The organism is Massilia sp. UYP11 (assembly GCF_050434805.1).
Classification (GTDB): Bacteria; Pseudomonadota; Gammaproteobacteria; order Burkholderiales; family Burkholderiaceae_D; genus Telluria.
Window position 1 is genome coordinate 1 of the sequence record NZ_JBNDJE010000027.1, and the last position, 42,472, is coordinate 42,472.

The following is a 42,472-nucleotide window of genomic DNA, read 5'->3' on the forward strand; positions in this document are numbered from 1 at the left end:
AAATATTCTTGCACGACTGCGAGCTTGAACTGCTCATCGTACTTGGTCATGAAAAACCCCCAAAAGTTGTGTCCAACTTTTGGGGGTCAGTTCACTGCGGCGCCCTTTCTTTTGTTCCCGTCGATGGTAATTGCGCGATGGAATTGTTCCGTTTGCCACATTTGCGGATTCGCAAAACTGGCCTCTCACCTAGGCCGTATATTTTTTTCCTGCGGGCTCTTGCCCGCTAGGAGGATCTGCACCGTTGCCGGATCCGCTGCGCTGTGCCGTTTGCGGGAATCACGATGCAGAATTTCGAGCGCTCGAGCCTGAACCGGAAGTTGAACATCCTCTCGCTGCTCTCGACGGCGACTGCGCTGCTGTTCGTGTTCTGCGCCTTCGCCGTCACCTCCATCATCAATCACCGCCAGGCCGAGAGCCTGCAACTGGCCGCCTTCGCGCGCGTGATCGGCGCCGCCACGGCCGGCGACCTGCTGCTGGTCGACCGGCGCCAGGCCGGCGCCACCCTGGCGGCGCTGGAAGCGCAGCAGCACATCTCGGCGGCGGTGCTGTACGACCGTTTCGGCCGTGCGCTGGCCGAGTACCGTGCGCCGTCGCGCCTGGGCGCCGCACTGCCCGTGCTGGACGACCTCGGGCCCGAGACGCTGATCGATGCCAACCGCGCCGGCCGCTCCCTGCTGTCGCGCCACATGCGCGTGGTGCAGGAGGTGCGCCACGGCGAGCTGGCGGTCGGCGCGATCATGATCGAGGCCGACCTGCTGCCGATGTGGCTCGACATCCTGGCCAGCCTGGTCGTGATCGGGCTGGCGATGGGGGCCGCGCTGCTGGTCTCGCTGGGACTGGCGCGGCCGCTCAAGCGCAGCATCGCCGAGCCGATCGCCAAGTTGATCCAGGCCGCGCAGAAGGTCTCGGCCAGCCAGAACTACGGCCTGCGCGTGCAACACAAGCGCAACGACGAACTGGGCGTGCTGATCGACAGCTTCAACACCATGCTGGCCCAGATCGAGGACCGCGGGGCGGCCCTGCTGCACCATCGCGACGAACTGGAACGCCAGGTCGGCGTGCGCACCGAGCAGCTGGAAAAGGCCAAGAACGCGGCCGAAGCGGCCAGCCGCGCCAAGAGCGGTTTTCTGGCCACCATGAGCCACGAGATCCGCACCCCGATGAACGGGGTGCTGGGCATGACCGAGATGCTGCTGGCCACCGAGCTGACCGACGCCCAGCGCAGCTACACGCAGCTGGTCAAGCGCTCGGGCGAGCACCTCCTGGTGATCATCAACGACATCCTCGACTTCTCCAAGATCGAGGCCGGCAAGCTGACCATCGAATACATCAACTTCAACCTGTGGGACCTGCTGGACGACATCCACAACGTCTACACCCCGCAGGCCGCTGCAAAGGGCCTGGGCTGCGACTTCGACATCGCCAACGACATTCCGGTGGCGATTTGCGGCGACCCGAACCGGCTGCGCCAGATCATGGCCAACCTGCTCGGCAATGCGATCAAGTTCACCAACGAGGGGCGCATCATGGCGCGGGTGCGGGTGGCCGGCGAAGACGCGCAGCGGGTGACGCTGCGCTTCGAGGTGCACGACACCGGCATCGGCATCTCGCGCGACGCGCGCGCGCGCATCTTCAACGCCTTCTCGCAGGCCGACGATTCCACCACCCGCAAGTATGGCGGCACCGGCCTGGGCCTGGCCATCTCGAAGCAGCTGGTCGAACTCATGAAGGGCACGATCGGCGTCGAGAACGCGCCCAGGCAGGGCTCGATCTTCTGGTTCACGCTCGGCTTCGACAAGCGCCGCGTCGATCCCGACGCCCCCGGCCACCGCCAGCACACGCTGGAGGGGCTGCGGGTGCTGGTGGTGGACGAACAGGACGCCAGCCGCAACGAGCTGGTGCAGCAGCTGGAAACCTGGCGCGCGACGTGCGAGGGCGTGGGCAGCGCGGCGGCCGCCTTCGAGCACCTGGTGAGCACGGCGCGCGCCGGCCGCCCGTATGATGCGGCGGTGCTCGACATGGAGCTGACCCAGACCAGCGGCCTGGCGCTGGCGGCCTCGGTGCGTGCCGAGGGGATGGCGCGTTCGACCCCGATCAATACCCATTTCGTGCTGCTCAGTCCCGAGCGGCTGGCCGCCGATCCGGTCCAGCGGCGCGAGGCCGGCGTGGCCTACCAGCTGGTCAAGCCGGCGCGCGCGGCCGACTTGTACGCCTGCCTGACGGCGCGCGCGGCGCGGCTGCATCATCCGGCTGCCGCCGCCGCGCCGGCTGGGGCGCATGCCGCGACGGCGGCGTTCGGGACCGCCAGGCCGGCCCCGATGGCGCCCCAGCAGCCGGTACGGCGCGCGCGGCGCGTGCTGCTGGCCGAGGACAATCCCGTCAACGTCGAAGTGGCCAGGGCCATGCTGGAGAGTCTGGGCCTGGAAACCCACTGCGCCACCAACGGCCAGGAAGCGCTGCATGCGGTGCACGAAGGCGGCTGGGACGCGGTGCTGATGGATTGCCAGATGCCGGTGATGGACGGCTTCGCGGCGACCGGGGAAATCCGGCGCCACGAGCGCGAGGCGGGCCGCGCGCGCACCTTGCCGGTGATCGCGATCACCGCCAACGCGCTGCAGGGCGACCGCGAAGCCTGCCTCGCGGCCGGCATGGACGACTACCTGTCCAAGCCCTTCACCCAGCAGCAGCTGGCGGCCGTGATCGGGCGCTGGGTGGCGCTGCCGGTGCTGGCCGAGCGCCACCACGACGACGACGCCGCGCCGGCCCTGGCCTACCAGCCGTCGCCCGCATTGCCTCCATCACTGCCTCCATCGCCGCAGCCGCCGCCGCGGGACAACCCGGTCGACCGCGCCGCCCTCGACAACATCCGCGCGCTGAGCCGCGACGCCGGTGACGTTCTGGTGCAGAAGGTGATCAACGCCTACGTGGGCGACACCCCGCGCCACCTGCAGGCGCTGCGCCAGGCAGTAACCACGCGCGACGCCGAAGCCCTGCGCCGCATCGCCCACGGCCTCAAGTCGGCCAGCGCCAACATCGGTGCGGCGCGCCTGGCCGCGGCCTGCCGCGACCTCGAACAACTCGGCCGCAGCGGCGCCGTCGACGGCGCCGCGCCCCTGCTGGCCGACATGGAGCGCGAATTCCAATCGGTGCGCCAGTCGCTCCACGCCCTGCTTGAAAAGGAATCCTGAGATGCCTGCATTTGCCTCCACCCAGCGCGGGACCGTGCTCGTCGCCGACGACGATCCCGTCATGCGCCTATTGATGCTCGAGATGCTGGCCCAGGTCGGGATGGACGGCATCGAGGCCGGCGACGGCCTGGAAGCGGTCGGACTGGCGCGCGCGCGCCATCCCGACCTGATCCTGATGGACGTCGACATGCCGCGCATGGACGGCTTCACGGCTTGCCGCACGATCCGCGCCGCCGAGAAGGATGGCGCCTGCGTCCCGATCGTCATGGTCACCGGCAGCGACGACGTCGAGGCCGTGACCCAGGCCTACGAGGTCGGCGCCACCGACTTCGTCTCCAAGCCGATCAACTGGCCGATCCTCGGCCACCGCGTGCTGTACGTGCTGCGCGCCAGCGACGCCATCGCGCGCCTGCGCATCGCCGACGCCCAGAACCGCGCCGTGCTCGAAGCCATCCCCGACACCTTCTTTCGCCTGAACGCGGACGGCTTCTATCTCGACTACGAACCCGGCCAGGAACGGCCCGGCCAGGAGCGGCCCGGCCAGTCGTGTCCGGGACACCCGGCCAGCGCTCCTCCGATGAGCGCGCGCTTCATCGGCAAGCACCTGTCCGACACCCTGCCGCCCGAGATCGCGGCGCGCATGCTGGAGCAGATGAAGACCGTGCTCGCCACCCAGCAGGTGCGCTCGGTCGAGTACGAACTGATCGACTGCGGCGAGGTGCTGCACTTCGAGGCGCGCCTGGTGGCCACCAGCCCATCCGAGGTGCTGGGCCTGGTGCGCGACATCAGCGAACGCAAGCGCGCCGAGGAGCAGATCCGGCGCCTGGCCTACTGCGACGGGCTGACCGGCATTCCCAACCGCCAGGCCTTTCTCGAGACGCTCGAGCGCGAGCTGCAGCGCGCCAAGATCGGCAACAAGAAGTTCGCGGTGCTGTTCATGGACCTCGACGCCTTCAAGCGCATCAACGACACGCTGGGCCACAACGCCGGCGACCAGCTGCTCAAGATGGTCTCGGACCGACTGCGCGAGACCACCCGTCCCAGCGACCTGGTCTCGCGCGGCGAAGGCATCGAACACGGTGCCCAGCACGGCGCGCAGCGGGGAGCCGGCGACGCCGCCAACCTCGCGCGCCTGGGCGGCGACGAATTCACCATCCTGATTCCCGACCTGGAGCGGGTCGAGCATGCGCTGAACGTCGCCACCCGCGTCAAGGAAGCGATGCGGCGGCCCTTTCTCATCGAGGGCAACGAGATCTTCGTCACCGCCAGCATCGGCATCTCGCTGTTTCCCGAGGATGGCGACGATTGCGGCTCGCTGCTCAAATTCGCCGACACGGCGATGTACCACGCCAAGAACTGCGGCAAGAACAACGCCAAGCTGTACAGCTCTTCGCTGACGATGCAGATCATGAGCCACGTGAAGCTCGAGGTGGGCTTGCGCCGCGCGCTGCAGAACGACGAGCTGTACCTGGTCTACCAGCCGCAGCGCGACGTGCGCACTTCCGAGATCGTGGGGGTCGAGGCCCTGGTGCGCTGGCGCCATCCCGAACGCGGACTGGTGCCGCCGACCGAATTCATCCCGCTGGCCGAGGAGACCGGCCTGATCGTCCCGATCGGCGAATGGGTGCTGCGCACCGCCTGTCGCCAGGCGCGCGCCTGGCAGCGCCTGACGCGGCGCCTGTTGCGCATCGCGGTCAACCTGTCGGCCAAGCAGTTCAAGGACGAGAACCTGTCGCAGATCGTGCTGTCGGCCCTGACCGAGACCGGGCTCGAACCGCGCCTGCTGGAACTGGAGCTGACCGAAGGCACCTTGATGGACGATGCGCGCGCCACGCTGGTCACGCTCGAGCAGCTGCGCGGCATCGGCGTGCACCTGTCGATCGACGACTTCGGCACCGGCTATTCATCGATGAATTACCTGAAGCGCTTCGACGTGCGGGCCCTCAAGATCGACCGCAGCTTCATCGCCGGCCTGCCGCAGGACTCGGAGAACGCCGCCATCACGCGCGCCATCATCGCCATGGCCCACGGCCTCAAGATGGTGGTGGTGGCCGAGGGCGTCGAGACCGGCGAGCAGCTCATGCTGCTCGAGGAGTATGGCTGCGACATGGTGCAGGGCTACTACCTGGGTCATCCGTCCAGCGCCGAGAAGATCACCGAGATGCTGCGGCATGCGCAGCAGGCCTTGCCGGCGAAGTAGTGGTGGCGACGCGCCGTATCGCCGGCCAGCAGCCTCAGAACCGTCGTTCCCGCGCAGGCGGGAACCTAAGTTCGTACCGCTGTGACTTGGATCGAACGCAGCCTGGCTGCATGCAACCTGAGGTTCCCGCCAAGGCGCCCGGCGAGGGCAGGAACGACGTGCCAGGGTTTACAAAAGCGGGAATTCGGCCTTGCGCTCACGGCACGAACCGCAGCGTATGCTTCACCGCCCCCGGCAGCAGCGGCGCCGGCTTGCCCTCGACCCAGGCCGCGTGGTCGAGCAGGAAGAACGGCGACAAGGGATGCCCGCTCTGCCCGCCCGGCATATTGTACAAGCCCTCCTCTTCGCGTCCCGGCGACACGGTCAGCCGTTCCGACTGGCCGAACTTCGGTCCGGCCACGCGCGGCATGTGGGCGTCGCCCGCCAGCGGCTGGCCCGGCGCGGCGAGCCAGCGGCGCAGCGCGGGCACGGCCATGCTGATCGGATGCGCGATGTCGGCGGTGTTGCGCTGGCCCCAGGTGGCTTCGGCCAGCGGCGTGCCGGCGTCAAGCAGGGCCGCGATGGCGCGGTCCACCGCGGCCAGCTCCAGGTCGCGCCATGAGGCATGGCCGGCCGGCAGCCAGCCCTGCGGCCGTTCGTCCAGCAGGCGCGCCGCCACCGCCGGCCAGCGCGCGCTGGCCGCGGCCGCGCTGGCCTTGGGATCGATCTCCTTGAGCGCAGCATTGACGCCGCCGTACAGCAGGTCGTGCACGGCCCACATGAAGTCGCGCGCCAGGCGATAGCCGACCGACTCCACGCTGGCGCGCCCGCTCCAGCTGGTCTCCAGCAGGCGCCGGAACTCGGCGCGCTGCGGCTGGCCGGCGAGCGCGTGCGCATCGAGCGCGGCCAGGGCGCGCTGGCGCCACTGGCCGACCAGGATCGCGCGGTCGTCCAGGGCCGCGTCGAAGGCGCGGCGCACGTCGACCTGGCCGCCCATGGCCTGCAAACCCTCGTGCAGCTGGCGGTTGCGCTGGCCCAGGTCGTAGCCGCCGTCGCCCAGCAGCGAGGAGCCCGCCCCAAGCAGCTGGCGGCTGTTGGCGGTCGTGATCTGGCCATCGGCGGGATTGACGATGCGCGGGTAGTCGGCGTACGGCAGCGCTTCGCTCCAGGTCTGGGCCGTGCTGCCGGCGGCGAGCGGGAATCCAGCCCCAACGCCGGCTGCAAGGCCGCCCGCTGCTGCTGCCTGACCCTCGGCGGCGCGGCGCGGCAGCAGGCCGGCGATGGTCCAGCCGATGTTTCCCTGCACGTCGCCGGCGACGAAGTTCTGGGCCGGGATGCCGTTGATGGCGGCGGCGGTCAGCGCATCCTCGACGCTGGCCACCCTCTCGAGCTTCAGGTGATTCATGTTGAGCGCGGCCGGATCGTGGGCGATCCAGTGCAGCGCATAGCTGCGTCCCGCCACCTCGCGGATCGGGCCGAGCGAGGTCTCGCGCACGACCATGCGCTCGGTCGCGGCGCCTTTCACGGCGATCGTCTCGACATGCGCGCGCGGCGTCTCCCAGCCGCCCGGCAGACCCACCTGGTTCGGACGGGCCGGGTCGACCCGCAGTTCGACCAGGTCGAGCGAATCGGCATAGCTGTTGGTGAAGGCCCAGGCCACCTGGCCGTTGCTGCCGACGATGACGGACGGCGGCGCCCCGGGCAGGCTGACGCCGGCCAGGCGGCGCTGGCCGCCGGGCGCGCCTGGATCGGGAAAGCGCAGCGCGAGGCGGTACCAGATGTTCGGCAGCCGCAGGCCCAGGTGCATGTCGTCGGCCACGATGGCCGCGCCGGTGCTGCTCCGGCTGCCGGCCAGCGCATAGTTGTTGCTGCCGACCGAATCGGTGACTTCCAGGCCGGCCAGCCTGACCGGCGCGCCCGATGCCTGCGGCGCCTTGCCCCACCAGGCCGGCGCCCGCGGCGGCAAGGGGCTCGCCACCCTTGCCGCGCCCTGGCCCGGTGAGGCGCCGCGGGTCGCATCGAGGGTCACGTCAAGGGTCACATCGTACGCGCTCGCCTCGGGCAGCAGGAAAGCCAGCTGCGCCGCGTCGCTGTGCGTGCGCAGCCAGCCACGCGCCAGTTCGCGCGCCTGCTGGGCGCCTTGCAGGTCGATGTACATGGCCCACACCACCAGCAGCGAATCGGGCGCCGTCCACGGCCGCGGCGCCACGCCGGTCAGCGCGTATTCGAAGGGCCGCGCGCCGAGCGCGTCGAGGCCTTCGTTGACGCCTTGCGCATAGCGTTCCAGCAGCGCACGTTCCGGCGCCGGCAGGCGCGCCAGCGTGTCCAGCGCGCGGGCGCGGAAGCGGTGCAGACGGTGCGTGCGGTCGGTGGGCAGCGCCGCCGGGCCGAACAGCTCGGCCAGCTCTCCGGCCGCCGTGCGGCGCAGCAAGTCCATCTGGAAGAAGCGCTCCTGGCCATGCACGAAGCCGGTCGCATAGGCGACGTCGAGCCGGCTGGCGCCGCTGATCAGCGGCACCCCGCCGGCATCCCGCTCGACCGTGACGTCGCCGGCCAGGCCGGCCACGCGGCGCTCGCCGTCGAGCTGGGCCAGGCTGGCGCGCAGGAACAGCCAGGCGGCCAGCAAGGCCAGCAGCACGAGCGCCAGCAGCGCCCCGGCCCCGCGCAGGGTCCAGGTCTTCCATCGGGACTTGCCCGGCGAACCGTTCATACGTCTCCTCCTCGTTTTGGGGGCGTATCTTGCCAGAAAACTCACGGCCGAAGCCGGTCGGCTCGAGAAAATACCTGACCGCGCGCGACACGACGTGCGCACCGCGACGCTCCCCGCACCGTACCTGCTGTTGTCGTTGAAGGCAGCCCCATCCGTCCCCATATCCGAACCTGAGGCAGCTGAAGAAATCTCATGCTTCGTTGGCTATCGCACACGCTGCGCGTATCGGCGATGCTATTCTGGAATCATGCCGCGCGAGGCGGCGGGAGGAACTGTCATGCAAAACGTCAACAAAGGCGCGCGGATGCCTGCCATCGCGCGCGCATCCGCCGCCATCGGTCTGGCCCTGCTGGCCGCGGCCTGTTCGACGCCGCAAGAAAAGGCGGCGCGCGCGCAGGCTGATATGGCGCAACTCATGAGTATCTACGGTCCGGCGTGCAGCCAGCTCGGCTATAGCGCGAACACCGATCCCTGGCGCGAATGCGTGCTGCACCTGGGCACGCGCGAGGAATTGCAGCGCGTCGGCACCGGCGTCGGCGCGTATGGCGCCTGGGGTCCGCGCTATCGTGGCGGCTACTGGGGCCCCTACTGGTAATAACCCGCCCGCGCATAGGACTGCGCGCCCTGCGCCTGGCGCCAGGGTCCGCAGTCCGGTGCGTCCTGCGGTAGCAAGCTGCAATAATGCATTTGCAGTTGGGCGAACACCGCTTCCCAGTCGAATGACGTTTCGACCTTGCGCCGCGCATTGGCGCCGAGCGCCGCGAGGTCGCGGGTCGCCACGTGCCTGATCGCTTCGGCCAGGCTGTCGGGGCAGTTGGGCCGCGCCAGCTCGCCCGTGTCGTCGTCGACCAGTTCGGCAAGGCCGCCGGCGCCCGCCGCCACCACCGGCAGTCCGCACCCCATTGCCTCGAGCACGATCAAGCCAAAGGTCTCGCAATCGCCCGGATGCACCAGCAGGTCGCAACTGGCCAGGATGCTGGCCAGCGCGCGCTGGTCGCGCTGGAACGGCAGGCGGCTGACCCGGGCGCCCCGTGCGGCGTCGAGCGCGGCCTCGCCGGGGCCCACCATCAGCAGGTGGAAACCGGGACCGAGCCGGTGCATCGCCGCGATCAGCACATCCAGTTTCTTGTCTGGCGTAAAGCGTCCGGCATAGACCAGCAGGCATACCCCGGGCGCCAGCCCCAGTTGCTCGCGCAAGGCGCCGTCGCGAAGGTCCGGACGGAAGACGCCGCAATCGATGCCGAGCGGCTGGTGCAGCGCTCCCTCCACTCCCATCGCCCGCAGTTGCCCGACCATCAGCCGGCTCGGCGCCAGCACCAGGTCGAACTGGCTATAGAGGCGCGCAAGGTAGCGCCGAACGAACAGAGCCGCCTGCGGGCCGAAGCGGTTTTCGACCAGGCGCGGCAGATCGGAGTGATAGAAGGCCACGGCCGGGATGCCCAGCCGGTCGCGCGCGCGCAGCGCGGCCCAGGCGCAGTGCCCGGCGTCGCCGACTTCGACCAGGTCGGGCTGCAGCATGCACAGGCGGCGTTCGATCGCGGCCACCGACACCGGCATGCGATAGCCATGGAAGCCGGGCAAGGCCAGGCCGGGCACGCGCAGGCGCGTCGGCGAGGCCTCGGTCTCGATGTTGGGACTGAGGATGGTATGCCGCGCCCGCGCCCGGCGCCGCAGCCAGCGCGACTTGGCGTTCAGGTAAGTGCTGACGCCGCCGCCTTCCGCGGCATAGAACATCGTGAGATCGACGAGGTGCATGGATGGTCCGCAGAAAGGAACACGATAGCAACGGCCCGCCAACCAGGTTTGCGCGCACGCAGGCCATGTGTCCAGGGACCGCGCTACCGGATCGAGATGGCGGACATTATGCGCTGCGGCGGTCGAGCATGGCGCGCGCGATCGTGCCGGCGTCGACATACTCTAGCTCTCCGCCCACCGGCACGCCGCGCGCCAGGCGACTGACCTTCAGGCCACGCGCCTTGAGCATTTCGCTGATGTAATGGGCCGTGGCTTCGCCCTCGTTGGTGAAATTGGTTGCGAGCACCACTTCGCCGACGACGCCATCGGTGGCGCGGTTGACGAGCTTGTCCAGGGCGAGGTCGCGCGGGCCGATGCCGTCCAGCGGCGACAGCCGGCCCATCAGCACGAAGTACAGGCCGCGCCAGGTGAGCGTTTGCTCGATCATGATCTGGTCGGCCGGGGTCTCGACCACGCACAGCAGGGTATGGTCGCGCTCCGCGTCGGCGCATAGCGCGCAAATTTCGATGTCGGAGAAGGTATTGCACTTGGCGCAATGGTGCACCGTGTCGACCGCCTGGTAGAGCGCGCGCGACAGTTGCGCGGCGCCCTCGCGGTCGTGCTGCAACAGGTGGAACGCCATGCGCTGGGCCGACTTGGGGCCCACGCCCGGCAGGCGGCGCAGCGATTCGATGAGAAATTCGAGCGAGGTCGACATGGGGGAGCGTCCCGCCGGCAGGCACCGGCCGGGACTGGTATCAATGGATCAGAAAGGCATCTTGAAGCCGGGCGGCAGGCCCGGCATGCCGGCGGTCAGGCCGCTCATCTTTTCGGCGGCGGTGGCCTCGGCCTTGCGCACGGCGTCGTTGAACGCGGCCGCAACCAGGTCTTCCAGCATGTCGCGGTCGTCGCCCAGCAGCGACGGGTCGATGGTGACGCGCTTGACGTCGTTCTTGCAGGTCATGACGACCTTCACCAGGCCGGCGCCCGACTGGCCTTCGACTTCGATCTGAGCCAGCTGCTCCTGCGCCTTCTTCATATTGTCCTGCATGGCTTGCGCCTGTTTCATCAAGCCTGCGAGCTGGTTTTTCATCATGGTGGGTTTCTCCAAAAGTCGGATGGGTGATTGATCGGCAGCGACACGCTCAGGCGACCTTGACCGAGCCGGGCACGACGAACGCGTCGAAGCGTCGCTCGAGCTCCTGCACGAAAGGATCGGCGGCGACGATGGACTCGGCCAGGCGCTGGCGTTCTTCGCGCGCCGCTTTCTGTTCGGCCCCAGCTGTATACCATACCGGGCCGATCTCGGACTCCACGCTCACGCGGAAGTCGGGGAAATGTTCTTGCAGCGCAGTCGCCAGCTTCTCGCTATTGCCGCTGGCGCGCAGCGTATCGACCGGCACGCGCAGCTTGAAGGTGACGGCGCGGTCGTTCACGACGCAGGCGACCAGTTCGGTCTGCAGCGCCAGCTGCTGGGCCACGCCGCGCAGCGGCAGGCTGCCGGCCAGCGCCGGCCAGTTGCCGTCCCAATCGATCTCGGGCACCGGCGTGACGACGTAGGCGTGCGGCGGCGCGGCCGGCGCACGCACCTGGGACGCGGGCGCGACCACGGCCGCCGCCTCGGCGGCGACGGCGGTGTCATCGGAAAAATCGGTTACCCAGGACGGCACGTCGTCTTCCGGCTGCGACTGCTGCTGCGGCTGCGGCTGCGGCTGCGGCTGCGGCTGGCGGGCCTGCATTGCCGGCTGCTGCCGGGCCATGGCCTGCGGCTGCCCGCCCTCCCACGGCGGCGGCGCGGAAGCGGCGCGCGCCTGCATGCCGACGCCATGGGACGGCAGCGCGGCCGACGGTCCGGGCGCCGCCGGCGGCGCAGCCGGGGACGGCGGCGCCGCTGGCGCCGGCGCGACCGGTTCGGCCGCCGGCCGCTTGGGTGGGGTGCGGATGCCCGAGGCGGCGCGCGCCGCCTCCAGCGCCGCATTGATCGCGGCCCGCGCCGACGTCATTGCCGGCGCGCCGGGGGCGGCGGCGGCCGTCGGCGCACTGGGCTGCGCGGGCGCCGGCGCTGGCGGTGCAGCCGAGGGGGTAGCAGATGCGGTGGCCGACGGCGCTGCCGGGCGCGGCGTCACCGCCGCATGGCTGGCGGCGGCCGCGGCGGCGGCGCGCGCAGGCGCCGCGCCTACCGCTGCGGGCGGTGCGGCCGATGCTTCTGCCCCGCCCTGTCCGGGGCGAAAGGCCAGCATGCGCAGCAGGGTCATGGTGAAGCCGGCATAGTCGTCCGGCGCCAGGCCGATCTCGTTACGGCCGTGCACGGCGATCTGGTAATACAGCTGCACTTCCTGGGCATCGAACACCCCGGCCAGGCGCATGATGTCGGCCAGCTCGGGCAAGTCCTGCGGCACGGCGCCGGGCACCGACTGCGCCAGCGCGATCCGGTGCAGCAAGGTGCCCAGGTCTTGCAGCGCGCCGTTGTACGACAGGCTGCGGCTGGCCATCTCGTCGGCCACCGCCATCAGGTCGGCGCCGTCCGACGCCGCCAGCGCGTCGAGCAGGCGCACCAGGTAGGATTGGTCGAGCGCGCCGAGCATGCCCTGCACCGCATCGAGCGTGACCTGGCCGGCCGCATAGGCGATCGCCTGGTCGGTGAGCGACAGCGCGTCGCGCATCGAGCCGTGCGCGCCTTGCGCCAGCAGGCGCAGCGCAGGCTGCTCGAAGCTCACGCCTTCCTGGCCCAGGATGTTCTCGAGGTGGCCGACGATATGGCCCGGCGGCATTTGCTTGAGATTGAACTGGAGGCAGCGCGACAGCACCGTCACGGGGATCTTTTGCGGATCGGTGGTCGCCAGGATGAACTTGACGTGCGGCGGCGGTTCTTCGAGCGTCTTGAGCATCGCGTTGAACGCGTGGTTGGTGAGCATGTGCACCTCGTCGATCATGTAGACCTTGAAGCGCGCATTGCTCGGCGCGTAGACCGCCTGTTCCAGCAGCTGGGCCATCTCGTCCACGCCGCGGTTGGACGCCGCGTCCATCTCGATATAGTCGACGAAGCGGCCGGCGTCGATCGCGCGGCAGGCCTCGCATTGCCCGCATGGCTCGGCGGTGATGCCGCCCTGCCCGTCCGGCCCGATGCAATTGAGCGACTTGGCCAGGATGCGCGACAGGGTGGTCTTGCCGACCCCGCGCGTGCCCGTGAACAGATAGGCATGGTGCAGCCGCTCGGTGCGCAAGGCATGGGTCAGCGCACGGACGACGTGCTCCTGGCCAACCAGCGTGTCGAAGTTCTTGGGACGGTATTTGCGGGCGAGGACTTGATAGGACATGCCACGATTTTACCGCAGATGGCGGTCGTCGCGAACAATCCGCGGGCAGGCGCTTGTATAACGGGAATGCAAAACGGAGGCACAGGCGTGCAAACGCCAACGCGATACGACAAGAAAGGGAGATACGGCGGAAGAAAGGAGATGCGACGAGGAGATACGACGAGAAGCTACGAGAAGGAGACAGGAGGCGAGCCTGATCTGCGGCACTTGCGGTAAACGGCTTTGGCTGCTTCGTTCCCGACCTGACCAGGTAAACCATGCCACAATGCGCAGGGGCCCGCCAGCGCTCATTATACCCCAGCGCATGCCGTTTGGGGAAATGACGGGGGCGCCGCAACTGGCGTCCCCGCCTGGCGCAATCAGATTCCCAGCTGCTGCCAGATCTCGTCCACCTTCTTCTTCACCGCAGGCGCCATCACGATCGGCGTCCCCCATTCGCGGTTGGTCTCGCCCGGCCATTTATTGGTAGCATCGATACCCATCTTGCTGCCCAGCCCGCTGATCGGCGAGGCGAAGTCGAGGTAGTCGATCGGGGTGTTGTCGACCATGACCGTGTCGCGGGTCGGATCGACGCGGGTCGTGATGGCCCAGATCACCTCTTTCCAGTCGCGCACATTGACGTCCTCGTCGACCACGACGATGAATTTGGTATACATGAACTGGCGCAGGAAACTCCACACGCCGAACATCACCCGCTTGGCATGACCCGCGTACTGCTTCTTCATCTGCACCACCGCCATGCGGTAGCTGCAGCCTTCCGGCGGCAGGTAGAAATCGAGGATTTCGGTGAACTGCTTCTGCAGCAGCGGGATGAAGACTTCGTTCAGCGCCACGCCCAGCACGGCCGGTTCATCGGGCGGCTTGCCGGTATAGGTCGAGTGATAGATCGGATCGCGCCGCATCGTGATGCGGTCGATCGTAAACACCGGGAAACTGTCCTGTTCATTATAGTAGCCGGTGTGGTCGCCATATGGCCCCTCGAGCGCATGCTCGAAGCCGGACGGATGGTTTTGATCCGGGTAGATATGCCCCTCGAGCACGATCTCGCTCGAAGCCGGCACCATCAACTCGCTGCCGATCGCCTTGGTGAGCGCCGTGCGGCTGCCGCGCAGCAGGCCGGCGAACTGATATTCGGACAGCGTGTCCGGCACCGGCGTCACGGCGCCCAGGATGGTGGCCGGGTCGGCGCCGAGCGCCACCGCGATCGGATACGGCTGGCCCGGATTGGCCAGCGCGTGTTCGCGGAAATCGAGCGCGCCGCCGCGGTGCGCCAGCCAGCGCATGATGACCTTGTTAGGCCCCAGCACCTGCTGGCGGTAGATGCCCAGGTTCTGGCGCTTCTTGTTCGGGCCCTTGGTGATCACCAGGCCCCAGGTGATCAGGGGCGCCACGTCGCCCGGCCAGCAGTGCTGGATCGGCAGGCGGCCGAGATCGACGTCCTTGCCCTCCCAGACGATTTCCTGGCAGGGAGCACCCTTCACTTCCTTCGGCGCCATGTCCCACACCGCCTTGACGAGTGAGCCCATGCCCATGATGTCCTTGAAACCCTTGGGCGGCTCGGGCTCCTTCAGGCGCGCCAGCACGTGGCCGATCTGCCGCAGCTCGGTGATATCGTCCGCCCCCATGCCCAGCGCCACCCGCTTCGGCGTGCCGAACAGGTTGCCGAGGACCGGGATCGTGTGCCCGGTCGGCTGCCGGAACAGCAGCGCGGGGCCTTCGGCGCGCAGCGTGCGGTCGCAGATCTCGGTCATTTCGAGGTTGGTCGATACCGGAATGTCAACATGTTTCAGCTCGCCCATGCGCTCGAGCTGGGCCATAAAATCTCGCAAGTCTGTATATTTCATCAAGTTTTGTGCATTTCTTTGATTGCAGAACGTAAGTGAGAGGGTGGTGCCAAGTGATTGATTCGTCAAGTATTTCCATTTGGAAGCCGACGTTGTCAGATCCAAAAGTTATAAGAGGCGCGCGTGCTAGGGTTGACTTGATATAAGCTCCACCCCTACAATCCGTCCTACTTGATGAGCCGGCCTTACATTTTTTGCCACATTTTAGCCGTTCTCATGCATTCACGGGGTCGGGGCCCCATATGACATTTTAAGGAGTGTTTCTCTTGGGCGTCTGCCCAACTCCCCCGAAACAGTTGTTGAGCCACTGGTCTCTGCCCTCCGGGTTAGCAGCCAGCTGAAGCAAAGCAATGACGGCGTTAGTCGGCCGCGTCGCGGCGACAAACGATTTTCTGATGCACGGCAAAGCACGTTCTGCGTTTCGCTCCGCGCGACACGACGGGATCTCTTTTGCCGCGACAAGGGGAAAATTCGATGTTTCATCGTTTTATCACGAGCGCAAAGCTCGTGCAATCCATGGCCAGCCAGCCAATCACGTGGTCTTCCGCGAGCAAAACGGCAAGCGGTCTCTTGAAAACCGCACGCACTACCCTGACCGTATTCGGTCTGACCGCCATCAGCATTCTGGCGCTGCTGTACACCAATGACAGTTTCGCCAAGCGCGTCTCTGAAATGCTGCATCCGCAGCCAGTCGCCATTGCGGTGGCAGAACCGGTGGCGCCCGTCGTGGCGACGCCAAAGGCGGTGGCCGAAGCGGTGGCCGTCGAAACGACGCATCTGCGCGATTCGCACGCGGCGCTGGGCAACAGCAAGCAGCAGCAATACGTCACCAACTGGCTGTCGAAGCGTTATCGCGTGGCCGGCGACGCCGCCAATATGCTGGTGTCGACCGCTTACCTGACGGCGCACGAGCTCAAGCTCGACCCGCTGCTGATCCTGGCGGTGATGGCGATCGAATCGGGCCTGAACCCGTTCGCCGAAAGCGCGATGGGCGCCAAGGGCCTGATGCAGGTCATGGCCAAGGTCCACCACGACAAGTTCGAGGACGTGGGCGGCCCGCAGGCGGCCCTGAACCCGGTCGCCAACATCCGTGTCGGCGCCCTGATCCTGAAGGATTACGTCAAGCGTACCGGCTCGATCGAAGGCGGCCTGAAGACCTATGTCGGCGCGGCCAACCTGGAAACCGATTCGGGCTATGGCAACAAGGTACTGAACGAGTACAAGTTGCTGAAGAAAGTGTCGACAGGCCAGAACGTCCCGGTGCGCACCCCGCGTGCGACCCCGGCGCCGGCGACCATCGTCGTCGCCAAGCAGCCGGAATCGGAAACGCCCAAGCCGGAAGCCAAGCCGCTGCCGGAGACTACCACCGCCGCCCACACCGGCGCGCAGGTGCCCAACGTGGAGCAGCTGGCCGGCCTGTAAGAGCACGAGGGAAGTCCTTGGATGCCATCGCTACGGCGGTGGCTTTTTTGCGTCTGTTCTATATATATGTTGTTTCGGGCTGCTCGCATGACTTGGGTTCCCGCCTGCGCGGGAACGACGTGCTGATTTGCGTGTCCGAAATCACGGTCCAAACAAAAAGCCACCGGCTCGCGCACGGTGGCTTTTCTCGTCGATCCGCACGCGAAGCGATCAGCGACGCTCGTTCGCCGCCACTTCGTCCGGGCGCAGTCGCGACGCCAGCTTGTCCAGCACGCCGTTGACGTATTTATGCCCGTCGATGCCGCCGAACGACTTGGTCAGCTCGACCGCCTCGTTGATCACGACGCGGTAGGGAACCTCGGGGTGGTTCTTCAGCTCATAGGCGCCCAGCAGCAGCACCGCGTGCTCGATCGGCGACAGCTCGGTGATCGTGCGGTCGATCAGCGGGGCGATCGCTTCGCGCAGCTCGACCGAGGTGCTGATCGCGCCGTTGAGCAGCGCCGAGAAGAACTCGCTGTCGGCCTTGTCGAAGCCGTGGGCGCCGCGGATATTGGTCGAGACCACCTGCGCCGATTCATTATTCAGCAGCCATTGATACAGACCCTGGAGCGCGAATTCGCGCGCGCGGTGGCGCGGCGTGCGGTTCTTGCTCGGGTTGGCATGCGTACTCTTGTCAGTCATTGTTTTCTTGCCTTTACTGTTATTCGTCCTCTGGCACCAGCTCGTCCAGCGCCATCAGGAGGTTGGCCATCTCGACCGCGACGCGCGCCGCATCGCCGCCCTTCTCGGCCATGCGCACTTCGGCCTGCTCGTCGGTCTCGGTGGTCAGGATCGCGTTGGCGATCGGGATGCCGTAGTCGAGGCCGATGCGGGTGATGCCGGCGCCCGATTCGTTCGACACCAGCTCGAAGTGGTAGGTCTCGCCGCGGATCACCGCGCCCAGGGCGATCAGCGCGTCGAACTGCTCGGTCACGGCCATGCGCTGCAGCGCCAGCGGCACTTCGAGCGCACCCGGCACGGTCACGTGCAGGATGTCTTCGTCGGCCACGCCCAGGCGCTTGAGCTCGGCCAGGCAGGACGACAGCAGGCCATGGCCGACGTCGGCGTTGAAACGGGCCTGCACGATACCGATGCGCAGGTCTTCGCCCTGCAGATTGCTTTCAAAAGTTCCTACCGTCATGGCTGACCTCTTCTTGTTGATTGGTTGATTGTTCAGGCTTGCGGACGCGGCACGTAGCCGGTGACTTCCAGGTCGAAACCGGTCATCGACGGCATCTTGCGCGGATTGGCCAGCAGCTGCATCTTGCCCACGCCCAGGGCGCGCAGGATCTGGGCGCCGATGCCGTAGGTGCGCAAGTCCATCGACGCGGCGCGCGCACCTAGACGGCTGGCCTTGCCGTCCTGCGGCGCCAGCTGGGCGAACAATTGGTCTGCGCTTTCGCCGCAGTTGAGCAGCACGATCACGCCGGCGTCGCTGGCCTTGATCGTCTTCATGGCCGAAGCCATGTCCCACGAGTGGGTGGTGGCGCGGTTTTCGAGCAGGTCGAGGATCGACACCGGCTGGTGCACGCGCACCAGCGCTTCTTTCTCGGGCGACGGTTCACCGTGGACCAGGGCCAGGTGAGCCGAGCCGCTCGGCGCGTCGCGGAAGGCGACCAGCCGGAATTCGCCGGCCTCGGTCGACAGCGTACGCTCGGCCACGCGCTCGACCAGGCACTCGTTCTGGCTGCGGTAATGGATCAGGTCGGCGATGGTGCCGATCTTGAGGTTGTGCTCTTTGGCGAACTCGATCAGGTCGGGCAGGCGCGCCATGGTGCCGTCTTCCTTGATGATCTCGCAGATCACCGAGGCCGGGGTCAGGCCCGCCATGTGGGTCAGGTCGCAACCCGCTTCGGTATGCCCGGCGCGCATCAGGACGCCGCCCTTCTGCGCGCGCAGCGGGAAGATGTGGCCCGGCTGCACCAGGTCGTCGGGCGTCGTGCCCTTGTTCACCGCCACCTGGATGGTGCGCGCGCGGTCGGCAGCCGAGATGCCGGTGGTGACGCCTTCGGCCGCTTCGATCGACACGGTGAAATTGGTGCCGAACGAGGTGCCGTTACGCGACGTCATCATCGGCAGGGCCAGGCGGTCGCAGATCTCCTCGGACAAGGTCAGGCAGACCAGGCCGCGCGCGTGACGGATCATGAAATTGATCGCCTCGGGCGTGACGAAGTCGGCTGCAAGCACGAGGTCGCCTTCGTTTTCGCGATCTTCCTCATCGACCAGGATGACCATGCGGCCGGCGCGCAGTTCGGCAACGATGTCCTCGGTGCTGGATATAGACATACGGGATTCCTTGAAACGGGGGGTTATGCGTAATCCGCTATTTTAATGGATTTACAGGCTTTCAACCGCATTGTCCTCCCCTGGTCCTGCCCAAATCGCCGGCGCGGCGAGCCGGCTGCGCCAACCGACGTTACGATTAAGCAACAACATGTGATGTTGTGGCTTTAAATTGTTAAGCTTGCTGTTTTAACATTCCACATCGTAACCGTGCCCAAGCCCAACTGGATTACTATCAAGACATCTTGGTCTTACCCACCCAGAGGGTGCGGCCCATTTTTCGGAGTTGCGATGCCGGTAGTTCTCCCCATCTGCCGTCCAGGCGCCGCCCCATGCAAAGGGCGGCACTGATGGCCACGATCCTGATCGTCGACGACCGACCGAGCAACCGGAGCTATCTCGCGGCCCTCCTCGGCTATACCGAACACCGGATCCTCGAAGCCGAGGACGGCGCCCGGGCGCTCGCCATCACGCGCGCCGAGCGTCCCGGCCTGATCATCACCGACATCCTGATGCCGACCATGGACGGCTACGAGTTCGTCCAGCAGCTGCGCGCCGATCCCGCCTTGCGCGCGACCCGTGTCATCTTCTTCTCGGCCGTCTATTCGGAGCGCGAGACGATGGCCATGGCGGCGCGCTGCGGCGTGGCCACGGTATTGAGCAAGCCTTCCGACCCGCAGCGCATTCTCGACGCGGTGGCGGCCGAGCTGGGCGTGGCGCACGGCGGGCCGGCGCCGGCGCTGCCTTTCGCCCGCGAGCATGACCGCGACCTGCCGTTCGACCTGTGCGCGCGCCTGTCCGAGCTGGAACGCATGTGCATGATGCTGGCGGGCGAGCGCCGCGTCGAGGCCCTGGCCGATGCCTTCGTGGACGCCGCGCGGCGCGTGCTGGGCGCCGATTGCGTCGCCCTGTGCCTGCTGGCCAGCACCGAACGCAGCGTGCGCCACCTGGCCACCCATGGGGTGGAAGGCGGCCTGCTCGCGGCCTGCGCGCTGGACGAGCAAGACTTGCCCGGCATGCTGCTGCGCGCCCGCGCGCCGCTGCGGCTCGACGGCGACGACGCCCTGCTGGCCACCCTGCCCCGGCGCCACCCCGAGGTCGACCATCTGCTGGGCCTGCAGGTGCACGACCTGCAGCATCCGCTCGGCTGGCTGTATTGCACGCGCCGGGTCGGCGCGGCGCCATTCTCGGACGAGGAAGAGCGCTGGGCCACGGCATTGGCGGCCCAGTTGGCGGTGGCCTACGAAAACCTGAACCTGTACGAGGTGGTGCAGCACCACGCCGCCCAGCTGCAGCTCGAGGCGCTGGCGCGCGCCGACGCCGACGCCGCGCTGCGCGACAGCGAACACCGGCTGGAACTGGCGCGCCAGGTGTTCGACAGCACCCGGGAAGCGATCCTGATGACGGACGCCGACGCCAACATCGTCGCTGCCAACCCGGCCTTCGAAGAGACCGCCGGCTACCGCGAATCCGAGGTCCTGGGTAGAAATCCGCGCCTGATGAAGTCGGGACGCCACGACGCCGCCTTCTACGCCGGCATGTGGGCCTGTCTGGAACGGGATGGCCAGTGGCGCGGCGAGATCTGGAGCCGCCGCAAGAATGGCGAGATCTACCCGGCCAGCATGAGCATCAGCGCGATCCACGACGAGCAGGGCCGGCGCACCGCCTACGTGTCGGTGTCGACCGACCTGTCGGCGCTGAAAGCGGCCCACCATCAACTCGATTTCCTGTCCAGCCACGATTCGCTTACCCTGCTGCCGAACCGCACGCTGTTCAACGATCGCGTGCAGCAGGCGCTGGCTGCTGCGCGCCAGGATGCGAGCCAGGTGGCGCTCTTGCTGTTCAACGTCGACCGCCTGTCGCGCATCAACGATAGCCTCGGCCATGCGGCCGGCGACGCCGTGCTGCGCGAGGTGGCGCGCCGCGCCGGCGAACTGGCCGGCCCGACCGACACCGTGGCGCGCCTGTCGGGCGACGAATTCGTGCTGCTGCTGACCAGCTTCGACGACACCGACGACGTGATCTATTGCGCCCAGCGCCTGATGGAAGCCGTGTCCCGGCCGCTGCTGGTGGGCGAACACGACGTGGTGGTCACCGGCAGCATCGGCATCAGCGTCTATCCGCGCGACGGCGACGGCCCGGGCGACCTGCTCAAGGCGGCCGACGCCGCGCTGACCCACATGAAGGAGTCGGGCCGCAACGGCTTCCGGTTCTTCAAGGGCGAGATGAACGCCGAAGCGCTGCGCTGGCTGGCGCTGGAGACGCGCCTGCGGCGCGCGATCGAGCGCGACGAATTGTCGCTGCACTATCAGCCCCAGGTCTCGCGCCTGGATGGCCGCGTGGTCGGCATGGAAGCCCTGCTGCGCTGGCACAGCGACGAGATCGGGCCGGTCTCGCCCGCCGACTTCATCCCGCTGGCCGAGGACACGGGACTGATCCACCCGATCGGCGAATGGGTGATCCGCCAGGCCTGCTTCCAGAACAAGGCCTGGCAAAACGCCGGCCTGGCGCCGGTGCGGGTGGCGGTCAACGTCTCGGCCAGCCAGTTCAAGACCGGCGCCGTGGCCCAGGTGGTGCGCACCGCCCTGCACGACAGCGGCCTCGAAGCGCGATGGCTTGAGGTCGAACTGACCGAAAGCGTGATGCTGGGCGACAGCGCCGCGGCCGAGGCGCAGATGGCCGAGCTGCGCGCGCTGGGCGTCTCGCTGTCGCTGGACGACTTCGGCACCGGTTACTCGTCGCTCGGCTACCTGTCGCGCTTCCCGCTCGACAAACTCAAGATCGACCAGACGTTCGTGCGCGACATCGCCACCGAACGGCGCAGCGCCGCCATCGCCCAGGCGACGATCGCCCTGGCCCAGGGCCTGTCGTTGGCGGTGGTGGCCGAAGGCGTGGAAACAGTCGGCCAGCGCGACTTCCTCGGCTCCCTCGGCTGCGACGTGTTGCAGGGCTATCTGTATGGACGGCCGGTGCCGGCCTTCGAGATGGCCCAACTGCTGGCGAAGGGACGGATCGTGCTCTGAAGGCAGGGCGAGTCCAGGACATGTCCCGGGCCGGTCCGGGGCAGGTTCGAAGTAAGTTCGGCGCAGGTTTAGGGCAACCTTAAGCCCATCCGTGCACGCCCTTGCGCCATGTAGAATGCAAGAACCAATTCATCCGGGAACCATTGAATGAGCAACAACTTCGTACGCGGCCTGCCGGCGATGGCGCTGGCCGCGGTCCTGGGCCTGTCCCCGCTGGCGCATGGCGCGCCGCAGGCAGGCCAGGCGCCGGCGCAGCAGGCGGCGCAGACGCCGGCGCTGCAGATGGAATCGCCCATCCCGGTCGGCCCGCAGGTCAAGGTCGGGAAACTGGACAACGGCCTGACCTACTACATCCAGCGCAATGCGCGCCCCGAACGCAAGCTCGAACTGCGCCTGGTGGTCAAGGCCGGCTCCATCCTCGAGGACGAGGACCAGCGCGGCCTGGCCCATTTTGTGGAGCACATGGCCTTCAACGGCACCACCAATTTCCGCAAGCACGAGCTGGTGTCCTATCTGCAGTCGATCGGCGTGGGCTTCGGCGCCGACCTGAACGCGTATACCTCGTTCGACGAAACCGTCTACATCCTTCCGATCCCGACCGACAAGCCGGAGCACGTTTCCAAGGCGTTCCAGGTGCTGGAAGACTGGGCCCACGGGGTGCGCTTCGACCCGGATGCGATCGAGAAGGAACGCGGCATCGTGCTCGAAGAGCTGCGCCTCGGCAAAGGCGCTTCGGACCGCATGGGCAAGCAGATCTATCCGCGCCTGTTCAACGGCTCGAAGTATGCCGAGCGGTTGCCGATCGGCCGTGAAGACGTGCTGCGCAACTTCAAGCCGGACGCCTTGAAACGCTTCTACCGCGACTGGTACCGCCCCGACCTGATGGCGGTGGTGGTGGTCGGCGACATCGACCCGGCGCGCGCCGAAAAGCTCGTCAAACAACATTTCACGCGCCTGAAGAACCCGGCCGCTGCGCGTCCCCGCGACTACGCCGCGATTCCGGCGCGCGCCGACACCGAGGCGCTGGTCGTCACCGACCCGGAAGCCAACGGCAACGCGGTCCTGATCCGCTACCCGGTGCAGCCGGTGCGCGAGCTGGGCACCATCGGCGCCTACCGCGCCGAGCTGGTGCAATCGCTGTTCGGGACCATGCTCAACCAGCGCCTGGCGGAGCTGGCGCAGCTGCCGGACGCGCCGTACCTGGGCGCGAGCAGTTCGCTCGGCAAGCTGACGCCGCGCTACCACTCCTATAATTCGTCGGCCGCCATCGGCCCGCGCGGCGCCCTGCCGGCGATCGCGGCCCTGGTGCAGGAAAATGAGCGCGCGCGCCAGCACGGCTTCGGCGAGCAGGAACTGGAACGCGCCAAGAAGAACCTGATGCGCACCTACGAGCAGGCGTGGAACGAGCGCGCCAAGAGCGATTCAAGCACCTACGCCGCCGAATACATCCGCAACTTCCTGCAGGACGAGGCGATTCCCGGCATCGACACCGAGTGGCGCTACGTGCAGCAGCTGGTGCCGGGCATTTCGCTCGCCGAGATGAACGACTATGCGCGGCGTACCATTCCGGCCGACTCGGGCAAGCTGGTGCTGTACACGGGCGTGAGCAAGGGAGACAAGCAGCCGGCCGCGCCGACCGGCGCGCAGCTGCTGGCCGCCGTCAGCGAAGCCGCGCGTACGCCGGTTGCACGGCACGACGAGAAACTGCTGGCGACGCGCCTGATGGAACGCCCGGCGCAGCCTGGAAACATCACCGCCGAGGAGCACGACAAGGCGCTGGGCCTGACCCGCCTGACCCTGTCCAACGGCGTCAAAGTCATCCTCAAGCCCACCGACTTTCGCAACGACCAAGTGATGCTGAGCGCGGCCCGCCCCGGCGGCCAGAGCCTGTTCCCCGACCGCGACATCCTCAATGCGCGCTTCTCGAACGCGATCGTGGCGAGCATGGGCGTGAAGGACTTCACCCCGCTCGACATGCGCAAGATCCTGGCCGGCAAGGCGGCCGGCGTGACCGTGGGCCTGGGCAGCTATACCGACGTGATCGCGGGCGCCTCCGGCGCCACCGACATCGAGACCATGCTGCAGCTCTTGTGGCTGAAGTTCGCCGACGTGCGCCGCGACGAGGGCCTGTTCCACGCCTATATCGACAAGCAGGCCGAGATCGCGCGCAACCAGAGCGGCCTGCCGGGACGCTACTTCAACGACGCGCTGGTCGCGGCGCTGTACAACAACCACCCGCGCGCGCCGCGCACGCTCGACGCCGAGGAATACGCCAAGATCGACCTGGACCGCAGCATCGACATCTTCCGCCAGCGCTTTTCGAGTGCCAAGGACCTGACCTTCATCCTGGTCGGCAGCTTCGACGAGCAACGGATCCGGCCGCTGCTGGCGACCTACCTCGGCACCCTGCCGACGCCGGATATCCCGGTCGCCTACCGCGACGTCGGCCTGCGTCCGGCCACTGGCGTGGTCAAGCGCGAGGTGCGCAGCGGCACCGAGCCGAAGAGCACGATCGCGCTCAACTTCACCGGCCCGGCCGAATTCACCGAAGCCGAGCAGCTGCGCCTGTCGGCGCTGATCGAAGTGACCAATCTGCGCATCATCGAAGTGCTGCGCGAGAAGATGGCGATGATCTACGGCGGCGGCGCCAGCGGCACCCTGAGCAAGATCCCGTACGGGAACTACTCGGTCGGCATCAGCCTGCCGACCGGACCGGAACACGTGGACAAGGTGATCGCCGCGACCTTCGCCGAGATCGCGCGCCTGCAGGAACACGGCCCGGACGCGGCCGAACTGGACAAGGTCAAGACCGGCTGGATCCAGAACCACCGGCGCTCGCTGCGCGAAAACGGCTACTGGGTGGCGAACCTGCAGTCGAGCCTGACCGAAGGGACCGATCCGGCATCGATCCTCGCCGTGGAAAAACAGGTGCAGGCCCTGACGGCGGACGACATCAAAATGGCCGCGCGGCGCTACTTCGACAGGAAGAACTACGTGCAGGTGGTACTCAATCCGGAAACGCAGGCCGCAGCCAAGGTGGCCAAGGCGCCGCGGGCGCGGAAAGCCGGCATGCAGGCCGTCCCCGGGAGCTGATTCGTCTCGTCACGCCGGGCGCGGCCATCTGGCCGTTGTCCGGCGCTTCGTCACCGTGCCGACAGCATGCGCTCGACGTAGCGCGCGATCAGGTCGATCTCGAGGTTGACCTGCGAACCGGCCTTCAGGTGCTTGAGCGTGGTGACCTCGATCGTGTGCGGGATCAGGTTGATCGAGAAGCGACAGACTTTTTGGCCACCGGCTTCCAGGTCGTCGACCCGGTTGACGGTGAGCGACACGCCGTTGACCACCACCGAGCCCTTGTAGGCCAGGAACTTGGCCAGCTCCTGCGGCGCATCGACGATCAGCTCGAACGACTCGCCGACCGGTTCGAAGCTGTGCACCACGCCCAGGCCATCGACGTGGCCCGAGACCAGGTGGCCGCCCAGGCGCTCGGCCAGGGTCAGCGCTTTCTCGAGATTGACTTCACCCTGGGCTTCCAGGCCCACGGTCTTGTTCAGGCTCTCCCGCGAGACGTCGACGGTGAACGCCCGGTCGGTCTTCTCGACCACGGTCATGCAGGCGCCGTTGATGGCGATCGAGTCGCCCAGGGCGACGTCGGCCAATGGCAACGGGCCGGCATCGACGACCAGGCGCACGCCGGCGTCCAGGCCGCCCGCCAGCGGCGCGACGGAAGTGATGTTGCCGACGGCGGCGACGATTCCAGTAAACATGTGATTCCTTCGTGTGGGTTCTTGTTCAGTTCAGGCGGCCGGCTCGATGAACCTGGCCAGGATGCGCAGGTCGTCGCCCACGCGCGCCACGTCGTGAAAGCGCAGCTGGCGACGGTCCGCCAGGCGCTCGAGCGCGGGCAGGTCGAACATGCCCTGCCCCGGCCCGATGAGGCTCGGCGCCAGGTAGGCCAGCAGCTCGTCGACGCAGCCTTCGCGCACCATCGAGGCGTTCAGCCTGGAACCCGCCTCGACGTGCACCTCGTTGATCTCGCGCCGGCCCAGCTCGCGCATCAGGGCCGGCAGGTCGACCTTGCCGCGCGCATTGGGCAGCATGAGCACCTCGTGGCCGGCGGCGCGCAGGGCGGCGGACTTGTCCGCGTTCTCGACGGCGGCCACGATCCAGCACGGTTCGCCCTGCAGGATGCGCGCGCCCAGGTCGATCTCGAGGCGGCTGTCGACGATCACGCGGCGCGGCTGCAACGGCGTGTCGACGCCGCGCACGGTCAGCTGGGGGTCGTCCGCTTTCACCGTGCCGATGCCGGTCACGATCGCGCCGGCGCGCGCGCGCCAGGCGTGGCCGTCGGCGCGCGCCTGCTCGCCCGTGATCCACTGGCTTTCGCCGCCCGCCAGCGCGGTGGCGCCGTCCAGGCTGGCCGCCACCTTCAGGCGCACCCACGGCAGGCCGCGCACCATGCGCGAGAAGAAGCCGACGTTCAGTTCCTGCGCAGCCTCGGCCAGCACGCCGGCCTTGACCTCGATGCCGGCGGCTTCGAGCTGGGCCAGGCCCCGCCCTGCCACCAGCGGATTCGGGTCGACCATGGCCGCCACCACCCGCTTCAAGCCGGCCTGCACCAGGGCGCTTGAACATGGCGGCGTGCGGCCGTGGTGGCTGCATGGCTCCAGCGTCACGTAGGCGGTGGCGCCGCGCACGTCGTTGCCGCGCGCCGCGGCGTCGCGCAAGGCCTGGATCTCGGCGTGTGCCTGGCCGGCGGGCTGGGTGTGGCCGGCGCCGATCACGACGCCGTCCCTGACGATCACGCAGCCGATGCGCGGATTCGGCGCGGTGATGTACATGCCGCGCGCCGCCCAGTCCAGGGCCAGGGCCATGCCGTCGGTATCGTTCAGGATCAGTTCGCTGTAGCTGTCAGCCATATCTTTGGTGGCCATGTCTTTCCTTCAGGGCGGCGCCGCGGCGCCGTCGCACCCGTCCTCGCGGGCGGGATTGCACAGGCGCGCACGCCCGAGCATATTGATTTTAATACGGCGCACCCCGCCGCCATGGAAGAGCGACAGCGTGCCGAGGCGCGCTGCCGCGCTGTTCGTATCGCTGCAGCTGCGCCCCGCGCCATTGTAGGCGATGTATTGGGGCGGCGCAGGGCTGGTGAAGGAATAGCTGACCTGCATGCCGTCTGGAAGAGCAGGACGCACGGCCAGGATCTCGTCGCCCTCGCCCGGCCGGCGGTCGTCGTCGCGGTCGACGTAGACGGTCCAGCCGCGCGACCAGTCGCGCCCCGCCTCGTCGTTGGGCGTGAGCTTGACCCGCTCGTTGCGCGCGATCGCCTGCGACCGGGTGAACTGGATCGCGCCATGCAGGTCGCCGGCGGCGGTGCGCAGCTGCTGGCCGCGCACCAGGTCGTGCAGGCTGGGGGCGGCCACCGCCGCCGTGACCGCGACCATGCCCAGCACCACCACCAGCTCGGCCAGGGACAGGCCGGCGCAGCGACGCCGGCTCATCGGCCGTCTCTTCGACTGCCTCATCCCCCGTCTCACGGCGAGCGTCATGGCCAGCAGCGCGCCGCCGGACCGCTGGCCGTTTGTCGGCCGGTGCTGTCGAGCGTCAAGACGCCGCAGTCGGGGTCGGCAAAGCCGGCGTCGACATTGGCGGTGCCCGGCCGGGCGCGCAGCTCGATGCAGTGGGCGATCTCCTGGCCGGGGCAGGCATAGCCGTCCAGCTCATGGGCGCTGGCGGCGGCGCCGTTGCCGGTCCAGGTCGGGAACTGGCCGGCATCAGCGGCCTCGCTATCGATCGAGAACGCCAGATAGGAATGATGCAGCGCGCGGTACTGCTCCTGGCGCTGCATGATGTCGAGCAGCGCCAGCTGGGCCTCGAGGCGGCGCGCCTTGACCATCTGTTGCGTGTACGAGGGATACACGAGCGCGGCCAGGATGGCGAGGATGGCCAGCACGGCCATCAGTTCGACCAAGGTGAATCCCTTGCTGCCGCGCCTCATCGTCTACCCTTTCGCCTGTCCGTTCCAGTCGGGTGGCCGGCCGCGGTGGCGGCCGGCATCGCGTACGCTTCACTCCAGTTGCCGAGCTCGCGCCATCCGACGCGCCGCCCCCGCCCACCATCGGGCGGCTTGCGGTAATAGGCTTGCAGCGCGGCATGGGTGCCGGGCATGCTGCCGGCGCCGCGCGCCGTGATGCGGTACAACTGGCCATCGGGCGTCGCCGGCATCAGCTCGATCAGGTAGCGCGGCGCCGCGAGCGGCAGCGCGCCCTCGCCGTCCGGCATGCTCAGTCCGGTGAAGCTGCCGAACAGGATCGCCGGACCGTCGTCGTCGGCCAGCAGTTCGGATAGCAGGTCGGGATCGGCCGCGTGGGCGCACAAGCCGTTGTACGGCCGCCCGCCAGCGCAGCCGGCGACAAAGGCGTCCGCGCTGCCGCCGGCGATGGCGTTGGCCCGCGCCGAACCGGGTTCGGCGCCGCCTTCGATGTCGCGCTCGGCGTCGAGCAATGCGGCGTCGGCCATCTGCAGCGCCAGCACGCGGTCGCGTTCGTGCGCGGCGGCACGCGCTCCCTGCAGGGCGCCGCGGGTGGAGGCGATGCCGGTCATGAGCACCGCCAGCATCAGCACCAGGGCGGTCAGGAGCGCGACGCCGCCTTCCCTGCGTGAGTTGAAAGTGCGCATGCGGGTTCAATCCGGCGCCACCGGCAACGCGATCGTCGCGCCATAGACCTTGCGCATGCGTGGCGCGCGTCCGTCGTCGAGCGCCGCGCCCATCAGCCGGGTGCCCTGGTCGCCCGTGGAAAAGGCGGCGCCATGGTCCGGACCGAACAGGTCGTAGACGATGTCGGAGTGAGCGCCGGGATCGAGCCGCGGGCCATGCAGCAGCAGCGCGACCCGCACCAGCGCCACCCGCTTCCAGTGCGTGCGCCGGCGCAAATCGGCCGCGCGTTCGTCGGGCGTGGCCCCGACCGGCGCCAGCGCCGCATCGAGCGCGCCCAGCTCGGTCGCATTGACGTAGCGCTCCGGGACGCGGTCGCCGTCGGCATCCAGGCCGTACAGCACCTGGAAGCCGTCGACCCGGCCCGCCACCGCATCCGACGACCAGTTGCTCGCGCCCCGGTACTTGCAACGCAACTCGGCATCGCCCTGGGCATTGCGCGCGACATAGAAGATGCTCCAGCCTTCTTCGTCGCGGTGCACGGGGAAACCGGCGCAATCGAGGGTGGCGCCGTCGCCACCGGGCGGCGCGCCGCTGCCGGAAAAGCGCACGGCCAGCACGTCGCTGCCGTTGGCTTCGTCGGGCAGGGTTGCCTCGATGCCGGGGCCGGACCGCTCCAGCGAACTGGCGTCCAGGCCGGCCAGCCGCGCCGGCGCCGCCGGATCGGCGCCCGGATGCGCCGCCCAGTCGACGTGCGCCGCCAGGCGGATGGCGCGCGCCAGCGCATCCACGGCGTAGCGGCCGCTGTCGTCCATCTCGGTCGCCTCCGTGACGGCGGCGTGCGCGCGCACGCTGGTAATCAAGAGCGAGCCGCTCGCCAGCAGCACCGCCAGGCCGAGCGCCATCGCCACCATCAGTTCGGCAATCGTCAGGCCGGCCTGGCGGTAGCGGTGGCGTGGGCCGCCTGTCTTCTTGCGGGCCTTCATCGCGCCACCAGCAACACGTAGCCCGGCCCGTCCTGCGTGCCATGCCAGCCGATCTTGATCGCCACCGGCGCCGTCTCTTCTCCGCTGCACGCCCATCGGTAGCGGCCGTGCCCGGCATCCCACGGCGCGCCGTCGCGGCAGAGCACGATGCGGCCCGAGGGAAAGCCCCGGTGCAGCGCCCGGCGCGTCTCGTGCAGGTCGAAGGCGGCCAGCGCCAGGGGATCGCAGGCGCCCGCGCCGAAACACGGGGCGCCGCCCGCCGGCAGGCCGGCGGCGAGCGCCTGGTAGTCAAACGGCAGATAGGGATTGGAGCCGTCCGGCAGGCTTGCCACGTGGGTGTTGGCCTGCATGCGCGCGGCCAGTGACGTGGCCACCAGCGCCGCCTCGGAGGTCAATGCGGCATGCTGGCGCGTGCGCTGCGCGGCCAGCTGCGCCGCGCTGGCGCCGACCACGCCGATCGCGAGCACGAACAAGGCCACCAGGACTTCGACCATGGTGAAGCCGCCCGGGCTGCCGGGGAGACGCGCCTGCATGCCACTCCTTTCGCTAACGATGTGCGAGCAGAGAAGTTATCAGGCCGGACTCAGGCGCTCATGCGTGGACGCAAGCGTGCGCCGGGCAAGAAACGGAACTTGGAAACGACGTCAGTTGTCGAGCTTGCGCTGATGCCCGACTTCGGCCAGCGCCGCCTGGAAGGAATCCAGGTCCTCGAAATTCTTGTAGACGGAAGCGAAGCGGATGTAGGCAATCTTGTCGAGGCGCTTGAGCTCTTCCATCACCAGCTCGCCGACATGCACGCTCTCGACTTCGCGCCGGCCGCTGGTGAGCAGCTTTTCCTCGATCGACGCGACGGCGCGGTCGATCGCCTCGGCCGCCACCGGGCGCTTCCTCAGGGCGAGCATCAGGCTGCCGCGCAGCTTGGAGGAGGCGAATTCGGTGCGGCTGCCATTCTTCTTGACGATGATCGGCATCGACAGCTCGATGCGCTCGTAGGTCGTGAAGCGCTTGTCGCACTTGCCGCAGCGGCGCCGGCGCCGAATGGCGTCCCCCTCCTCGGATACGCGGGTATCGAGGACCTGTGTTTCTTCATGCTGGCAAAAGGGACATTTCATGGCGCCGGGTTACTGCAAGGATGCTGCTGTTACCCGGCCGGCGAACCGGCCGGGGGAGATGCGATCAACGCGCGTAGACCGGGTACTTGTCGGTCAGCTTCTTGACTTCGCCCTTCACGCGCTCGATGGTCGCGGCGTCATGCGGGTTGTCCAGCACGTCGGCGATCAGGTTGCCCACGGTGACCGCGTCTTCTTCCTTGAAGCCGCGGGTGGTGAAGGCCGGGCTGCCCAGGCGGATGCCCGAGGTGACGAACGGCTTCTGCGGGTCGTTCGGGATGCCGTTCTTGTTGCAGGTCATGTGAGCCTGGCCCAGGATCGCTTCCGCTTCCTTGCCGGTCAGGCCCTTGGCGCGCAGGTCGACCAGCATCACGTGCGATTCGGTGCGGCCCGACACGATGCGCAGGCCCCGTGCGATAAGAGTCTCAGCAAGTGCCTTGGCGTTCTTGACGACCTGCTGCTGGTATTCCTTGAATTCCGGCGACAGCGCTTCCTTGAACGCGACGGCTTTACCGGCGATCACGTGCATCAGCGGACCGCCCTGGATGCCCGGGAAGATCGCCGAATTGATGGCCTTCTCGTGCTCGGCCTTCATCAGGATGATGCCGCCGCGCGGGCCGCGCAGCGATTTGTGGGTGGTCGAGGTGACGAAGTCGGCGAACGGCACCGGGTTCGGGTATTCGCCGGCTGCGATCAGGCCGGCGTAGTGGGCCATGTCGACCATGAAGTAAGCGCCGACGTCCTTGGCCACCTTGGCGATGCGCTCGAAATCGATGCGCAGCGCGAATGCCGACGCGCCGGCGATGATCATCTTCGGCTTGTGCTCGTGCGCCTGCTTTTCGAGCGCGTCGTAGTCGATGTCTTCTTCGGCGGTCAGTCCGTACGAGACGACGTTGAACCACTTGCCCGACATGTTCAGCGCCATGCCGTGGGTCAGGTGGCCGCCTTCGGCCAGCGACATGCCCATGATGGTGTCGCCCGGCTTGAGCATGGCGAAGAACACGCCCTGGTTGGCTTGCGAACCCGAGTTCGGCTGGACGTTGGCGGCTTCGGCGCCGAACAGTTGCTTCAGGCGGTCGATCGCCAGCTGCTCGGCGACGTCGACGTATTCACAGCCGCCATAGTAGCGCTTGCCCGGATAGCCTTCGGCATACTTGTTGGTCAGCTGCGAGCCCTGCGCTTCCATCACGGCCGGCGAGGTGTAGTTCTCGGAAGCGATCAGCTCGATGTGGTCTTGCTGGCGAACGTTTTCTTTTTGAATTGCATCCCACAGTTCCGGGTCGATATTGGCGAGCGTATGGTCTTTGGCAAACATGTAAAACTCCAATCGATAGTAATCCAGGCAACTGGTGGCGTCGAATGGCGGGAGCCGGGGCGGGCCGTAGGCACGGGCGCAGGCAGCCGCGATCGAACGCGTACCGGTTGATGGCTGCCCAGGCGAACGGCGTATGGCGTCTCACGTTCCCCGGTGGGTGCCCACCTTTGCCGCGCCGCGCATCCGATTGGTACGCACACGCGGTATTTCGCCAGTTACGTGAGACGTAAGGACTCCAAATTGTACTGAACTCCCCATCGCAGGGCAAGGAAACCGCTGTGCCGGCCGAGAAACCGCGGCCTCCAGCGCGCTCGTGGTCGTTTCGGCTACAATTTTATGGTTCGGCAGCGCGCCTTGCCTTTCCCGCCTGTCACTCTGTTGCCATCCAAGGACCCATCATGATCGTCTTCATCACCGGCGCATCGGCCGGCTTCGGCGCCGAAATGGCGCGCACCTTCGTCTCGCACGGCCACCGCGTCGTCCTCGCCGCGCGCCGCACCGACCGCCTCGCGGACCTGGCGCGCGAACTGGGCGACCAGGCGCTGGCCGTGACCCTGGACGTCACCAGCCGCGCCTCGATCGAGGCTGCTCTCTCCAGCCTGCCGCCCGACTGGCAACCCATCGACGTGCTGGTCAACAATGCCGGCCTGGCGCTGAACACGGCGCCGGCCCATCAAGTGCCGCTGGAAGACTGGGAAACCATGATCGCGACCAACTGCCAGGGCCTGGTGACCATGACCCGCGCCGTGCTGCCGGACATGGTGGCGCGCGGCAGCGGCCTGGTGATCAATATCGGTTCGGTCGCCGGCCACTATCCTTACCCGGGCGGCAATGTGTATGGCGCAACCAAAGCCTTCGTCGAGCAGTTCACGCTGAACCTGCGCGCCGACCTGGCCGGAACCGGCGTGCGCGCCACCAATATCGCGCCCGGCCTGTGTGGCGGCACCGAATTCTCGAACGTGCGCTTCAAGGGCGACGACGCCGCCGCGGCCAGGGTCTACGAGGGCACGCAACCGCTGACCGCGAAGGACATCGCCGACACCGCCTTCTGGATCGCGACGCTGCCGCCGCACGTCAACGTCAACAGCATCGAGCTGATGCCGACTTGCCAGGGGTTCTCGCCGTTGAACGTACGCCGGGGTTGACCGGGCGGCGCACGCCTCCCGTCGCGCATGTATTGCCTCATCCGCATGCCCGGCCCAGCAAGACCAATCACCCGCCTGTCATTTGTGAGAAAGTGTTACAGTGATTGGTCTTTTAACCACGTTTCAAGTCTACTACTGCTCAAAAGCACGAGCCCGTGCTATCCAAACGCAAAATTTTTCCGCTTGCAACGTACGTCAGCGTACATATTAAAGTGGAAAGTCGCGTAAAATGTTTCCCGATTTCATTTATTTGGCACCAAAGAATGCCTTCAGTGTACAACTGGCCAGTCAGGGTTTATTACGAAGATACCGACGCCGGAGGCATTGTCTATTATGCCAACTACCTGAAGTTCTTCGAGCGCGGCCGCACCGAGTTCCTGCGCGCGCTCGGGATCGAGCAACAAGCGCTGATCGACGCGGACCACACGGCGTTCGTCGTCAGGAGCATGACTCTCGATTACCGCTTCGCCGCCCGTCTCGACGATGAACTGAGCATCCGCACCAGCGTGACGAAAGTGGGCGGCGCCTCGGTCCAGTTTCTCCAGGAAGCATGGCGCGGCGAGGTGCTGCTCAATTCGGCCAGCGTGAAAATCGGCTGCGTTGACGTCAGAACCACGCGTCCCCGCCCCCTGCCCGACGACGTGGCTGCTAAAATGCGTGCCGCCTGAAAAATCTTATAAGTTGAGCCATGACCGCAACCCACGACCTCTCGTTTGTATCCCTGATCGCCAATGCCCACATACTGGTGCAGCTGATCATGGCCTTGCTCTTGGTGCTGTCGATCGTGAGTTGGACTTATATCTTCCGCAAGGTGTTCGCGATCCGCGCCGCGCGCATGCAGACCGAGCAGTTCGAGCGCAGTTTCTGGGCCGGCGGCAACCTGCACACCCTGCACCAGAGCGCCAGCAGCCAGCGCGACCAGAGCGGCCCGCTGGCCCGCATCTTCGAGGCCGGCATGGGCGAGTTCATCAAGGGCAAGCAGGCGTCGCGCGAAGCCCTGGACATGAACTCGGTGCTCGACGGCGCCCGCCGCGCCATGCGCGCCTCGTTCCAGCGCGAACTCGATTCGCTCGACACCCACCTGAACTTCCTGGCGTCGGTCGGCTCGGTCTCGCCGTACATCGGCCTGCTGGGCACCGTGTGGGGCATCATGAACTCGTTCCGCGGCCTGGCCAGCGTCGAGCAGGCCACCCTGGCGGTGGTCGCTCCCGGCATCGCCGAAGCGCTGATCGCGACCGCGATCGGCCTGTTCGCTGCAATCCCTGCCGTGGTCGCGTACAACCGCTTCACCCACGACATCGACCGCCTGGCGAACCGCTTCGAGAGCTTCGTCGAGGAATTCTCGAACATCCTCCAGCGCCAGTCGCGCTGATCCGCCCACGAGAACCGGGAGAGCATCGGGATGGCATTTTCCAGCAGCATGCGCGGCGGACGTCGCCGCAAGTTCAAGTCCGAGATCAACGTCGTGCCGTATATCGACGTGATGCTGGTGCTGCTCATCATTTTCATGGCGGTGCCGGCGAATGAGGCGCCCAGTGTCGTCAATCTGCCGCGCGCCGAGAAATCCGCGCTGCCGCCGGACACGTATATCCAGATTTCCATCGAGCCCGGCAACAAGCTGTCGATCGGCGTGCACGGCAAGGTAAAGGTGGCCCCGGACGAAGTGGCCGACCGCTCCGCCCTGCTGCAGCGCCTGCGCGCGCTGCACGAAGAGCATCCGGACTTTCCGGTCCTGATTGCAGGCGACCGCGACAGCAAGTATGACGACGTGATCCAGCTGATTTCGGAAGCCAAGAAGATGGGCATCAACCGGGTCGGCCTGGCCACCCAGTGACGCCGAAGATATGACCGCAAAGAAGTCAGTCAACGACGGCACGCCCTACTACGTGCCGCCCGAACCGAAACCACTGCCATCGTTTTTGCTGGCGGTGGCGGTGCACGCGGCGCTGCTGGCCTTCCTGGCGATCGGCGTGAGCTGGCAGAAGGTCAATCCGGTCTCGGTCGAGGCCGAGGTATGGGATATGTCGGTGCAAACCGCGGCGGCGCCCGAATTGCCGTCCGAGCCGGCGCCGGAACCCGAGCCGCAGCCCGAACCCGAGCCCGCGCCGGAACCGCCGCCGCCGCCCCCACCGGAGCCGGTGGTGGAGCGTCCTGCGCCGACGCCGGATCCGGAGATCGCGCTGCGCGAGGAAAAGAAGCGCAAGGAAGAACAAGCGAAGAAGGCTGCTGCCGAAGAGAAGAAGCGCAAGGAAGCCGAAGAGAAGAAGCGCGAAGAGATCGAGCAGAAGGCCGAGCAGAAGAAGCGCGACGAAGCCGAGAAGAAGAAACTCGCGGAAGCCGAACGCAAGAAGCAGGAAGCCGCAGAGAAGAAGAAGGCCGACGCTGCTGCTGCCGAGAAAAAGCGGAAGGAAGCCGCTGCCGCCAAGGCCGAGGCCGCCAAGCTGGAGAAATTCCGTCAGGAAGAGCTCAAGCGCATGGCCGGCGCCATGGGCAGCACCGGCACGGCGGCGAAATCGACCGGTCCGCGCAGCGATGGCGGCTATGTCGCCGCGATCACGGCCGCGATCAAGAGCGCGACGGCGTACCCGGGCAATACCGACGTGGCCGGCAATCCGCGCGCCACTTTCCGGGTGGAGCAACTGCCAACCGGCGAAATCATGTCGGTGCGCCTGGTGAAAAGCAGCGGTGTGCCGGAATTTGACAGAGCAGTGGAAAATGGTATCAAGAAAGCATCTCCGCTTCCCAAGAAGAAGGACGGGACCGTGGAGCGTACGCTTGACGTGAATTTCTCGATGAAAGATTACGATTGATTCGGTTCGAACCAGTTTTACTAGAGACACCATGAAAAAACTTCACATTTTGCTGTTCAGCGTTTCCCTCGCAATAGGGACTACAGCCAATGCGCAGATCCAGATCGAAATCGCCGGCGTCGGCAGCAACCAGATCCCTGTGGCCATTGCCGCCTTTGCCGACGAATCCGTCGCCCCCGACAAGGTGTCGGCCATCATCCGCGCCGACCTCGAGCGCAGCGGCGTGTTCAAGGTCATCGACGCCGGCCGGGTGATCAGCGATGCCGACGCCGGCCAGGTGAACCTGGGCGCGTTCAAGGCCAGCGGCGCCGACGCGCTGGTGGTCGGCAGCGTGGCGCGCCAGCCTGACGGCCGCTTTGCGATCCGCTACAAGCTGCTCGACACCGTCAAGGGCGGCGAAATCTCGCAACTGGGCGGTGAAGTGCAGCCGCGCTACACCCGCCTGCAGGCGCACCGCATCGCCGACGACGTCTACGAAAAACTGACCGGCGTGCGCGGCATCTTCTCGACCCGCATCGCGTACGTGAAGGAAGACCGCGCGGCCAACCGCTTCGCGCTGGCCGTGGCCGACGCCGACGGCGAGAACGAGATCATCGCCACCCAGGGCAAGGAGCCGATCATCTCGCCGGCCTGGTCGCCGGACGGCATGAAGGTTGCCTACGTTTCGATGGAAAACCGCAAGCCGGTGGTCTACCTGCAAGACCTGATGACCGGTCGCCGCAACGTGATCTCGAACCAGAAGGGCAACAACTCCGCGCCAGCATGGTCGCCGGACGGCTCCACCCTGGCCGTCGCCCTGTCGCAGGACGGCAATACCGAAATCTACAGCGTCAATTCGAGCGGCAGCGGCCATCGTCGCCTGACCAACAATCCGGCGATCGATACCGAGCCTCAGTTCTCGGCGGATGGCCAGACCATTTATTTCACGAGCGACCGCAGCGGCGGTCCCCAGATCTACAAGATGAGCGTCGCGGGCGGCAATGCCACCCGCGTGACCTTCAACGGCAATTACAATATCAGCCCGCGCGTGTCGTCCGACGGCAAGACGCTGGCCTGGATTTCACAGCGCGGCGGCGCTTTCTCCTTATATGCGATGGACCTGGCGACCGGCCGGGAACTTCGCCTGGCCGATGGGGCCACCGAACCGAGTTTTTCGCCTAACGGCAAGTACATCATGTATGCAACCAAGGGCGGCGGGCGCGTCTCGCTTGCAGTGGTGTCTGTGGATGGACGGGTCAAGCAACGCTTGACGACCAAAGCGGGAAACATTCGGGAGCCCAGCTGGGGTCCTTTCATGAAGTAAGAAGTAAAACCTTAACCAGAACAGGAGAAAATCCATGCGCAACTTCAAGAGTCTCGCTTTCATCGCTTCCGCTGCCGCCCTGCTGGCCGCTTGCTCGTCGCCAACCAAACTGGACGAAACCCCAGTCGTTGAAAAGTCGCCAGAGCCAGCAGCACCAGTGGCTGACAGCCGTGACATCCGTCCAGTGGAAACCGGCACCGTCGATCCACTGAACGATCCAAAAGGCGTCCTGGCCAACCGCAGCGTCTACTTCGACTACGACAGCTTCGTGGTCCGCGCCGACGGCCAGCCAGTGGTGCAGAACCACTCGGGCTACCTGACCAAGAACACCTCGCGTAAAGTCCTGATCCAGGGCAACACCGACGAACGCGGCGGCACCGAGTACAACCTGGCCCTGGGCCAGAAGCGTGCCGAAGCCGTCCGTCGCTCGATGGCGTCGCTGGGCGTGTCGGAAGGCCAGATGGAAGCTGTCTCGCTGGGCGAAGAAAAGCCAAAAGCAACCGGCAGCAACGAAGAAGCCTGGGCTGAAAACCGCCGCGCTGACATCGTTTATCAGTAATCAATCCGGCTGATCCAGCCGATCAGCGTTGATTGACAGGGGGCGGGACGCAGTGCAGACTGCTACCCGCCCCGTTTTATCTCAGCAACCGGTTTAGAAAGAGCAACGCTTATGATCAAACTGTCTCCGTCCCGCCTCGCCTGCCTCGTGCTGGCCCTGTGGATGCCGCTGCATGCCGTGGCCGGCCCGTTCGATGACAACGAGGCGCGCAAGGCCATCCTGGACCTGCGCACCAAGGTCGACAACATCACGCGCGACCTGACCACGCGCATCGACGGCAAATCGGACAAGACGGTCCAGATCGAGATGCTGAACCAGCACGAGCAGACCATGCGCGAGATCGCCCGTCTGCGCGGCCAGATCGAAGTGCTGCAGAACGAATTGTCCAAGGCCCAGGAAAGCCAGAAGCAGCTGTACGCCGACCTCGACGCGCGCCTGAAACGGTTCGAGCCGCGCCAGGAAGTCATCGACGGCCAGACCGCCGAAGTGATGCCCACCGAGAAGACCGCCTACGAGGCCGCCACCGCCCTGTTCCAGTCCGGCGACTACAAAGGCGCATCGAGCGCGCTGCAGGAATTCGTGAAGCAGTATCCGCAATCGCCCTATGCGTCCAACGCGCAGTACTGGCTGGGCAACACTTATTACGCGCTGGGCGACTACAAGAGGGCGATCGCGGCCCAGCAGGTCGTGACCACCACGTATGCCGACAGCGCCAAGGTGCCGGACGCCATGCTGAACATCGCCAGCAGCTACGCCCTCCTGAAGGACAACAAGAACGCGAAGAAGTCGCTGCAGACGCTGGTGTCCAGGTATCCGGACTCGAGCGCGGCGCAGACGGCGCGCGATCGGCTGGCGTCGCTGAAATAACCGTCAGGGCGATGGCATCGCCCTGATTGGGCTGGCACCGATCGGGCTCGGCAATTGACAGCTTCGAGGACGGGCCCTATAATCTCGTTTCTTCGGGTCGTTAGCTCAGTTGGTAGAGCAGCGGACTTTTAATCCGTTGGTCGCGTGTTCGAGCCACGCACGGCCTACCAAAGATTCAACGAAAACGCCAGCCTTCGGGTTGGCGTTTTTGTTTTCAGCCTGTTTTTCATTCTATTATTCCCTTTTTGTTCCAGGACGATCGCGCCATGACTTATGAAGACTTTCTTGATGAAGTAACGACCCTGCTTACCGAGATCTACAACCTCGACGACGAAGCCGCGATCAAGCTGGTGGTCGACGCGCAGGCCAACGATTACTTCGTCGCCCACGACGACAACGAAGAGCTGCGTACGGTCGCCCAGGCCAAGCTGGACGCCGTGGCGCTGTACGAGGCCAAGCAGAACCGCAACCAGACGCAGCGCAAGCAGCAGCAGCGTCAGGTGCAGAAGAAGAAAGCGCCCTGATTCCATCCCTGGCGCGTATGCAGGCGGCTTGGCCGCTGGGCGCGCCTTCTGGCGACACAGGAATTCCAGCACCGCCTTGCGGTGCTCGGTAAAAAGCGCGTCCAGCGCCAGCTCCCCTCCCCCTCCCATCCTCGGTCGACCTGGTCGCGGCCACCATTCTCGGTAGCTCGTCCTGCAGATGCCGCATCAACGCATCGAGCGCACCGAACGGCCCGTCCGTCAGCAACCCCTTCGGTTTCATCGCACTGCACATGCGATATCAGCCCACAGCTTTCCCCCCAAAAAATCTGATGCGGTCGATTGCCTGTCGAACTCGTTCGCCTGGTAGCGCCAGCTAAGCGTTTCACTTCGCGCTCTCATCGTTGAGACTACGCAAGTTTCGTCGTTGCAAGTACCTGAATAATTACAAAAATTTCCTTGTACCCGCATCGATGAGTAAACACGATGACTGACCTGCAAGCACTGCTGGAATCTCACCAACACACCCGCCTGCTGCGCATCTCGTTCCCGAAAAACGACGGCCCGCAGGCCAGGCTGATGGTGAACCGGTTCGTCGGCACGGAATACTTGTCGCGCGACTTCGCATTCAAGGTGGAACTCCTGAGCGACGACGCCAGGATCGAACTCGAGTCGATGCACGGCAAGCTGCTGTGCGTCTCGCTCGTTCAGGCTGACGGCAGCCTGCGTCCGTTCACCGGTTATGTCACGTCGTTCATGCTGGTCAAGACGGATGGCGGCGTGGCCTTCTATGAAGCCATCCTCGAGCCATGGCTGGCGTACACGCGCCTGCGCCGGAACAACCGGCTGTTCCATGCGCAAGGCTTGCGCGAGCAGGCGGAAACGATCTTCACCGGCTACGGTCGCCTGCCTGTGTGGGAGTGGAAAGTCGCCGGCGAACAGCCGCAGTTCACGATGGCCACGCAATGGGACGAGACCGATCACAACTACCTGTGCCGGCGCTGGGAAGCGGCGGGCTACAGCTATTGGTACGAGCACGGCAGCGAAGGTCATACGCTCACGGTCTCTGACGACACCCACGCCGCGGCGCCGATCGACGGGCCATCGCCCGGCATCCGCTTTCAGCGCGCCGGCGGTGCGGTCGACGAGGATGCCATCGGCGACTGGAGCCCGCGGCGCCAGTGCGCCTCGGGACAAGCGGTGGTCAGCGGCTTCGACTTCAAGAATCCGCGCCCGATCCATGCGGATACCGTCACCATCAACCAGCAGGGCGATATTCCGCGACTGGAGGTGCACGGCTACGAGGGGCATTACGGATTCAAGCACCAGTCCGGCGCCTACCAGCTTGCCCAATTGCGCATGGAAGAAATCGAAGCCCGCGCCAGGCTGGTCGAAGCACAAGGCAACAACCGGTGCGTCGCCCCAGGCAGGTGGTTCAGGCTGTTTGAGCATTTCAGCGAAAGCGCCGACAGCGAGTTCCTGATCCTGGAAGTGCACCACGAAGCCAGCAACAATTACCTGCAAGGTAAGAGTGCGCCCGCCGAGTACAAGAACCGCCTGCTCTGCCTGAGCAAGGCCTTGCCTTGGCGGCCCGGGCGCGGCTTCAACAGCACGGATACCAGGCTGCTGGCCCTGCAGACCGGCACCGTGGTCGGTCCACAAGGCCAGGGGAGCCTGAACGTGGACCAGTACGGGCGCATCCAGGTCAAGTTTCACTGGGACCGGGACGAAAGCGGCAGCTGTTGGGTACGGGTAAGCAGCAACTGGGCCGGCGGCGAAAAGGGTCTAGCCAGCCATCCGCGGGTGGGATCGGAAGTGATTGTGCAATGGCTCGATGGCAATCCCGACCATCCGATTGTGACCGGCTGCGTATATAACCAGAATTATATGCCGCCGTGGAAGCTGCCCGAACAGCAGGCCTTGACGGGGCTCAGGAGCCGGGAGCTGACCGCCGAGGGCGGCAACACGCCCGGCGGACGCAGCAATCACCTGGTGCTCGATGACACACAGGGAAAGATCCAGGCGCAGCTCAAGAGCGACCATCTGGCCAGCCAGCTCAGTCTTGGCCATATCAACCGCATCGACGACAACGCCGGACGCAAGGATGCGCGCGGCCAGGGTTTCGAGCTGCGCACCGACGGCATTGGTGCGGTGCGGGCGCAGCAGGGCCTGCTGCTCAGCACCGAAGGACGGCCGAACGCCCGCGCCCATATCGCCGACATGGCGGAGACGCTGGCGCGTATGGCGCAAGGCCACGAGTTGCACGACAGCCTGTCGCAGGTTGCGCAACAGGCGCAGGCGCATCAGGCAGGCGACCAGGATCAGGTCGTCGCCGCGCTGCAGGCGCAGGTCGACGCCATCAAGGGCAAGGGAGGTGCCCCGGCACAAGGCGAATTCCCGGAATTCCAGGCTCCCCACCTGGTTCTGGCCAGCCCCGCCGGCATCGAAACCAGCACGCAAGGCTCCACCCACCTGATGAGCGTGGAGCACACCGCCCTGACCAGCGGCGGCCATGCCAGCCTGAGCGCGGGCAAGAGCCTGCTCGTCAGCGTCAAGGAAGCGGTGCGCATGTTTGCCTACAAGGCCGGCATGAAGCTGGTGGCGGCGAGCGCCGACATCGACATCACGGCCTTGAAGGACAGCGTCAACATCCTGGCCAAGCTCAACATCACCCATACCGCCAACCGGATCACGATCACGGCAAAGGAAGAAGTGGTGATCAACGGCGGCACCAGTTTCAGCCGCTGGAACGCATCGGGGATCGTCCATGGCACGGGCGGCACCTTGCGCCAGCACGCGGCGCATCACAGCTTCGACCCCGGCAAGAGCGAAGGCACGCCGGCCTTGCCGCAGCCCGTCCAGCTGCCCCCGGGACAGCTTGCGCTGTATCACCAGTACGTGAACCCGGAAGGCGGCACGAAACAAGGCATCCAGGGAGGCGACTATACCGTCGTCGACGCCGAAGGAGGCGTCCACCAGGGGACGCTCGACGGCAATGGCTTTGCCAGCGTGGCTGGCCTGCCAATGGGGATGGCCACAGTCAGCTACGGCAAGGACCCGCGCGACCCGTGGGATGAAGGCAGCTACTTCGGCCAGGGAACCGAATGGCCGGCCGTGGCGCTGTCCGAGACTGGCGCCGGTGCGGCAGCAGGCACGCTCAACGGTGCGGCCGGCAAGTTCGGCGCGATTGCGCAAGCGACGCAGCAAGCGGCGGACGCAGTGCAGTCGCTGCCAAAAGGCGGCGCGCAAGCATTGCTGGCGTCGGTGGGCCAGGCGGGCATGGCCCATGTTACGGGCAATCTCGCGGGCAAATCCGCGGGCGGCGCGACGGCCCTGCACACCTATGGCGCCGCAAGTGCAGGCAGGTCCGCCGCCGTTGCCTCCACCTTCGGCTTGCCCGGATCGCTGCCGCGCACCGGCGCTGAAGCGCCGCCCTCGATCCCGAAAAAATCCGTCATATAAAAACCACCATGACCGAGACCACGCAGGCCCCGTCCAA

At 66.6% G+C, this 42,472-nt stretch carries 35 protein-coding genes, 1 tRNA gene, 1 other RNA gene and 1 riboswitch; of the genes, 18 read left to right on the forward strand and 19 right to left on the reverse strand.

Annotated features, from left to right (window positions below):
• From ABIB38_RS22265 to ABIB38_RS22275, 3 genes are all read left to right on the forward strand, one after another.
• Nucleotides 1–230, forward strand: a 230-nt coding sequence (locus tag ABIB38_RS22265; protein WP_429206881.1) for a hypothetical protein, incomplete at its 5' end; no start/stop codon positions are given.
• Nucleotides 231–284: 54 nt separating this feature from the next.
• Nucleotides 285–3,191: a response regulator gene (locus ABIB38_RS22270; protein WP_429206882.1), complete on the forward strand. Its 2,907-nt coding sequence runs from the start codon at nt 285–287 to the stop codon at nt 3,189–3,191.
• A 1-nt stretch (nt 3,192) separates the two neighbouring features.
• Nucleotides 3,193–5,391, forward strand: a complete 2,199-nt coding sequence (locus tag ABIB38_RS22275; RefSeq protein ID WP_429206883.1) for a putative bifunctional diguanylate cyclase/phosphodiesterase — start codon at nt 3,193–3,195, stop codon at nt 5,389–5,391.
• Nucleotides 5,392–5,587: 196 nt separating this feature from the next.
• On the opposite strand, the gene ABIB38_RS22280 is transcribed toward ABIB38_RS22275, so the two are convergent.
• Nucleotides 5,588–8,080, reverse strand: coding sequence for a penicillin acylase family protein (locus tag ABIB38_RS22280; RefSeq protein ID WP_429206884.1), 2,493 nt, complete (start codon nt 8,078–8,080; stop codon nt 5,588–5,590).
• 277 nt (nt 8,081–8,357) lie between these two features.
• Between ABIB38_RS22280 and ABIB38_RS22285 the strand changes: the two genes are divergently transcribed.
• A complete protein-coding gene (locus tag ABIB38_RS22285) occupies nt 8,358–8,675 on the forward strand; it encodes a hypothetical protein (protein ID WP_429206885.1) in 318 nt (105 codons plus the stop codon).
• Here the strand turns inward: ABIB38_RS22285 and ABIB38_RS22290 are convergent.
• The 6 genes from ABIB38_RS22290 to ubiD all read right to left on the reverse strand — a co-directional run bounded on the left by ABIB38_RS22290 (nt 8,666) and on the right by ubiD (nt 14,975).
• Nucleotides 8,666–9,835: a glycosyltransferase gene (locus tag ABIB38_RS22290; RefSeq protein ID WP_429206886.1), complete on the reverse strand. Its 1,170-nt coding sequence runs from the start codon at nt 9,833–9,835 to the stop codon at nt 8,666–8,668. The genes ABIB38_RS22285 and ABIB38_RS22290 overlap by 10 nt on opposite strands.
• 106 nt (nt 9,836–9,941) lie before the next feature.
• On the reverse strand, nt 9,942–10,532 hold the full coding sequence (gene recR, locus ABIB38_RS22295) for a recombination mediator RecR (protein ID WP_429206887.1): 591 nt from the start codon (nt 10,530–10,532) through the stop codon (nt 9,942–9,944).
• A 48-nt stretch (nt 10,533–10,580) separates the two neighbouring features.
• On the reverse strand, nt 10,581–10,910 hold the full coding sequence (locus ABIB38_RS22300) for a YbaB/EbfC family nucleoid-associated protein (RefSeq protein WP_005671283.1): 330 nt from the start codon (nt 10,908–10,910) through the stop codon (nt 10,581–10,583).
• Nucleotides 10,911–10,959: 49 nt separating this feature from the next.
• On the reverse strand, nt 10,960–13,131 hold the full coding sequence (locus tag ABIB38_RS22305; protein WP_429206888.1) for a DNA polymerase III subunit gamma/tau: 2,172 nt from the start codon (nt 13,129–13,131) through the stop codon (nt 10,960–10,962).
• A 183-nt stretch (nt 13,132–13,314) separates the two neighbouring features.
• Nucleotides 13,315–13,413, reverse strand: an RNA gene (gene ffs, locus ABIB38_RS22310) — signal recognition particle sRNA small type.
• 77 nt (nt 13,414–13,490) lie between these two features.
• A complete protein-coding gene (gene ubiD / locus ABIB38_RS22315; protein WP_429206889.1) occupies nt 13,491–14,975 on the reverse strand; it encodes a 4-hydroxy-3-polyprenylbenzoate decarboxylase in 1,485 nt (494 codons plus the stop codon).
• A gap of 516 nt (nt 14,976–15,491) precedes the next feature.
• On the opposite strand from ubiD, the gene ABIB38_RS22320 reads away from it, so the two are divergent.
• Nucleotides 15,492–16,397 (forward strand): transglycosylase SLT domain-containing protein, encoded by a 906-nt coding sequence (locus ABIB38_RS22320; protein ID WP_429206890.1) that lies wholly within the window; start codon nt 15,492–15,494, stop codon nt 16,395–16,397.
• A 210-nt stretch (nt 16,398–16,607) separates the two neighbouring features.
• On the opposite strand, the gene nusB is transcribed toward ABIB38_RS22320, so the two are convergent.
• From nusB to ribBA, 3 genes are read right to left on the reverse strand one after another with little or no spacing between them, the layout of a single operon-like run.
• Entirely contained in the window at nt 16,608–17,078 is a 471-nt protein-coding gene (gene nusB / locus ABIB38_RS22325; RefSeq protein WP_429206891.1) for a transcription antitermination factor NusB, read from the reverse strand.
• Between the two features lie 19 nt (nt 17,079–17,097).
• A complete protein-coding gene (gene ribH / locus ABIB38_RS22330; protein ID WP_005671273.1) occupies nt 17,098–17,577 on the reverse strand; it encodes a 6,7-dimethyl-8-ribityllumazine synthase in 480 nt (159 codons plus the stop codon).
• Between the two features lie 32 nt (nt 17,578–17,609).
• Nucleotides 17,610–18,722 (reverse strand): bifunctional 3,4-dihydroxy-2-butanone-4-phosphate synthase/GTP cyclohydrolase II, encoded by a 1,113-nt coding sequence (ribBA, locus tag ABIB38_RS22335; protein WP_429206892.1) that lies wholly within the window; start codon nt 18,720–18,722, stop codon nt 17,610–17,612.
• 329 nt (nt 18,723–19,051) lie between these two features.
• Between ribBA and ABIB38_RS22340 the strand changes: the two genes are divergently transcribed.
• On the forward strand, nt 19,052–21,742 hold the full coding sequence (locus tag ABIB38_RS22340) for a two-component system response regulator (RefSeq protein WP_429206893.1): 2,691 nt from the start codon (nt 19,052–19,054) through the stop codon (nt 21,740–21,742).
• A gap of 147 nt (nt 21,743–21,889) precedes the next feature.
• A complete protein-coding gene (locus ABIB38_RS22345) occupies nt 21,890–24,835 on the forward strand; it encodes a M16 family metallopeptidase (protein ID WP_429206894.1) in 2,946 nt (981 codons plus the stop codon).
• Between the two features lie 50 nt (nt 24,836–24,885).
• Here ABIB38_RS22345 and ABIB38_RS22350 read toward each other — a convergent pair whose 3' ends face one another.
• From ABIB38_RS22350 to glyA, 9 genes are all read right to left on the reverse strand, one after another.
• Nucleotides 24,886–25,509, reverse strand: coding sequence for a riboflavin synthase (locus ABIB38_RS22350; protein ID WP_429206895.1), 624 nt, complete (start codon nt 25,507–25,509; stop codon nt 24,886–24,888).
• A 30-nt stretch (nt 25,510–25,539) separates the two neighbouring features.
• Entirely contained in the window at nt 25,540–26,676 is a 1,137-nt protein-coding gene (gene ribD, locus ABIB38_RS22355; RefSeq protein ID WP_429206896.1) for a bifunctional diaminohydroxyphosphoribosylaminopyrimidine deaminase/5-amino-6-(5-phosphoribosylamino)uracil reductase RibD, read from the reverse strand.
• Nucleotides 26,677–26,685: 9 nt separating this feature from the next.
• Nucleotides 26,686–27,243, reverse strand: coding sequence for a GspH/FimT family pseudopilin (locus ABIB38_RS22360; protein ID WP_429206897.1), 558 nt, complete (start codon nt 27,241–27,243; stop codon nt 26,686–26,688).
• A 44-nt stretch (nt 27,244–27,287) separates the two neighbouring features.
• A complete protein-coding gene (locus tag ABIB38_RS22365; protein WP_429206898.1) occupies nt 27,288–27,740 on the reverse strand; it encodes a type IV pilin protein in 453 nt (150 codons plus the stop codon).
• Nucleotides 27,737–28,420 (reverse strand): pilus assembly PilX family protein, encoded by a 684-nt coding sequence (locus ABIB38_RS22370; RefSeq protein WP_429206899.1) that lies wholly within the window; start codon nt 28,418–28,420, stop codon nt 27,737–27,739. Before ABIB38_RS22370 ends, ABIB38_RS22365 begins: the two co-directional genes overlap by 4 nt.
• A 6-nt stretch (nt 28,421–28,426) precedes the next feature.
• Complete coding sequence (locus ABIB38_RS22375) at nt 28,427–29,383, reverse strand: PilW family protein (protein WP_429206900.1); 957 nt, start codon at nt 29,381–29,383, stop codon at nt 28,427–28,429.
• Nucleotides 29,380–29,916 (reverse strand): type IV pilus modification protein PilV, encoded by a 537-nt coding sequence (gene pilV / locus ABIB38_RS22380; RefSeq protein WP_429206901.1) that lies wholly within the window; start codon nt 29,914–29,916, stop codon nt 29,380–29,382. Before pilV ends, ABIB38_RS22375 begins: the two co-directional genes overlap by 4 nt.
• A 111-nt stretch (nt 29,917–30,027) precedes the next feature.
• Nucleotides 30,028–30,495, reverse strand: coding sequence for a transcriptional regulator NrdR (gene nrdR, locus ABIB38_RS22385; protein ID WP_137173569.1), 468 nt, complete (start codon nt 30,493–30,495; stop codon nt 30,028–30,030).
• A gap of 64 nt (nt 30,496–30,559) precedes the next feature.
• Complete coding sequence (gene glyA / locus ABIB38_RS22390) at nt 30,560–31,807, reverse strand: serine hydroxymethyltransferase (RefSeq protein ID WP_429206902.1); 1,248 nt, start codon at nt 31,805–31,807, stop codon at nt 30,560–30,562.
• 109 nt (nt 31,808–31,916) lie between these two features.
• Nucleotides 31,917–32,036: riboswitch (ZMP/ZTP riboswitch) on the reverse strand.
• A 169-nt stretch (nt 32,037–32,205) separates the two neighbouring features.
• Between glyA and ABIB38_RS22395 the strand changes: the two genes are divergently transcribed.
• The 11 genes from ABIB38_RS22395 (at nt 32,206) to ABIB38_RS22445 (ending at nt 42,435) form a co-directional block, all read left to right on the forward strand.
• Nucleotides 32,206–32,952, forward strand: coding sequence for an SDR family oxidoreductase (locus ABIB38_RS22395; protein ID WP_429206903.1), 747 nt, complete (start codon nt 32,206–32,208; stop codon nt 32,950–32,952).
• Between the two features lie 263 nt (nt 32,953–33,215).
• Nucleotides 33,216–33,620: a tol-pal system-associated acyl-CoA thioesterase gene (gene ybgC, locus ABIB38_RS22400; protein WP_429206904.1), complete on the forward strand. Its 405-nt coding sequence runs from the start codon at nt 33,216–33,218 to the stop codon at nt 33,618–33,620.
• Between the two features lie 20 nt (nt 33,621–33,640).
• Nucleotides 33,641–34,324: a protein TolQ gene (gene tolQ / locus ABIB38_RS22405; RefSeq protein ID WP_429206905.1), complete on the forward strand. Its 684-nt coding sequence runs from the start codon at nt 33,641–33,643 to the stop codon at nt 34,322–34,324.
• A gap of 30 nt (nt 34,325–34,354) precedes the next feature.
• Nucleotides 34,355–34,786 carry a biopolymer transporter ExbD gene (locus tag ABIB38_RS22410; protein ID WP_429206906.1) on the forward strand — a complete coding sequence of 144 codons (432 nt, stop codon included), beginning with the start codon at nt 34,355–34,357 and terminating at the stop codon, nt 34,784–34,786.
• 10 nt (nt 34,787–34,796) lie between these two features.
• Entirely contained in the window at nt 34,797–35,762 is a 966-nt protein-coding gene (tolA, locus tag ABIB38_RS22415) for a cell envelope integrity protein TolA (protein ID WP_429206907.1), read from the forward strand.
• A 31-nt stretch (nt 35,763–35,793) separates the two neighbouring features.
• Nucleotides 35,794–37,065: a Tol-Pal system beta propeller repeat protein TolB gene (gene tolB, locus ABIB38_RS22420; RefSeq protein ID WP_429206908.1), complete on the forward strand. Its 1,272-nt coding sequence runs from the start codon at nt 35,794–35,796 to the stop codon at nt 37,063–37,065.
• Between the two features lie 34 nt (nt 37,066–37,099).
• On the forward strand, nt 37,100–37,624 hold the full coding sequence (pal, locus tag ABIB38_RS22425) for a peptidoglycan-associated lipoprotein Pal (protein ID WP_109344256.1): 525 nt from the start codon (nt 37,100–37,102) through the stop codon (nt 37,622–37,624).
• Nucleotides 37,625–37,735: 111 nt separating this feature from the next.
• Nucleotides 37,736–38,491 (forward strand): tol-pal system protein YbgF, encoded by a 756-nt coding sequence (gene ybgF / locus ABIB38_RS22430; RefSeq protein ID WP_429206909.1) that lies wholly within the window; start codon nt 37,736–37,738, stop codon nt 38,489–38,491.
• A gap of 94 nt (nt 38,492–38,585) precedes the next feature.
• Nucleotides 38,586–38,661 (forward strand) — tRNA-Lys (locus ABIB38_RS22435).
• 96 nt (nt 38,662–38,757) lie between these two features.
• Nucleotides 38,758–39,015 carry a hypothetical protein gene (locus tag ABIB38_RS22440; RefSeq protein ID WP_429206910.1) on the forward strand — a complete coding sequence of 86 codons (258 nt, stop codon included), beginning with the start codon at nt 38,758–38,760 and terminating at the stop codon, nt 39,013–39,015.
• A gap of 444 nt (nt 39,016–39,459) precedes the next feature.
• Nucleotides 39,460–42,435: a type VI secretion system Vgr family protein gene (locus ABIB38_RS22445; protein ID WP_429206911.1), complete on the forward strand. Its 2,976-nt coding sequence runs from the start codon at nt 39,460–39,462 to the stop codon at nt 42,433–42,435.
• Nucleotides 42,436–42,472 lie beyond the last annotated feature (37 nt).

Bases quoted from the DNA above. Each gene is read 5' to 3' on its own strand.
- ABIB38_RS22270 (WP_429206882.1), top strand. From the start codon at position 285: ATGCAGAATTTCGAGCGCTCGAGCCTGAACCGGAAGTTGAACATCCTC.
- ABIB38_RS22275 (WP_429206883.1), top strand. From the start codon at position 3,193: ATGCCTGCATTTGCCTCCACCCAGCGCGGGACCGTGCTCGTCGCCGAC.
- ABIB38_RS22280 (WP_429206884.1), bottom strand. From the start codon at position 8,080: ATGAACGGTTCGCCGGGCAAGTCCCGATGGAAGACCTGGACCCTGCGC.
- ABIB38_RS22285 (WP_429206885.1), top strand. From the start codon at position 8,358: ATGCAAAACGTCAACAAAGGCGCGCGGATGCCTGCCATCGCGCGCGCA.
- ABIB38_RS22290 (WP_429206886.1), bottom strand. From the start codon at position 9,835: ATGCACCTCGTCGATCTCACGATGTTCTATGCCGCGGAAGGCGGCGGC.
- recR (WP_429206887.1), bottom strand. From the start codon at position 10,532: ATGTCGACCTCGCTCGAATTTCTCATCGAATCGCTGCGCCGCCTGCCG.
- ABIB38_RS22300 (WP_005671283.1), bottom strand. From the start codon at position 10,910: ATGATGAAAAACCAGCTCGCAGGCTTGATGAAACAGGCGCAAGCCATG.
- ABIB38_RS22305 (WP_429206888.1), bottom strand. From the start codon at position 13,131: ATGTCCTATCAAGTCCTCGCCCGCAAATACCGTCCCAAGAACTTCGAC.
- ubiD (WP_429206889.1), bottom strand. From the start codon at position 14,975: ATGAAATATACAGACTTGCGAGATTTTATGGCCCAGCTCGAGCGCATG.
- ABIB38_RS22320 (WP_429206890.1), top strand. From the start codon at position 15,492: ATGGCCAGCCAGCCAATCACGTGGTCTTCCGCGAGCAAAACGGCAAGC.
- nusB (WP_429206891.1), bottom strand. From the start codon at position 17,078: ATGACTGACAAGAGTACGCATGCCAACCCGAGCAAGAACCGCACGCCG.
- ribH (WP_005671273.1), bottom strand. From the start codon at position 17,577: ATGACGGTAGGAACTTTTGAAAGCAATCTGCAGGGCGAAGACCTGCGC.
- ribBA (WP_429206892.1), bottom strand. From the start codon at position 18,722: ATGTCTATATCCAGCACCGAGGACATCGTTGCCGAACTGCGCGCCGGC.
- ABIB38_RS22340 (WP_429206893.1), top strand. From the start codon at position 19,052: ATGCAAAGGGCGGCACTGATGGCCACGATCCTGATCGTCGACGACCGA.
- ABIB38_RS22345 (WP_429206894.1), top strand. From the start codon at position 21,890: ATGAGCAACAACTTCGTACGCGGCCTGCCGGCGATGGCGCTGGCCGCG.
- ABIB38_RS22350 (WP_429206895.1), bottom strand. From the start codon at position 25,509: ATGTTTACTGGAATCGTCGCCGCCGTCGGCAACATCACTTCCGTCGCG.
- ribD (WP_429206896.1), bottom strand. From the start codon at position 26,676: ATGGCCACCAAAGATATGGCTGACAGCTACAGCGAACTGATCCTGAAC.
- ABIB38_RS22360 (WP_429206897.1), bottom strand. From the start codon at position 27,243: ATGAGCCGGCGTCGCTGCGCCGGCCTGTCCCTGGCCGAGCTGGTGGTG.
- ABIB38_RS22365 (WP_429206898.1), bottom strand. From the start codon at position 27,740: ATGAGGCGCGGCAGCAAGGGATTCACCTTGGTCGAACTGATGGCCGTG.
- ABIB38_RS22370 (WP_429206899.1), bottom strand. From the start codon at position 28,420: ATGCGCACTTTCAACTCACGCAGGGAAGGCGGCGTCGCGCTCCTGACC.
- ABIB38_RS22375 (WP_429206900.1), bottom strand. From the start codon at position 29,383: ATGAAGGCCCGCAAGAAGACAGGCGGCCCACGCCACCGCTACCGCCAG.
- pilV (WP_429206901.1), bottom strand. From the start codon at position 29,916: ATGCAGGCGCGTCTCCCCGGCAGCCCGGGCGGCTTCACCATGGTCGAA.
- nrdR (WP_137173569.1), bottom strand. From the start codon at position 30,495: ATGAAATGTCCCTTTTGCCAGCATGAAGAAACACAGGTCCTCGATACC.
- glyA (WP_429206902.1), bottom strand. From the start codon at position 31,807: ATGTTTGCCAAAGACCATACGCTCGCCAATATCGACCCGGAACTGTGG.
- ABIB38_RS22395 (WP_429206903.1), top strand. From the start codon at position 32,206: ATGATCGTCTTCATCACCGGCGCATCGGCCGGCTTCGGCGCCGAAATG.
- ybgC (WP_429206904.1), top strand. From the start codon at position 33,216: ATGCCTTCAGTGTACAACTGGCCAGTCAGGGTTTATTACGAAGATACC.
- tolQ (WP_429206905.1), top strand. From the start codon at position 33,641: ATGACCGCAACCCACGACCTCTCGTTTGTATCCCTGATCGCCAATGCC.
- ABIB38_RS22410 (WP_429206906.1), top strand. From the start codon at position 34,355: ATGGCATTTTCCAGCAGCATGCGCGGCGGACGTCGCCGCAAGTTCAAG.
- tolA (WP_429206907.1), top strand. From the start codon at position 34,797: ATGACCGCAAAGAAGTCAGTCAACGACGGCACGCCCTACTACGTGCCG.
- tolB (WP_429206908.1), top strand. From the start codon at position 35,794: ATGAAAAAACTTCACATTTTGCTGTTCAGCGTTTCCCTCGCAATAGGG.
- pal (WP_109344256.1), top strand. From the start codon at position 37,100: ATGCGCAACTTCAAGAGTCTCGCTTTCATCGCTTCCGCTGCCGCCCTG.
- ybgF (WP_429206909.1), top strand. From the start codon at position 37,736: ATGATCAAACTGTCTCCGTCCCGCCTCGCCTGCCTCGTGCTGGCCCTG.
- ABIB38_RS22440 (WP_429206910.1), top strand. From the start codon at position 38,758: ATGACTTATGAAGACTTTCTTGATGAAGTAACGACCCTGCTTACCGAG.
- ABIB38_RS22445 (WP_429206911.1), top strand. From the start codon at position 39,460: ATGACTGACCTGCAAGCACTGCTGGAATCTCACCAACACACCCGCCTG.